Source organism: uncultured Aquimarina sp. (assembly GCF_947496855.1).
In the GTDB taxonomy this organism is placed as follows: Bacteria; Bacteroidota; Bacteroidia; order Flavobacteriales; family Flavobacteriaceae; genus Aquimarina.
The window spans coordinates 519,045-576,715 of sequence record NZ_CANMED010000004.1 but is presented as its reverse complement, the minus strand read 5'-3'; the positions used below and the strand labels follow the sequence as shown (position 1 = coordinate 576,715).

Sequence of the window (57,671 nt, the reverse complement as noted above, 5' to 3'; positions counted from 1 at the left end):
CAGAAGAGATACAAAGAAATGAGGTGAATGTAATGTGGTTCACATCGGGGTGGTTTAATCAACTAGTTGAGCTAGACATTAAAATATTTGAAACTTTAAAAACAATATTGGTTGGAGGAGATAAATTATCTTCAAATCATATTCAAAAATTAAAAAGCGAGTACAATAATGTAGAAATTATAAATTGTTATGGACCTACAGAAAATACTACTTTTTCACTAACCCATAGTATTAAAGAAGTATCTCAGGATATTTCTATTGGCAGACCAATAAATAATAGTCAAGCGTATATTTTAAGTGAATATAATTTGTTACAGCCTATTGGAGTTGTTGGTGAAATTTGTCTTAGTGGTGACGGTTTAGCCAGAGGGTATCTTAATAATGAGAAAGCTACATCTGAAAAATTTGTAAAAAATAAATTTAATGAAGATCAACGGTTATATCAAACTGGAGATCTAGGTAAATGGTTACCAAATGGTGAGATTCAGTTTGTAGGCAGAAAAGATGACCAAATCAAGATTCGTGGTTATCGTATAGAGTTGGGAGAAATAGAATACTATTTGCTAGCTAACAAACGGATTGATGATGCGATTGTATTATTAAAAAAGGATGGTTCAGGAAATAAGGAATTAGTCGCTTATGTTGCCACAAAAGAAGAGATTAGTCCTCTTAATTTGAAAAAAGAGCTTTTACAGAAAATTCCTGATTACATGATTCCTTCAAAATATGTAATCTTACAAGAGTTCCCTTTAACTGCAAATGGTAAGGTAAATAAAAAATTGCTTCCGGATCCAATAGATGGAGTTCTCGCTGTTGATTCTTCTTATATAGCACCAAGAAATAAAAAGGAAAAACGATTAGTAGCAATCTGGGAAGAAGTACTGGAAAGAAAAAATATAGGGATAGAAGATGATTTTTTCGCATTAGGAGGTCATAGCTTAAAAGCAGCACGAGTCATTACAAAAGTTAGAGAAGAATTTGATGTTCGAGTGGATATGACAACTTTATTTCATGATTCAACAATTATAGCCTTATCAGATGAAATAGAAAATCAATCATGGCAAAAAACAATGGTTAACGCCAGTAGAATTGTATCTAAGGCAGTAATTTAATTCTAATACTTTTTATTTAAAAATATATCGAAAATGAGCAAAACAGAAAACTTACAATATTTAAAATTCAATGTCGCAATAGAAGGACTTATAGATAAATGGTATGCTTGGTCTCATTTAGTATCTCCTGCTACGGCAGCAATGAATATTAAAGATAGGCACTTAAAGATTATGGAGTCTTATATCAAAAATCCAAAAATTCACGCTGCTGCTGTTAAAAAACCTGAAATGTTAGGTGGTCCTTTTATTGATTATCAAGGAGGGAGAGTAGAAGAGATAAAAGATTTAATGAATAAAACAGTCGATCAAAGGGCTAATATGTTAGAATTGAGAGACGCAATACATGAATTAAATGAGTTACTACAGAAAGAAGCTGTTGGATATTCTATGGAACCATTGTATGCGAAAATACCAGAAGCGTTAAAAGGGTTTGTTGAGCTGTATTATGACTTAAACGACCAGCCGAATTATAGATTTTTCGAATCATTATTATATCAAAGTAAATATTATGATGAAACTTCTCAGTCAATTTCATTGCAATTGGTAGAGGCGGATGATGATCGTCCCTTTGTTTTAAGTACCCCAAGATTAGAGGATGAAAACCTAATACATCTGGATGTCGCTTTTAGAAATCAGGTAATTGATCAATTGTTTAAAATGAAACGCGAACCAGGGGATTATAATGAAATAAAAAATCTACTTCAGATTAAACCTGAACAGGAAGAACTATTCAAAAGTTTTTTTACTAAAGAGCCACCTAAAAAATATAAAGAATATGAAGGAGCTGGGATACGAACTAGGTATTTTGGACATGCTTGTGTATTAGTAGAAACGAGTGAGATGTCAATTTTAGTTGATCCAGTAATTAGCTATGATGGGTACGAAACAGAAATTAATCGATTTACGGTAAATGACTTGCCTAAAGAAATAGATTATGTTTTGATTACTCATAATCATCAGGATCACGTACTGTTGGAGACACTTTTACAGCTTAGGCATATGATTAAAAATATTGTTGTTCCCGGTTGTAGTAGAGGTAATCTCCAGGATCCAAGTTTAAAATTGATGCTTAACAATATTGGTTTTGAAAATGTTATTGAGTTAGGGGATATGGAATCTATTGAGATGGATAAATGTATTATAACAGGGCTTCCATTTATAGGGGAACATTCGGATTTAGATGTTAGAAGTAAACTTTGTTTTCATGTTTCTCTTCATAATAAACTTAAACTATTATTTGCTGCGGATTCTTGTAATGTTCAACCAGAAGTATATCAGAGAGTACAGTCTGTCATTGGAGATATCGATGTGCTTTTTTTGGGAATGGAATGTGATGGTGCCCCATTATCCTGGCTTTACGGCCCTTTGCTATCAAAAAAAATGGACAGAGACAAGGATCAATCTCGTCGTCTTGCAGGATGTAATTATGATCAAGGTAGAAGCTTAATGAAAATCTTTAATCCTAGAAACGTATTTGTTTATGCGATGGGGTTAGAACCTTGGTTGGAGTTTATTAGTTCTATAAAGTATACAGATGAATCAAGGCCAATTATTGAATCTAATAAACTGGTAGAAGAATGTCTAGAGAGAAATATTGATGCTGAGCGGTTATTTGGAGAAAAAACAATAGAATACTAACAAAATCTAAATTAAAAAGAAAATTATTTAATAATGGAAAATACAGCTAAAGAGTTAACCACTAGATTAAGGGAAGAGAATATTAGACTTGTATTAAATGACGATAATATAGAAATAGTATCATACGAGAAAGAACTGTCTAACGATTTAATTCAGGAAATTAAATTAAATAAACAAGATCTAATAAAATATTTACAGTCTATAGACCACAGTGAAGTAAGTTCACAGATTATACCAGTGATTAAGCCTTCCACAAATTATTCGTTATCAGATGCTCAAAAAAGGTTATGGGTTTTAAGTCAATATGAAGGGACTTCTTTAGCATATAACATGCCCTCATCAGTAAGATTAAAAGGAGGCTATGATATAGAAAAATTAAAAAGGGCTATATTCTCTACTGTTAATCGTCACGAAATCTTGAGAACTATTTTTAAAGAAGATAGTAACGGAGAGATAAGACAATGGATTTTACCATTAGAAGAATTAAATTTTAAAATAGATTTTAAGGATTATCGAGAACAAGATAGTATTACAAACATTGTAGATACCTATATTAAAGAAGACTCAGAACGTCCTTTTGATTTAGAAGAAGGTCCTTTGTTAAGAGTTGCTATTCTTCAAATATCAAATACAGAATATGTTTTTTATTATAATATGCACCATATCATAAGTGACGGATGGTCAATGGACGTATTATCCAAAAACGTACTGACATATTATGAAGCATTTGTTAAAGGAATTACACCTAATTTACCCGAATTAAGAATTCAATATAAAGATTATAGCTCTTGGCAATTATCCCAATTAGATACAAAAATGTTTAATGAAGATAAAAAATACTGGCTAGAAAATTTATCAGGGGAATTATCCTTGTTAAATTTACCAACCCAGAAACAACGTCCAAGAATCAAAACATATAATGGAAGATCTTTAAGAACATTTATTTCTTCTGCAATTACCGACAAACTAAAATCTTTTACACAAGATAGAGGAGGAAGTTTGTTTATGGGGGCATTATCAGCGTTAAACATACTTTTGAGTAAATATACATCAGAGAAAGATATTATTCTAGGTACTCCAATCGCAGGAAGAGATCAATTAGATTTGCAAAATCAAATAGGTTTTTATCTTAATGTTTTGGCATTAAGAAACCAAGTGTCTGGAGAAGATACTTTTGAAGAGTTTTTTGATAAAGTCAAGAAATCAACACTTTCGGCTTATGAACATCAAATGTATTCCTTCGATAGACTTGTAGAAGATCTTGACTTGAAATATGATATGACTAGAAGCCCCATTTTTGATGTTTCGGTATCCTTTCATAATATAACAGATAATACCCAATTAGGAACTTTAAATAAAGAAGATACTAGTGGTTTAAAAGACTTAGGGATTACTAAATGTAAGAATGATATAGAAGTTCATTTTCAGGAAGTTGAAGGTAAACTATCATTTGTTTTAAAATATAATGAAGATGTTTATGAAAAATCAATGATAGAATGTTTCATGAAGCATTATAAAAAGTTGCTTATTTCGCTATTGAATAATACTAAGAATAAAATAAAGTCTATTAATTACTTAAGCAACAGTGAGATAGGTGAGCAGGTAATTAATTTTAATCAAACTGAATCACCTTATCCAAAGAAAAACACATTAGTAAGTCTTTTTGAAAAACAAGTAAACCTAAATCCAAACAAAACAGCAGTATCTTTTAATGGGAAAACATTAAGCTATTCAGAATTAGATAAAATTTCTAATCAGTTATCTAGATGTTTAATTACTGATTACGGAATAGAAAAAGGAGATTTTATTGGTGTTCAATTAGATAGGAGTGAATCTTATATTATCTCTATTCTGGGTATTTTAAAATCAGGAGCAGCTTTTATTCCTATTGATCCGACCTTACCAGAACTTAGAAAAATTCATATAGTCGATGACACTAACTTAAAGATGTTGATAACAGAAACATCTTTTATGTTCGATATGGACTATTATGAAGGCGAATTATTTGCGATAGATGTAGAATTTGAACCTTTAAATTATGATGAAACCAAACTTGATAATGTAGTTGATCCTACAGATCTTGCATATGTGATTTACACCTCAGGATCTACGGGAAAACCAAAAGGAGTAATGATTGAGCATAAGGGAATTGTGAATACAATGCTTTCTCAAATTGATCAGTTTGAGTTGGATTCAAGTTATAACGGCCTTCAATTTGCATCATTTTCTTTTGATGCTTCGATATGGGAAATTTTCTTAATACTTCTATCAGGAGCTAATTTATTTATGATAGATCAAGAAAAAAGAAAAGATCCAAAGTCTTTAGAAGAATATATTGAAAATAACAATATTAATATTGCTACAATTCCTCCTTCATATTTCAAGATGATGAATATGAAAGCCTTATCGGGAATAAAAACACTTATTACTGCCGGTGAATCTCCAGTTTTTGATAAAGTAATGGAATATGCAGAAAATGGAACGTATTACAATGCTTATGGTCCGACAGAAACTAGTATTTGTGGTTCTGTTTTTAAGATGGAAACAAAAGACGCATTAATAGTAGAAAATATTCCAATAGGAAAACCAATCACAAATGCTAAAATTTATGTATTGGATAAAGATAATGGACTACAACCTAAAGGAGTTCTTGGAGAAATATGTATTGGAGGAGAAGGTCTAGCTAGAGGTTATCTAAACCTTCCGGAATTAACAGAAGAAAAATTTATAAAAAATCCTTTTGTTAAAGGAGAACGACTTTATAAAACTGGAGATTTAGGCGCGTGGCTTCCAAATGGGGATTTGATATTCCATGGACGAAAAGATGATCAAATAAAGATTAATGGTTTTAGGATAGAATTAGGTGAAATAGAACATTTGTTACTGGCAAAAGAAAATATAAGAGAGGCTATTGTTCTGGTTAATGAGGATGTGAATAGAAATAAAGAATTAGTAGCTTATATAGTTTCAGATCAAAGAGAGAATACACTTGATTTAAGAGGTTTCTTATCACAAAACCTTCCAGACTATATGTTGCCTAATCATTTTGTTCAACTTGATAATATGCCATTAACGTCTAATGGAAAGGTAGATAAAAAAAGATTGCCAATAATTCAAGTAGAAAGCATATCAACAGGAACAGAATATGTTGCTGCTGAAACTAAGAAAGAAAAAGTCTTGTTATCAGTTTGGGAAGATGTTTTAAAAAGAGAATCAATTAGTGTTAAAGATAGTTTTTACAATTTAGGCGGAGACTCAATAAAATCAATCCAGGTGGTGTCACGTCTAAAACAAAAGGGATATACTATTAAGGTAGAGCAGTTATTGAGTAAGCCCGTTTTGGAAGATGTAGCAAAACTAATGGAAATTAATAATAATGTTATTGATCAATCAGAGGTAAAAGGGGATGTAGAGCTAACCCCAATTCAACATTACTTTTTTGAAGCTTCAACTATTAAAATACCACATCATTATAATCAATCTGTAGCGTTAAAAGTAAAAGATCAAATAGATCCAGATATTTTAGAAAAGTGTTTGACTAAATTAGTAGAACACCATGACGCTTTACGAATGACATACAGTAGTGATAATGGTGTTCAAAAACAATATAATAAAGGGGGGGATAGTAGACATTATTCCGTTGATTTTTATGACCTTCAAGATAAAGAAGATGCTTTAGAAATCATGGCTCAAGTATCAGAAACAATTCAATCTAGTATTGATCTAGAAAAAGGACCTCTATTAAAAATAGGTCATTTTAGATTGTGTGATGGTGATAGGTTAGCGCTAATTCTTCATCATTTGGTAGTGGATGGAGTGTCTTGGCGAATACTTTTGGAAGATTTATCGACAACTTACAATCAGTGTTTAAAAAATGAAAAGCTATGCCTGCCATTAAAAACAGACTCTTTTCAGAAATGGGCTCATTTACAAAAAGAATATGCTCATAAGTTATACAAAACATCAGAGAAGAAATACTGGGAAGAAATTTGTAAAAAATCAATTTCAAATCTACCTACAGACAGAGAAAGAACAGTCAATTTTATAGAACATAATGGACGTGCATCATTTATTTTGGATGAGGCAACCACAGAGCTTTTACAAACCAAAGTTCACGGAGTTTACAATACTGAGATTAATGATGTACTACTTGCGTCATTAGGACTTGCAATTAAAGAGGTTTTTCAGTTAGATAAGAGTGTAATAAAAATGGAAGGCCATGGCCGAGAGGAAATTATTGATAATGTAGATATAAGTAGAACCGTAGGATGGTTTACCTCAGTTTATCCTTTTGTTTTGGATCTATCTGATATTGATTCTAATAAAAATGGACTGGTAAAAGTAAAAGAAGATTTAAGAAGAATTCCAAATAAAGGAGTAGGATATGGAATGTTAAAATATCTTACTAGTGGCTTGAAATCAAGTATTATTCCATCTATTATATTTAATTATTTGGGTGATTTTGGGAGTAAGGCAGGTAACTCTAATGACTCCTTGTTTGATTATGCAAATGAGGATATAGGTAGAAGTGTAGCCATTAAAAATGGAACTGATGTCTTATTAGATGTTTCAGGAATGATGGTTGCTAATCAACTTACCATGTCAATAAGATTCCCTAAGACTATGTATCATCAAGAAACGATTGATTTATTAATCGAAGCTTATAAAAAACAACTGATAAGTTTAATTGAAGGGCTTTCAACTGATGATTCTGAGAATATTACACCTTCTGATTTAACCTTAAAGGGTTTAGGTTTTGACGATCTGAAAACAATTCAATTGAAAGGTGACATAGAAGATGTTTACGAATTATCACCATTACAACAGGGGATGTATTACCATTGGTTGACTGAAAAATCTAGGAGCATGTACTTTGAGCAAGTTTCATATGGAATTAAGTATAATGCGTTAGATGTCAAATCTATTAGACAAGCCTATGATGGATTAGTAAATAGACATGGAATCCTGAGAACAAGCTTTACAAATGATTTTGCAGGGAAGCCGTTACAAATAGTTTGGAAAAAAACAGAGAGTACTTTTAGTTATGAGAAAGTTACACGCCAATTTATAAATGAAAATGAGAGAGCTGAATACATAGAGTCTATAAAATCTAAGGATAGATCCGAAGGTTTTGATCTGGAACAACCTTGCCAAATGAGGCTAAAAGTATTAGATTTTGGTAATGGGTCTTATGAGTTTATTTGGAGTCATCATCATATTTTGATGGATGGATGGTGTATAAGTATATTAATCAATGATTTTTATAAAATACAGTCGAGCATAGGAAAAGATGAATCCTTTACGCTTGGATCACCTGTTAATTACTCAAAATATATTGAATGGTTAGATCGTATAAACAAAAGTGAATCATTAAACTATTGGAATACATATTTATCAGGTTATTCAAATTCAGCTATACTACCGTTCCGAAAAGAGACCAAAATTTCATCTTCTTACAAGCAGGCAAAAACAAGTTTCGAAGTAGAGAATGAATTGTATAAAAAATTGAATGTAGTTTGTCAGAATTTATCTATAACAGAAAATACTTTTATACAAGGAGTATGGGGATACTTGCTTTCTAGATACAATAATGTAAAAGACGTAGTTTTCGGATCTGTCGTTTCAGGTAGACCTGCAGAGTTAACAGGTGTAGAAGATATGATAGGGCTTTTTATTAATACAATTCCAGTGAGAGTTCAGTATAACAATACTCAAACACCTATCGACTTGTTGAGTAATTTACAACAAAAAGCGACATCAAGTAATTCTCATCATTATTTAAATCTATCTGAGGTTCAATCGGAAAGCGAATTAGGAATGAATTTGATGGATCATATTGTCGTGTTCGAAAATTATCCTGTTCAAGAAACGATTCAGGACGATTTTGATGATTTTCAAGATTGCGAAAGGGATACTTTAAAGTTAGAATCTATAGATGTATACGAACAAGCAAATTATGATTTTAGAATCGTCATTTCTCCTTTGAAAACTACACTTTCTGTAGAATTTAGATTTAATGAAAGTGTATACTCAATAGAGGATATGAACACTGTTAAAGAGCATTTTTATAACTTAATTGAACAGTTTGCTATAAGTTCTAATCAATCCTTGGATACATTGACATATTTTTCCCAAAAGGAAAATAATTTGTTTTCAAAGATTAATAAAACTAATATCAATTATGGGAGAGATTATACTATTGTAGATCTATTTCAAGAACAAGTAGAGGCAACACCAGAGAATATAGCAATAGTATCTGGAAGCAAAGAATTAACTTATAAAGTATTGAATGAATATTCAAATAGTGTAGCTTCATATCTTATTGATAAAAGAAAAGGGGATAATTTTACAGTAGGAGTTGAACTTAGCGATGAACCTTATTTAACATTGATTGGTATTCTGGGTGTTATGAAATCAGGAGGAGCCTATACAATCATTGATTCAAAATTACCCTCAAGTCGAGTAGCTTTCATACTAGAAGACAGTAAGTGTTCGGAGTTTGTTAAATCTAAAGATATACTAAGTCTAATTAAGGAGTCGAATAAGGGTAATAAGAGAAATCTTAATCTTAATTATGATTCTTCAAACTTAGCTTATTTGATATATACCTCAGGTACAACAGGAGTACCAAAAGGATCTCAAATTGAGCATAAATCGATAGTGAATTATAATAATTGGTTTACAAAAGAGTATAAAATAACTTCTAAGGACAGTAGTATTGTATCATCTAGTATGTCATTCGATGTTATTTACACTAGTCTATATGGTACAATTCTTAATGGAGGGACATTACACTTTTTGGATGAATTGATACAGAAAGACCCGGAAAAGGTTTCGAAGTATATATTAAACAAAAAAATAACATTTTTAAAGTTCACACCAACATACTTAAATCTTTTACTTAATAATTCTGGACAATATAATATTAAAAATAGCTTAGACTTGAAATTAATATTAACTGGAGGTGAGCGTCAAAATTTAAAAGATGTAAAAGAAATTGTTGAAAATACAAATATACAGCTAGTTAATTCATATGGTCCATCAGAAACTACGGTAGCTGTTTGTACTTTCCAAATAACAAAAGACAATCTTAATCAGTATTTAATGTCTCCTGTAATTGGAGATCCAATTTATAATAATGAGATATTTATTTTGGATGGTTTTATGATTCCTCAGCCTGTTGGCGTCATAGGAGAAATATGTATTGGCGGGGTTGGTCTGTCTAGGGGGTATCTTAACCAATTGGAGTTAACATCAGAAAAATTTGTAAATAGCCAATATTTAAAAGGAAAGAGAATATATCGAACAGGTGATTTAGGTAGAAGGCTTAAAAATGGTACTATAGAGTTTATAGGTAGAGTTGATGACCAAATTAAAATAAGAGGTTATAGAATTGAATTAGGAGAAATTGAAAAATGTCTATTATCTAATGAAAATATACAGGAGGTAAAGGTAATATCAAAAACAACTAAATTTGGACATAAAGAATTGACTGCATATTTGGTTGGTGAAAAAGAGTGTAATAGAAAAGATTTACGTGAGTTTTTATTAAATAAATTACCAGAGTATATGGTTCCAAGTAGTTTTATTGAGTTGGATAAGATGCCATATACTACAAATGGAAAGATAAACAGGAAAATGTTACTTGAGAAATATACTACTAATATTTCAACCGGTGTAAAGTATATAAAGCCTAAGACAAAAGAAGAGCAAGTACTGATAGAGGTCTATAAAGAAGTTTTGAATTGCGATATTATAGGTACGGGAGATGACTTTTATATATTAGGAGGTAATTCTATTAAATCGGTAGAATTAATAGCTCGTTTGAAACAGAAAGGATATGTCCTTAAACTGGGAGACCTTCTTAGTACACCGATGTTAAAGGATTTAGCAAAGAAAATCAAATTTATCGGAAGTTCAAATGATGAAGGAATAGTTGTAAGTCAAAGAAAATGGGAAATAGGAGATGAAATCAACCTATCAAAAAACCAGTTTCGTTTTTTTAGGTCAAAACATAGTCAGGTTAGATTAAGTACCGTTATTAAAGGTTTTGATAAGAATATTTTTGAAAACCAGTTTAGAAAATACCTATCAATGTTTCCTTCATTATGTATTAAGTATAAGAAGGAAAATAAAAAAATTACACAAAGCTATGTCTCTTCTGATATAGTTCCTTTAAATATTAAAATAAAAAGAGCTTCTTTATTTAGTGATAGCAAGCTTACTTCTTTTTTTCTAGAACCTTTTAATTTAGTAGGAGGAGAGTTAATTAAGGTACTAATTTTGTCTAATTATAATAAGGATGGAGATGCTAAAATGTTATTAGGAATTCATCACTCTTTATTAGATGATTATACGGCAAATAAAGTTCAGAAAGGATTAACACAATTTTTTGAAAATTTAAACTTTAGTACATCGAAATTTGATACTTCTAATTTTGATTTCGTAATCTGGCAAAATAAATTTTTAAGTTCTGAAGAAGGGGGTATTCAAAGAGAATATTGGAAAAAATCCATGTTGAGGTTGCAAGATGTTAAAAGAACAATTAAAAGTAAGAGAGGACTACTAAACTATGTAGTTCAAAAAATAACTATTACTGATTTAAAATTAAAATCAATTAAGCAAATATCAGAAAAACGTAGATTACCAACTAGCATCTTGTTTTTATCTGCTTATCAAAGGTTATTAGACGAATTATCTTTAAATGATAAATGTTTAATAGGAGTTAATGTTAGCGGTAGAGAACAAAAAATAAAAGGGCTAGAGGTCTCAGATCTAATGGGAGTAGTAGATAATTTATTGCCATTGCACTATAAGAAATCTTCAAAAGGTTTCAATAAATTATATCTTGAAGATGTATATGAAAAATATGTTAGTGCTAGGTTAAATCAAAAAGTGCCTTTTGAAATAATTAGAGAAGATTGCTTACAAGCCTATAATAAAGATATAGAAGATTATGTAATAGGTAGATTTAATTTTAAAGAAAAGAATTGGGAGAAAAACATTAGTAGTAAATGTGATAAAGTGACTTTTGTTCAGCAGAAAGGTGATTGGTTAGATACAGTAAATATAGCTTGTTCTGTTTATCAAAATGCTATAGAGGTATCTCTAATATGCTCCAAAGAAATTTACAATAATAAAGGTGAACTGATAAATGTCAAAAAACTCGTAGATAGTATTCTAAAGTTAAATTAATTTATCAAAAGATTCTGTTTTAGATGGGTTTTAAGAGTGCATAATCGTTCTTAAAACCTAACTAAGGCACTCTGTTATGTCTTCATATTCTAAAAACATCAGGAGGATAAATTAATACATCAAATGATGAAAAGAAAAATATTTGCATAGTCATAAAATCAATAATTATTTAAAAAAATAACAATGAAAAAAATAAGTATTTTACTAATGTTACTTATACCCTTTATATCTTTTTCTCAAGTAGAATTAAAAGGTAAAGTATTAGATGAATCAAATCCTATTCCATTTGCGAATGTGATTTTGAAAGATACTTCAGACAAAATTGTAAATGGAGGGATCACAGATGATAATGGGAGTTTTCTTATTACAATAAAAACAGGTGTGTATAAACTTTCTGTTTCGTTTATCGGATATCAAAGTTTCTATAAAGAAGTTTCTATTACCGAAAATACTGTTTTAGAGGACATTATTTTATCTGAAGAAAAAAATGAGCTTGATGAAATAGTAATTGTTTCCAAGAAGAGAATAGTTGAGAGGAAAGTAGATAGACTGGTTTTTAACGTAGAAAACAATATTGGAACCAGTGGAGGAGATGCTTTAGATGCACTTAGTGTAGCTCCTGGAATTGCCGTAGATGATGATCAAATCACGATGATAGGAAAAAGTGGTATGAGAGTGATGGTCGATGATCGGATTATACAACTTTCAGGAGAAGAGTTGATTAGTTTTTTAAATTCGATTCCCGCTGGCGATATCAAAAAAATAGAGATAATAACCAATCCTCCAGCAAAGTATGAAGCGGGAGGAAATGCAGGCCTTATTAATATTGTATATAAAAAAGGATTAAGAGATGCTTGGAATAATTCTACTTCTTTAACCTATACACAGGCTTTGTTTCCTGTACATGTTCTTAGAAATAATTTTACGTTTCAAAAAAACAAAACAAAATTCCTTTTAAGTTTAAATGCAAGCTTGGGAGATATTAACGTTGATCAAGAAGCTGAAATATTTTATACAGACGGTCCTTGGGTAATCAATACAAATCAGAAAAGACAATCAAAAGATGTATCGGGTAGATTATTATTTGATTATGAGTTAACCGAAAGTTCGACATTAGGATTTCAATACCTAGGTAAAGTAGGTAGTCCTGATGTTTCAGATACTGCCAGTGCGGAGATTTTTAATAATCAGAATACTGTAGATTCACTTTTGATAAGTGATGGTTTCAATGATAGATCTTTATACAATCATTCTGCAAACATACACTATAGAACCAAATTGGATACTTTGGGTAGAAGCATTAGTGCAGATTTAGATTATTTTGAATATAATTCAGATAAGGATAGAACAATAGTAACCGAAAGTGTACTCCCAAACAATGAGCTTTTAGGGGTCAATTTCTCTGCAAACAATACAACTAATCAGAATATTAAAAATTATAGCGGAAAATTAGATGTTGAGCACCCTTTACAAAAACTTAATTTATCTTATGGAGGTAAGGTCAGTATTCTTAATAGTAAGTATGATACTAGCTTTTTTAATACTATTACCGGAGAACCAATATTGGATCCTCAACAATCTGATAAATTTGAGTATGACGAAAATACACAGGCAGTATATGTAAACGCATCTAAAAAATTAGGTAAAAAATGGGAAACACAATTGGGATTAAGATTGGAAAGTACACAAACTGAAGGGTTTTCTAGGACTTTGAATCAAGTTAATAACAATGATTATGTTCAATTATTTCCAACATTTTATATGTCTTATAAAATGAATCAAAGTAATTCTTTTTCTATGAATTATGGTAGAAGAATTAATCGACCAAGTTATTCACAGTTAAATCCTGCACGTTTTTTCATTAACAGTAACACGTTTTCTGAGGGAAATCCATTTTTACAACCATCGTTTACGGATAATTTTGAGTTAACTCATACCTATAAAGGGAAGTCGTCAACAGGTTTGTTTTTTAGTGTAGAAAAAGATGGTATTGGAGTGATTCCATCTGTAGATGATGAAACTAATAATCAGGTTATTAATTATCAGAATTTTTTCACCAATTATAACTATGGATTATCACAGTTTTATACTTTTTCAGCATTTCAGTGGTGGTCAAGTCAAAACACCCTTTATTTAATAAACTCAGAGTCAAAGTTTTTTAATAAAAATGTAAATGCACAAGTACAAAATGGATTTCGCTTTTATTTTGCAACCAATAATACTTTTTCTTTAAATAAATCAAAAACTATCAAAGCGCAATTGAATTATTGGTACAGTTCTCCTTTTAAGAAAAATCTATTTGATAATAGTGAAAGTTACAAGTTAGATTTTATTCTAAAGTTTAGTTTACTACAAAAAAGCCTTCAAGTGTCCGCTGGGGTATACGATATTTTTGATAGTAGTCCTCGCACCATGATTTCCGAAATAAACGGAATCAGACAGAATTATGTGAGTAGACCTAGTAATAGATATTTTAGAATGTCTTTGGTATATAGTTTTGGAAATAAAAAAATAAAAGTGAGAAATAGAAAGTTTGGTAATGAGGATGAAAAAAGAAGAATTAACTAGAGTTTTATAGTAGTGTTATACTACTCATTTTTGGGTGGTTAATGATCATTAACATGGATATATAAAATATTAAAAATAACGTTATGCATAGACAAAGTAAACCTCAATTGTTTTTGTTGCATTTTGCAGGAGGGAGTTGCTATTCTTTTGATTTTTTGAGAAATCATCTTGATTCGGATTTTGATTTTATTCCCCTTGAGCTACCAGGTAGAGGAAAAAGAAATAAGGAAGGCTTTTTATTAGAAAAAACAGAAACAATCAATGATTATTTTAAACAAATAATAAAACGTAGAAATGATATGCCATATTTAATTTATGGGCATAGCATGGGAGCTACTTTAGGCTTATCAGTGACCAAAAAAATGGAAGAAATTAATGACGCTCCGAATACATTAATAGTTTCTGGTAATGCTGGCCCAGGGATGTACAGAGATACAGTCAATAGATATCTAATGGCGGATTTGGAGTTTAAAGAGGAACTAAAAAAATTGGGAGGAGTACCTAACGAAATTTTAGAGAATGACGAGCTTTATGATTTTTTCAGTCCAATTATGCGTGCTGATTTTGAAGTATTAGAAAAAAATAGATATTCAGAAGAAGGACTCTTGTTAACTACTAATATAAACGCAATTATGGGTAAAGAAGAAGAAAATGTTGCACAAATAGATAATTGGAGAACGTTTACAAAAGGATATTTTGATTACGAAATTTTATCCGGAAATCACTTTTTTATTCACAATCATGAGACTAAATTATCTCAAATAATTAAACAGAGTTACAAACAAACAGTCTTTGCTTAACCTCACTTTTTTACAGGCAGTAAAAATATTAAGTATATAGATATAATATTCCTTAGGTGTATTTATGTGAGAATCAAAAAACTTCGGTAGTTGCTTATATAATCAATTACAAGGGAATTAGGCGTAACCTGCTTACAAGCATATGATAATCATTTAACCGGATTAATAACAGAATTATGTTAAAGATAGAAAATAAAAATATTAAAAAAAACAATACAAGATTGGTTCCAATTAGATTTATTGTAGGCTATTCTCTTTTAGCGATAGTATCTGGTTTATCAGGTTTTGCTTTTATAACAATTATTAATAAAGTAATTAGCGATTCCTTAAATGAAGACTTAGTGAAAAATAGTAGTTATGAGTATATGTTTTTGGCAGCAATAGTTGTTTTCTTTGTGACAAGAAGGCTACTTTCTGCAGGGATTATTAATCTTTCACAAAAAATTTTTTGGCAAACAAGACAGGATGTGATTAAATTAATTCTTAAAGCACCTTACTTAAAATTGCAACAATATAAAGATGAAGTATACTCTACATTAACAACAGATGTAAACAATATAACAAACGCTTCTGTAATAGTAATAACATTTTTCTCATCTGTTGTATTGATTATTTCATGTTTAGTATACATGGCCTATTTATCATTAAGTTTATTTGGTTTAAGTCTTGGAGTTATCTTAATTGGAGTTTTCGTGTATATGGTTAGATCTAAGAAAAGCAACTCACAATTAAAAACCGTTCGAGAATTAGAACGGGGGTTTATAAATGTATTTAACGGTATATTAAATGGTTCTAAAGAGATAAATATCAATAAAGATAAAGGAAATGATATCTATAATGGGAAGCTTGTTAAATTAATGAATACAGGGAAAAAGACATACGTAAAAGCCTTTATACAATATTTAAATAGTGAAATAATAAGTCAGTTATTGTTTTATGGACTAATTACATTTATCCTTTTGTATGCAAATAATATGCTAAATGTAACATTGGATATAACTATTAGTTTTGTACTGGTTTTATTATACCTCTTAGGCCCTTTAGTAACGGTAATGACAGTTATGCCATCTATAACTAGGGCAAAGATCTCACTACAAAAAATGAGTAAATTAAGAAAGGAACTACAAAACGTAAAATTTGATTACCAAATTAAAAAAGAAGATAAAATAAAATATCGAAATTTCAACAAATTGGAACTTAAAGATTATTCCTTTTCCTATGGAGAAAATAAGTTTTCAGTTGGTCCAATCAGTTTAAATATAAAAAGAAATGATGTTATATTTATTCAAGGAGGAAATGGAGCTGGCAAAACTACATTTATTAATACAATCTTAAAATTGTATGATTTAGATGAGGGAAGAGCTTATTTAGATAATGAATTGATTCCGTTAGAAAGGATAGAAGAAATTAAAGAAATGTTTTCTCCCATTTTCAGTGATTTTTATTTATTTGATGAATTTTATGGAATTAATAATGTAGAAGAGAAGAAAGTTTCCTATTATCTTAAGATGTTTGAATTAGAAGATAAAGTTAGTTTAATAGATGGAAAATTTTCGACAATTCATTTGTCTACAGGTCAGCGTAAACGATTAGCATTGATTAGTGCATTATTAGAAGAACGACCGATCATTGTACTCGATGAATGGGCTGCGGATCAGGATCCACATTTCAGACATAAGTTTTATACTGAAATTATTCCGGAACTTTCTAAACTACAAGACAAAACAATTATAGCTATTACTCATGATGATAAATATTTTAATTTGGCAGATCATTTATTAAAAATGGAATTTGGTCGGTTAATTGAAATAAATAAAACAAAATTAGATCCTATTCTTCAAGAGATTTAAAACTAATTTATATTCAAAATTAAAGCCTCGGACAAGCTTTAATACCTGTATTCTCTTTAATTATTGATTTTTTATTTAACAGGTTTTATGGCAGATCTTTTTTATTCTAAACCAAAACCGGTTTTCAATCTTATTTCTCAATAACTTTTAATTTTTACAAATGAAACTAATCAAAACATCACTTATCCTAGTGATATGTCTTGCATGGATATTTTTTACTAGCAGTAAGTTTAAGCCATTGAACTCAGTTGGAGAGCTTTTAACTTATAGAACAGGATTACTATCTGTTCCTCTTCAAGAAGATGGAATTGAAGAGCTTGTAGGGGATTATAAACCCAAAATCTATGTTGATAGTTTAGGTATCCCTCATATTTATGGAACTACTCAAAATGATATTGCTTTTGGATTGGGATATATGCACGCTCAAAATCGATATCTTCAAATGGAAGTAATTACCAGAACAGTACAAGGAAGATTATCTGAGATAATGTCGGAGCAAACTTTAAAAGTAGATACGTTCTGGAAACCCTATGAATTCGATCGTAAATCTGAAGAATTATTAGAAGATTATAGGAAAAAATCTCCAGAATTTTATAAATATCTTCTAGCATATTCAAAAGGAGTGAATACGTATTTAGATAATAATGAAAATACAGACCCTTTTTATAAAGCAATTGGAGAAAAACCAAGAGAATGGAAACCTGAATATACTTTGCTAGCAACTTGGTATATGAGTTGGTCTTTAACGTATTTTGATCACCATATCGAGCAGCAGGAAGTCATTGCCGAACTTTCAGAGGATGTAAAGAACTATTTTTATCCTTTACAACCTAAAGATTTAAAAACCATTTTACCTTCACTAAATAAAGATGTAAAAAAGAATGAGCTAAATATGCTGGAGGAGGCAATAGCCGAATCAAAACAAACTATTAGACAAAGTTCAAATATAAACTTAGGGGATCATTTAATAAATTCTAATAAGTTCCATACAGGAATAGGAAGCAATAACTGGGCGGTTAATAGGCTTAAAACTAAGGAGAATACGACGTTAATAGCAAATGATCCTCACTTGTTTTTATCGTTGCCAGAGGCGTTCTATGAGACACACCTGATCTCCGAAAGTTTAAACGTTTATGGTTTTTCTATTCCAGGCGTACCGGTCATTGTAAGTGGACATAATGATTTAATATCCTGGGGTATTACAAATGGCGAATGGGATTTGGTAGATAGGTATAAATTGAAAGTTAAAAATGATAGTTTATATTATTATGAGAACAATTGGGTTCCTTTTGATGAAAAAGAATATGTTATAAAACTAAAAGGAGGGTATGAGCATATAATTACTGAAAAGAGTACGGTTCATGGCAAAGTATTAAAAGAAGAAACAGGGTATTATGCCCAGCATTGGTATGCTTCTAATAAAAGTTATTCAGTAGAGGCAATGTATAAGATGATGAATGGTGAAAATTGGGATGATTTTAAAGGAGCTTTGAAGGATTATGGGTATCCGCCTCAAAACTTCATTTATAGCGATGTTAATGACAATATAGGAATAATATGTGCGGGAAAATTACCGAAAAGAGATAGCGGTTATCAAGGGGGAGTAATAGATGGATCATTAAAATATATTCCTAAAAAGAATCTTGATACACTCTGGTATAATTATAATCCAGATGAAAAATTCCTGTTTTCAGCAAATCAACAACCCATACAAAGTGAAATATATTTCGGCCATCATGGTGTAAAAGACGATTATAGAGTGAAACGAATGTATAACTTATTAGAAGAAAATAATCAATGGGAACTGGAAAGTATTCAAAAAATGCAGTTAGATGATGTAGATTTCTCTTTTATTGAATTTAAAGAACTTCTAGATAAATACCGAATAGATGAAGATTATAAAGAGCTTGTCACATTTTTACAAGCTTGGGATGGTAAGATGAAACCAAATAGTACTGCTGCTATGGTGTATGAGACAATTAGGTTGTTAACAGAAATCGAAGCTAAGAATTTTGCAATAGAACAGTTAAAAGTAAATAGAGCACCTGCATTTAAGTACTTTTTAAAGTATTTAAAAGATGATAAATATGTAATTGATGGAAGTAGGAATAAAAACGAAATTTTGAATACTATTCTAAGGGAAAGCGATTCAGTTTTAAAATTACATTTTGAAGATAAGTGGAAAGAAAAGACATACAAAGACATTTCTTCTTTTAAAATTAAGAATATGCTACATATTCCTGGGTTTGGACAAGAAATAAACAATATAGGAGGTAATATTAATACAATCAACTTAAATACGAAAAAAATTCATCCAGTTTTTAGATCTGTGTACTCTATGAAAAGAGGAAATGTAAAATCATATACTATTCTTGCTGGAGGGCAAAGCGGAAAAGTTAATTCTGTTCATTATAAAGATCAATTGAAATCATGGAGAAAAGGAGCGTATAAAGAAACGCAATTCGAAAACAATCCAAATAGATTAAAGAACATTAACAACATAATATCTTTTAAATAATGAAAAAAACACTCAATTACTTGCCATACGCGGTAGCTTTGATACCACAGTTTGTTTTTAATAACTATAATTTGATACTAATAAGTACTATTTTAATTGGTTTTATTGCTCAATTTATAATCGATAGGAATAAAGTTTTTTTTAAAGTATTTATTTTAGAAATACTGGCTTTTTCAATAGTGTATTTCCTGCTTAAAGAAAGGGTGTTTTATTTAAATGAAGCTCTTAATAATTTAGGGTTTTCAGAAATATTAATAGTTATTCTTCTTCCCATTTTTAATGCAATAAATATCTCCGTTTTATTCTTTTTTGGTTATAAATTAAGTAATCTAATATTCCTAAAAATGCGAAATAAAGAATTTTGAGTGTTATCTTTTTTTATCAATTTACTGAACAAAATTAATTTGATGAATTAATTTTGTGAAAGTGCTTTAAAAGAAGCTTGAAATCAACTTCGTATACGAATAAATTGAATTCAATTATAAGGTGCTGCGCCTAAGACCTTTCTCTACTTTTTTTTTAATTTCATTATAGCTATGTTAAGATTAAGAAAACGATGATTTCATGTAGTTAAAAACTTCATGAAATTCAATAAGTAGTTGTAGATCCTGTATTTTAATAACGATGTGTAAAGCTTTAATAACCAAAAAAAGATAAAGGTCTTGATTGTTAAAGTAGTTATTATAAACAATAATTAAAACTAAAAAATATGAAAAATAAGAAAAACATGAAAAAAGAAAATAGAATAGCGCTATCAAAAAATAAAATCATGAATAAATACAATTTGAAAGAAATAAGAAAAGATGATAATTACTTTTTTGTAAAGTCAAATCTTTCTTTTTTGAGCGAACCAACATTTGATAATGATTAAAGAATGGTAAGGATTAGAGTATATGGTTAATCTGAAAATTAATGTAAGATTATAAAAAGTATATTATTAGGAACTAAGAAGAAAAATAGTATGCCTTCTGTAATCTAATATAAAGACAATAACTTCAATTTTGTTTTAAATAAATTTTGGCTTTTTAGTAATCACTCTTTTGTTAAATATAACTTCATTCTTTTTTAGTGTCAGTAGTAAATAGAATGAATAAAATTTAGAAATAATGAATAGTAACTTTTTTTGTCAGATTAAATTTTAGAAAAAAAAACATTTCTGAAATATTAAAAATAAAAAATATTCATTTAGATCAGTCAATATCTTCAAGATTAACCTGTTTGATGTGAAGTTTGAATTTTCTCTACGCGACTTTACAGAAGTCTAAAGATCAATTCGGCACAGTTGAATTGCTCAAAAAAGCAACAAGGTTACTGACTAAGATTCTAACAGGACTTACTAGTAGTAATAATTTACAGGATCTTATTTTGATAACACAAAGTATTGAAAAAGAATGGGACCTTATAAGAGACGTTAAGATTGAGGGCAATTACCAGTACATCAGTCCTAATCAATGTTCAAAATTAAGTCAAAATAAATACGGAGTTATTTACATAAATAGAGGTCTAAACCTTAATAGACTTGAAATGATTAAGGAGATAATTTTCACTAAAATTTTATTAAAATGAAAAAAAAGAATTTAAACAAATTGAGTTTCGAAAAAATTAGTATTTCTAGATTAGAACAAAACCAGATTAAAGGAGGAAAGGTTATCGCTGCTTATACTGGAGGATGTAATACGGCAAATGATCTTACTTGTGCAGGTCATTTTTGCGTATAAAATATGTTACTAGAATAGTGTATAAATGTTTTGAACAAAATTTACTGTGCTCTTTGGAATATGGTAGATTTTGTTCATTCTTTAATTTAAAACTGGAAGAGATTGATATTAAAAACTATAAATTTTTTCATAACGTTTTGCTATATACGATCTGTTTTTTTAAAGATATGAGAATATCAAATCAATAGAAAGAAAAAGAAATTATATCAAAAAATCTATTTGTATTTATTTTCAATTTTAACAACTCTGCACAAAAAGAAGAACAAATGTTATTTAAAAGGAATTAAATAAAGATAAAAAAATCATTAAGGAGGAATTTATTTTCTGAATAAATACTAGAAAGACTGAGAATTTACAAGTAAAGTTATGCTCTTAGAGATTAAACTAATGGTATAGTTAAGAGTTATTTACGTAATAACTCAGGATACGACTATGCTCAATACTTTTTCAGAGTACTTCGATCATAAAAAATTAACAGTCTTTTTAGACCAAAACTATAAAGTGAACTAAAATAATAAAATATGGAAAATCATATTATTAGTGAGCAAAATTTGTCACGAACTATAACGTTTAGTGACCATAATACATATACTTCAACGAATATTGAGGTAGATGAATCCTATCTCTTATATCATACCTTTACTGAAAAATTTGATCCCGAAATTTGGAATTACTACCTGAATATTTTACCGGAAAAATTTCAGAATGAGGTGTTTAAATATAGGAGATGGCAAGATAGGTATAATTGTTTGATAGGTAAACTTCTGGTATATCTTGGCCATTATCTGTTTTGTGGAAGCTCTTTAGAGTTTAGTAGATTTCTTAAAGATTCCTATGGAAAGCCATATCTGAAAGATAGTAACATACATTTTAATATTTCGCATAGTGGAAATACAGCAGTATGTGGTTTTAGCAAGCAAGAAATAGGTGTCGACATCGAAGAAATAAATGATCTAGATGTAACAATGTTCAATAGTGTTTTTAACCTTGATGAAATGCAAAAAATAAATAAAGATGGCGCTTCAAGATTTTATGAATTTTGGACAGTTAAAGAAGCTGTATCCAAAGCAATCGGAAAAGGATTAGGGATTCCGCTTTTGGATATAAAAATAAAAGATCAACATGCAATTTATAATAATGATGAATGGCAGATCAAGAGTTATAAAATAGAAAATAAATACTGTACAATAGCATCTGGAATCTCTAATAAGATAAGGATTAAAGAAATAAGATTTTAACAGTTTTATTTGTTGTATTGACAACTATACTTCAATTAGATAAATATTAATTAAATAAGAGTCTATTAATATGAAAGTTTTAAAATTTAGCGGAACATCTCTTAGATTTGTTGAAAATTTGTGCAAAAAAAAATATTTTGATCAAAGATAATGATGAAAAAAATTATTGTTTGTTCTGCAATGTTAGGTGTTACAAATCAATTAGTCGATCTAGCTGAAAAAATTAAAATAAAATCCTTATTGGGGAAATCATTTTTAGGCAAGAGGATATTTTGCAAGTACTGTAGGTTTAGATGAGGGTATGATGAGAAAATATATAAAAGATCAAGAAAAGAAGGAGAAAGTGATAGAGGAAAACCAGCAAAAGTTTAATTTTTAGACAGAATCTTAATTACCCTTAGAGCCCCTCCCTCATGGAGGTTAACCAAATCACACCTTCTAAGAAGGTGTGATTTTTCTTTAAAACATTAAAAATTTTAGATTTGATCTTTAAATAATTAACCTAATATCCTCTACTGGCAAGTTCGAACTCTGTCGCTTTACTTCCACTTAGATTAACAAAACCATTCATTTATTTGAATGGTTTTTGTTGTTGAGTATATTTCTTGTTTGATGGTTGTTTCTTCAATGTGTGCTAGATATCAAATATACGCTTAATGGAATTTACAGTAAAAAAGAAATAAAAACTTATAAGAGTTATAATGAGGACTTTGATTAATAACAATTATTTTTGAATCCTGAAAATAATTACTTTAGATAACATGGATAAACTAGGGCTTACAAAAGAAAATTGGGATCAATTCGTAAATTGGATTTGGGAATTTTTGCCTGGGTTAATTTCGGCAATTATCATATTTTTTGTAGGGATATGGATTATTAATATTTTTAGCAGAGCACTTCGTAGATTCTTTCAGAAGAAAGACTATGATGAAACATTAGAGAAGTTTCTATATGATTTAATAAATATTGGTCTTAAAATCTTACTTATTGTATTAGTTGTTACTCAATTAGGAGTGCAAACTTCTTCTCTTGTGGCAATATTGGGTGCAGCTGGATTAGCGATAGGATTGGCGCTACAAGGATCCCTTTCTAACTTTGCAGGAGGTGTGTTAATTTTATTCTTTAAACCCTTTAAGATCGGAGATTTTATAGAAGCACAAGGTGTTTCTGGTACAGTAAAAGAGATTTCGATATTCACTACTAAGCTAAATACCTTTGGAAATCAATTAGCTGTAATCCCGAATGGAAAAATATCTAATGGCAATATTATTAATTATTCTTCAGAAGATCGAAGAAGGGGTAAGATCGAGATTGGAATTTCTTATGATAGTAATATTAAAAAAGCCAAAGAGATTATACTCGATTTGATTAACGGTCAGGAAAATGTTATTAAAGATCCGGCTCCAGAAATATATGTTTCGGAACTTGGAGATAGTGCAGTAACGCTATCATTGCGTTTTTGGGCTCTTAACGAAGATTTCTGGGCGATTCATTTTTACACAATAGAAGAAGCGAAAAAACGCCTTGAATCCAATGGTATTTCGATACCTTTTCCGCAAAGCGATGTGCATCTTTATACCAAAGAAGCAAAATGATAAAAAGTATGAGTCTTTAGTTTTAGATGAAATGATCTCTTTTTGTTAATGCTTTAATTCCTAAATATTGCATAAAAGCATCTAGTGTTTGATAGAAATCACTAGATTTATTGGATGTCACTATTAATACTTTTGAGTAATGTCTAATTCTTTACTTTTTATTCCCGATATATCAGGTTATACGCAGTTTGTCCAAACTACAGAAGTAGAGCACAGTCAGCACGTAATAGCAGAGTTGTTAGAAATTTTGATTAAAGCGAATACTCAAAAATTGAAATTGGCTGAAGTGGAGGGTGATGCATTGTTTTTTTATAAAGATGGAGAGGTTCCTTCTCAGGAAAAGTTATTGGCGCAAATAGAGACAATGTTTACAGCTTTTTATAGTCATCTTAAGTTGTTAGAAAGAAATCGTGTTTGCCCCTGTAATGCATGTGCAACAGCTCCTAACCTTCAGTTGAAGATCATAGCACATTGTGGCGAATTACAATTCATTACCGTTCAGAGTAAGAGTAAACCATTTGGACAAGTGGTTATAGAAGCGCATAGGCTGCTGAAGAATTCTGTTTTTAGTGATAATTATGTATTACTAAGTGAAAATTTAGCTAATGTTATAGGTATTCCTTATCATTATAAAAGCCAGTTATTTGATTTTTCTACCAATGAAAATACGTATGACGGAAAAAATATAAAATACTTATTTTCTGAAATTGATAAAGAAAAACTAAAGCTTACTTCTTATGAAACTCCCTATGAAGTTCAATTTACAAGTTCTCCGGGATTGGTGATAGAGAAAGATTATAAAATTCCTGCGCAAGAATTGTTAGAGTATATTACGAATTATAGTTATCGCCATCACTGGGTTAAAGGAGTTGATGAATTTGAATATAATCCAGACGAGGTAACTCGTTTAGGAACTGAACACGTTTGTGTTATAGATGGTAAACGATTAAACTTTACTACGGTAACTAAAGCTGTTCAATCTGGTCGCCTTGTGTATGGGGAGTATACAACAGATATTCCTGTTATTGATTCAATACATCAATTTTATATAATTATTCCAACTTCATTGAATTCCTGTAGTTTAATTATGGAATTATATCCAAAAGCAAAATCAATTTTAAAAAAAATTATGCTTCATTTGGTTATGAAAAGAGCTTTTAAGAAGTCGATAAAAGTGTCTCTTGATAATCTTGAAAATTATATAAATAGTAATTAATAGAATTTTGATTAATCCTATTAAATTAAATCCAAAATGCGTTCGAGTTTCATTCCTCTAGATCCTTTGATAAGGATGGCTCCCTGGATTTTTTCTAACAATTTATTTTCTTTAAGATCTTCAAAGGACTTGTATTTTAGAATACGTGTATCCTCTGTTAAAGTGTCGAAAAAGTTTTTGCCGATCAGGTAAATAGTGTCACACGACGTTTGGGTGAGTTGATCTACTATTCTTTGATGTTCTTCTGGGGCTGTATAGCCAAGTTCAAACATGTCACCAAGAAAAACTATTTTACTCTTATATGCTAATTCTTGAAAATTGCTTATTGCAGCACTCATGCTCGACGGATTCGCATTATATGCATCCAAAATAATGGTAGATTTATTTTTTTTTATAATTTGAGAACGGTTGTTAGACGGAATATAAGACTCGATAGCGGCTTTAATCTGTTTTGAATTGATTTTAAAATAATGACCAATTGCTATGGCTGCCGCGATATTTGTGAAATTATAAGAGCCTATAAGGTGACTACTTATTATTGTATCGTTGTAGTTTACGCTTACCATCGGATTAACTGCTTGTAGTCTCACGTTTGTGTTGCTGTCTAAAGTTTGGGAAAATGTAAACGTATCAATTCCTTCTGATGCTTTAGAAAGTTTGGGGTCCTCTGTGTTTAGAAAAATAAGATTATTATGCTTTTTTAGATATTGATAAAGCTCCGTTTTTCCTTGTAAAACACCTTCTAGACTTCCGAACCCTTCTATATGTGCTTTTCCAATGTTTGTTATATAGCCGAAATCTGGACAAGCAATATTACATAAGAATTCTATTTCTTTTATATGATTTGCTCCCATTTCTACAATTCCAATTTCAGTACTTTTATTCATAGATAAAAGGGTAAGAGGAACACCAATATGATTGTTTAAGTTACCAGCAGTTGCAGTGGTATTGTAAATGGATGAGAGAACGCAATTGATTAATTCTTTTGTTGTTGTCTTTCCATTACTCCCGGTAAGAGCTATTATAGGAATGTTTAGAAATTTTCGATGATAAGTAGCTAAATCTTGAAGTGTTTTTAAAACATCATTGACAAGAACATACTTTTCAGAAACCACAAACTTTTCATCATCAATTATAGCATAAGAGGCACCGTTTTTAATCGCTTGTTGTGCATACATATTGCCATTAAAATTATCTCCTTTTAAGGCAAAAAAGAGATTATTGCTCTTAATTCCTCTAGTATCAGTGCAAATGCCACTACTTTCTAGGAATAATTTATGTATTCTGGCTGTATTCATTTATTATAGTTGTATTAAAAAGCCCTGCACATAAAATGTCAGGGCTTTGTATTTATTAACGAACAAATAAAATTTATTTTTTATCTAGGCGCTCTATGCTTAGGTGTCTTTTTGTTTTTAGCTTTTTCACCTACGCGAGACATTGCATTTCTAAATCCGATATAATCTGTAGACATATCCTGAGGGAAAAATCTTCTCTGTGCAGGATCTAACCAATATGCTCTATCTTTCCAAGAACCTCCTTTGTATACCCTTACCTCTTCACCTACGATAGTAGTTCTTTTACTAGATTCATCATATCTTCTATCTAACTTCGTGCTATCTTCTGCACTTGGCTCTACACTATGTATAGGAGAATTATACATTCTTCTATTAGGGATACTTTCATCCTGAAATCCTTCGTAATATCTTGATGAACTTTTATCTCCATCTCTAAAATTACGGTTGTCACTCTGAGTAAAGTTTGTTCTCAAATAAGTTTCGTTTTCATCAACCGGGGTCTGTAATATACCTCCTGGCAATACTCTTGCAACAATTTTACCATTACTTAAGGTGTCATAAATAATAGAATCAGTTGTAACAATCTTTACAGTTCCATCAGGATTGATTGCATTTTTAGTATATACATTACCTCTATAGTAGTTAAAATCGTTATACTCATCATCTACGATTGGTCTGTATACATCTGCTACCCATTCAGCAACATTACCAGCCATATCGTAAAGACCGTAGTCATTAGGGTCATAAGATGCTACTGGAGCTGTAATATCAGCACCATCATCACTCCATCCAGCAATACCACCATAGTCACCATCACCTTGCTTAAAGTTAGCCAATTGATCTCCACGAGTTCTTCTTTTTCCTGAACGAGTATATTGTCCATCCCAAGGGTATTTTTTTCTACCTCTGTAAATGTTATAACTTCTTAATTCTACCAATCCTAAAGCAGCATATTCCCATTCTGCTTCTGTAGGTAGTCTATACTTTGGAAGTAATAATCCATCTTTACGTTGGATATATAATCCTGTAGAATCATTTCTCTTTTCGTAATTTTCTGATTTTTTACCACCCCTTGTCGCTTCGTCATTACCTCCGTAGGTTTGTGAAGGAGCATTTAAGTATGTGTCTGTGTTAAAAGTACTTTCTGCAGAAACATCTTCAAAAGGAGCATTCTCTTTAATTACTCTTTCCTCCTCTAAAATTCTTTCGTTCACACGATCGGTTCTCCACTTACTAAATTCTACAGCCTGAATCCAGTTAACACCAACTACTGGGTAATTAGCATATGCTGGATGACGCAGATAGTTATTGGTCATCATCTCGTTGAAACCTAAACGATTTCTCCATACCAATGTATCAGGTAGTGCACCGTGATATATGTTTTTGTATTTTGGTTCTGTAGGGGGATATACACCTTTCAACCAATCAAGATATTCCAGATACATCACATTTGTGACCTCAGTTTCATCCATGTAAAATGACTGAACGTGCTGCTGAGTAGGAGTGTTATTCCAATCATGCATTACATCATCCTGTACACGTCCCATGGTGAAGGTTCCTCCTTCAACAAAAACTAGACCAGGTCCTGTCTCTTGTTCTTTGTAATTAGTGTTTACTTGGAATCCACCATCTTTGGAGTTGTATTTCCATCCAGTGGCTCTAGAACTGTTGCCATAATCTGTCTTGTTACAGCTGAACAGTAAGGTACTAATGGTAAGGACCATTAGCGACTTAAAAACTAACGCGTTTTTCATAATTTTAAGTTCGTTAAAGTAGAAATTAGGGCTCGCAATATAATAATTAACGTTAAATTTACCCTAATATTTTTAAAATAATATCAAATCATGAAAAAATAATCTTTTTCATGATTGACTTTGGTTTAACGCAATATTTCTATGTTTATTATTATTTTTGAATAAAAACCATGATTTACGGAACACTAAAACTGTGTTAAACCCGTTATACGCTATGATGAAGAAAATTACAATTTTATATGCGCTACTGATTTCTGCTATCATTTCTGCTCAGCAAACAGTACATATTGATGTTGACTGGAAGGATGTAAAAATTAGTACATCCGGTAATGTTTCATATACTGTTCCAGGATTTAATGAAGAAAACTTTGAGTATCGAGATGATATTGGATTGCAATTCGCGACGAAATGGAAAGAATTAGGAGAAATTAATTCAACAACTGCGAGGTTGGATAATGTTATCTATAAGAATATATCAAAAGCGGAATTAAAGGATTTAGATGTGAATTTAATCCCAAAAGAGCTTTCTTATACTATACGCTCAATTAATGCTAGAAACAAAAAAGCTGGTTTCGGAATTTTATCACCTATTATAAGAAATGGGAATACTTTTAAAAAAATAGTATCATTTGATATTGTTTATCAAACAGGTGCTCGTAAAATAAATACTAAAAGACTACCTGTAAGTAGTTCAGTGTTGGCTTCGGGAGATTGGTTTCGTTTTTATGTAGATAAGACTGGAATTTTTAAAATAACGCCCGGATTCTTAAATAGTTTAGGTATGGATATATCTTCTGTAAACCCAAACACAATTAAAATTTACGGTAATGGAGGGCAAATGATGCCTTTGGTTAATCAAGAAAACACCGAGTTTGATTTAAGAGAAAATGCAATTCAGGTTGTAGGTGGTGAAGACGGTAATTTTTCAGGAAATGATTACATCCTCTTTTATGGAGAAGATACCACGGGATACAGTCCGGAAAACATAACCAATATTAATCTATACGCTGATAAATCTTATTACTATGTAACTGCTGGAGGTACAAATGGAAATAGGGTATCTAATTACACAGAACCTGCTGGTTCTGTCGATACTGAGATTAATTCATTTACGGATTATCAATTTTATGAAGTAGATGAGTATAATATTGCTAAAATTGGTAGGCGTTGGTTCGGAGATCGTTTTGATATACAAAATAGTAGAAATTATAATTTTGATTTCCCTAATTTAATTACATCAGAACCAATTGAACTAAGGGTTCTTGCCGCTGCCACTTCGACTTCTTCATCAAGCTTGAATATTAATGTAAATGGAGGGCAAGTAGGTATTTTAAGTTTTTCTCAAATTTCGGGATCTTCATTGGTTTCCCCTAGAGAAATTGTTCAGAATGTTGCTTCTACTTCAGATCAGGTAGCAGTTAATTTGAACTATAGTAACAATGGAAATCCTTCTGCAATAGGGTATCTTGATTTTGTAAGTCTAAAAGCAAAAAGAGCCTTGATAAGTACAAATTCTCAAATGCAATTTTCTTATGAAGAAGCTGTTGCATCAATTGGAATAGGACAATATAATATATCAAATAGCGGTAATGTGTCTCAAGTATGGGATGTGACGAATCCCGAAACTATAAGAAGTATTCCTAATAATAATGGGTTGTCTACTTTAAGTTTTAAAGCTACTTTGGGAGAATCACGCCAATATATAGCGCTTGTTTCAACCGATTATTATGATCCGTTAGTGGATCAAACGGCAAGGGTAGATAATCAGGATATTAAAGGAACCATTTTTCTAAATAATCAAGGACAGTTTGAAGATGTTGATTATTTGATCATTGCGAATAACTCATTAGTGCAATCAGCAAATAGGCTTGCGGATCATCATAGGACTTTGAATAATTATAATGTAAAGGTAGTAACGCTGGATCAAATCTATCACGAATTTGGAAGCGGTAAACAAGATATAGTAGCTATCAGGAATTTAGTTAGGTATGTATATGATAATGCATCAAGTCCTAATGAACAGTTAAAATACGTGTGTCTTTTTGGAGATGGATCAGTTGATTATAAAGGTTTATTGTTAAAAGAAAATTGTTCCGATAGTAATATTGTGCCTACTTTTCAAAGTTTAAATAGTTTTTCGTTAGTTAATTCATTTGCTACAGATGATTTTTTTGGTTCTATGGATCCTACAGAAGGACAGATGCTAGCAGGTGATCAACTAGATATTGCTGTGGGAAGAATATTGGCAGATACTCCTCAATTAGCAGATGCTATGGTTACTAAGATTGTAGATTATTCCGCAGAACAATCTTTCGGAAGGTGGAGAAATTCTGTTTTATTAATAGCGGATGATGTAGATGAAGATTGGGAGGAGCAAATTCAGCGAATTCTGAATGAATTAGGCGATGAGTTAGTTGAGAGAAAACCTTATTTAAATCTCACAAAAATATATGCAGATGCTTTTCAGCAAGAATCTTCGGCATCTGGTAGTAGGTATCCAAAGGTAAATGAGGCGATTTCTAGCGCTATTGAAACAGGAGCTGTGGTTGTTGATTATTTCGGACATGGAGGAGAAGATGGATTGGCAAAAGAATTTATATTTAATAAGTCTGATGTTACAGAACTGGCTAATACGAATAGGTTTCCCGTCTTCATAACTGTTACCTGCGAGTTTTCAAAATTTGATAACCCGTGTAGGGAAACTGCAGGGGAACTTATGTTTAAAAACCCACAAGGAGGTGCCATATCATTGATTAGTACTACGAGAGATGTATTTGTAGGTGATGGGATATTAATAAATAATAGATTATCTGAGTTTTTATTCCCAGATAGTTCGGATTATCCAACAGTGGCTGAAGCTGTAAGGCTAATGAAGAATTCGCTGTCTGGTACTAGAAAAAGAGTGGTTTTCTTTTTTGGAGACCCGGCTATGAAAATGGCTATTCCTAAACCTAATATTCGTTTGACAAGTATAAATGATACGCCTATTACACAAGCTGTAGATACACTGAAGGCTTTAAGTAGAATTAAAATTTCGGGAGAAGTAGTTAATGAATCAGGAACTTTACTATCTGATTATAATGGTATTTTATCTGCAACTATTTATGATAAAGAAATAGATAGAAAGACACTTGCTAATGATGCGACTTTTAACTTAGGAGAACTTGTAGTTTTAGATTTTGAAACTTTAGGGGTTATTATTTTTAGAGGAAAAGCATCGGTAACAAACGGTATTTTTAATTTCGAGTTTATAGTTCCGAGGGATATTGGTATTCCTGTTGATACAGGAAGAATAAGTTTTTATTCTGCAAGAAATGGAGTGTTAGAAAACCAAACGGGTGCCGATGAGACAATTCTGGTAGGTGGATTAAATGAAAATGCACCAGAGGATAATGTGGGGCCAGAAATCCAATTGTTTATGAACGATGAGAGTTTTGTTTCAGGTGGTGTTACTAATGATTCTCCAATACTAATTGCAAAACTTCAAGATGAAAACGGTATCAATACGGCTAGTGGTATAGGTCACGATATTTCTGCGATACTTGATGGAGATGATGCTAATCCATTTATTCTTAACGACTTTTATGAGACGGAGGTGGATGATTTTACAAAGGGACTTGTTAATTTTAAATTTAGAGATTTAGAACCGGGTTTACATACACTCACGTTCAAAGGGTGGGATGTTTACAATAACTCTTCTACTCAAGAAATTCAATTCGTAGTAGCAGACGCGGCTGGTTTCACATTAAATAATGTGCTAAATTATCCGAATCCATTCGTAAGTCATACCGAGTTTTGGTTTGAGCATTCTGGTGCGATTAGTGATGTTTTAGAAGTTCAGGTTCAGGTGTTTACGGTTTCAGGAAAAGTAATCTGGACAAGTAATCAAACACTGTCTGGAAAAACAAGCTACAGAGAGGATATTCAGTGGGATGGACGAGATGATTTTGGGGATAAATTAGGAAAAGGCGTTTATGTGTATAAGATATCTGTAAAATCAACGTTAACAAATCAGCGGGTTGAGAAATTTGAAAAACTCGTTATACTATAAATAACTAAATAACTATATATTTGTCAAAATCAATTTTCACATGAAGAAGATCTTTATACTCAGCTTGGCGTTTATTTCGCTTTTGAATTTTCAAATGAATGCGCAAGATGAAAGAAGTCAAACGGCAATTACAACTGCTGTTCCATTTTTATTAATTGCAGCAGATGCTAGAGCTGCAGGTTTAGCGGATCAAGGGGTGGCTACAACTCCTGATGCATTTTCACAACAATGGAATCCGTCGAAATATGCTTTTATTTCTAAACAACAGGGAGTTGGTGTAAATTATACTCCGTATTTAAGTAGTCTGGTAAACGATATAGGATTGGGAAACCTAACGTATTACAATAGATTTAGTGAACGTAGTGCTGTTGCAGCCAGTTTTAAATACTTTAGTCTTGGAGAAATAGAGTTTAGACAAAATGCTAATGACCTAGGATTGATTCAAAAACCAAACGAATTAACATTTGATGTGTCTTATGTAACGCAGTTGAGTCCTACATTTTCTATGGGGGTTACTGGGCGTTACTTGAGATCTGATCTAAAATTAGACCAAGTATCAGAAGCAGAAGCTGCTAGTAGTTTTGGAGTAGATGTTTCTGCATATTATCAAAGTGAAGAAGTTGCTTACAACTCTTTTAATGGTAGATGGAGAGCAGGATTAAATATATCCAATATTGGTCCTAAATTAAAGTATGATGATGCAGGGCAAGAAGATTTTATTCCAACTACTTTCAGATTAGGAGCTGGTTTTGATTTCCTTTTAGATGAATATAACAGAATTACACCGTCTATTGAGTTTGCTAAATTATTAGTACCAAGTCCTCAGGATTTTGATGGCGATGGTGATATAGATGCTTCAGATAATGCAGAATATCAAGAAATAAGTTCATTTGGAGCGATCTTTTCATCTTGGGGTGATGCAGATGGTGGCTTTAGTGAAGAGTTGCAAGAATTTACTTGGTCACTTGGTGCTGAATATGTCTATCGTGATGTATTTGCTTTTAGAGCAGGTTATTTTAACGAAGCAGAGGAAAAAGGAGCGCGTAAGTTTGTTTCTATGGGTGCTGGTTTTAAATATACCATTGTTAATATAGATATTTCTTATTTATTCTCTACTTCTGCGGTAAGAAGTCCATTAGAAGGAACACTTCGTTTTGGACTCTCATTTAATTTTGGAGAGGATTACTATGATAGATAAATAAGCATATCTACACAATAATAAAAAGTATCAAGCGCTAATGTTTGATACTTTTTTTGTTTATAGTACATTGTGAAACCAATTTTCATATGAGAATTGGGGTATATTCTAAATTATAAAATAGTAGTGATTACTAATGTATATTCTAATTTGTTAGTAGTATAATTATAAAACCTTGAATGCGTGAAAGAAATAGAAATCAAATCCACTTTACAAGTGTATGATTCATTAGAAGAATTGCCAGAAGATATTCAGGATTTAATGCAGCAATCTTTTGATATCAGAGATAAAGCCTATGCTCCATACTCTGAATTTCTCGTTGGAGCTGCATTATTATTAGAAAATCAGAAAATTATTCTTGGTAATAATCAAGAAAATGCATGTTATCCTTCTGGCTTATGTGCAGAACGTGTGGCTATATATGCGGCAGGAGCAAACTTTCCAGGTGTTCCAATCTTAAGAATGGCACTTTCTGCGAAATCCTTAAAACATCAGTTAATAACCCCTACACCGCCTTGTGGTGCCTGTAGACAATCAATAGCGGAATATGAGCTAAATCAGAAGAAACCAATTGAAATCTATTTTATGGGAGAAACAGGAAAAGTAGTAAAATCTTGTTCTTTAGCTAATTTATTGCCCCTTATTTTTGATAATTCGTATTTATAACGTTTTCGTACATTTTTATTCATAACTCCTTTCTCCTTAATAACTAATATATTATTTTTGTTTTTCGCTTAATTGAAAAATTAGCAGACAAATTCTGTAATTGTTAGAAGGGTCAGCAATAAAGTTGGCTTAATTTTGAAATATCATTATATTTTAGATGAAAAAAGTAACCAAGGAAGTTTACCTGAAGTGGTACGAGGATATGCTTTTCTGGAGAAAGTTTGAAGACAAACTTGCTCAAGTATATATCCAACAAAAAGTAAGAGGTTTTTTACATTTATATAACGGTCAGGAGGCTATCTTAGCAGGTGCTTTGCATGCAATGGATCTTACTAAAGATAAGATGATTACTGCATACCGTAATCATGTTCAACCTATCGGAATGGGTGTAGATCCTAAACGAGTAATGGCGGAGTTGTATGGAAAAGGTACAGGTACTTCACAAGGAATGGGAGGATCGATGCATATTTTTTCTAAAGAACATAGATTCTACGGAGGACACGGTATTGTAGGAGGACAGATTCCTTTAGGTGCTGGTTTAGCTTTTGCCGATAAATATTACAAAAGAGACGCCGTAACCCTAACATTTATGGGAGATGGAGCTACACGACAAGGATCACTCCATGAAACCTTTAACTTAGCTATGCTATGGAATTTACCTGTTGTATTTTGTGTAGAGAATAATGGGTATGCTATGGGTACATCCGTAGAAAGAACAGCTAACCATACAGATATACATCTGTTAGGAGAAGGATATAAAATGCCTAATTCAGCTGTAGATGCCATGAATCCAGTGAAAGTTGCGGAAGCAATGGATGAGGCAATAAATAGAGCTAGAACAGGTGGAGGTCCGACTTTTCTCGAATTAAAAACATATCGTTACAGAGGACATTCTATGAGTGATGCTCAGAAGTATCGTACTAAAGAAGAAGTGGCAGAATATCAAAAGATTGATCCAATTACTCAGGTTTTGGATATCATAAAGGATAAAAAGTATGCGACTGATGATGAGATTGCTGCTATTGACAAAGGGGTGAAAGATAGAGTTGCGGAATGCCAAAAATTCGCAGAAGAATCTCCATTCCCAGACAAAAACTTGATGTATGATGTTGTATACGAACAAGAAGATTACCCATTTTTATCACACAAACCACAATAGATTATGGCTACAGTAATTAATATGCCGCGATTGAGCGATACCATGGAAGAAGGAGTTGTCGCGAAGTGGCTTGTTAACAAAGGTGACAAAATAAGTGAAGGAGATATCCTTGCGGAAATTGAGACCGACAAAGCAACAATGGAATTCGAATCTTTTTATGAAGGAGTATTACTTCATATCGGAATTGAAGAAGGTGAAACTGCACCTGTTGATCAGCTTTTGGCGATCATTGGTGAAGAAGGAGAAGATATTTCTGGTTTGTTGAATGGAAATGCAGAAGCTCCAAAAGAAGAGAAAGTTGAAGAATCAGCTTCAAACTCAGCAGGCGCCGCAACTATTCCTGAAGGGGTAGAAGTTATTACAATGCCACGTCTTAGTGATACGATGGAAGAAGGTACTGTAGCAAGCTGGTTGAAAAAGGTTGGTGATACTGTCGAGGAAGGTGATATTCTTGCCGAGATAGAAACAGATAAAGCTACAATGGAATTTGAATCTTTTTATAACGGTACACTATTGTATATCGGTATAGAAGAAGGTCAAACAGCTCCGGTAGATGTATTGCTTGCTATTATTGGTCCAGCTGGAACAGATGTTTCAGGCCTTAAGGATGGTGTGCCTGCAGCTAGTAGTTCAGCTCCTAAGGAAGCAGCAGTAAAAGAAGAAAAAGTAGAAAAAACAACAGTTAGTTCTGGAAGTGATTCTTCTACTGGAGGAAGAATATTTGTTTCTCCACTAGCTAAAAAAATAGCAGTAGATAAAGGAATAGATTTATCTCAGGTAAAAGGTACAGGAGAGAATGGACGAATTGTAAAGAAAGATGTAGAGACATTTACACCTTCTGTAGCAGTCAGCACTCCAGCATCGTCTAAGGCAGCAACTCCTGCTTCAACAATTCAGACGTTTGCTCCAGCAGGAGAAGAAAGTTTTGAAGAAGTAAAGAATTCGCAGATGCGTAAAGCTATCGCTAGAAGTCTTTCAGCATCTAAATTTAATGCGCCTCATTATTATTTAACGATTGAAGTAGGTATGGATAATGCGATTGCTTCTCGTAAAACGATTAATGAATTACCAGACACAAAAGTATCATTTAATGATATGGTTGTTAAGGCTTGTGCAATGGCGTTAAGAAGGCATCCTCAAGTAAATACATCTTGGAAAGATGATGTTACTGTGTATAATAAACACATTAGTATTGGTGTAGCTGTAGCAGTTCCAGATGGGTTGGTAGTGCCAGTTCTGCCATTTACAGACCATATGAATATTATGGAAATTGATACCAGAGTCCGTGATTTAGCGACTAGAGCTAGAGATAAAAAATTAACTCCGCAAGAAATGAGTGGAAGTACTTTTACAGTATCTAATTTAGGGATGTTTGGTATTCAGGAATTTACTTCAATTATTAATCAGCCTAACTCTGCTATTTTATCGGTAGGGGCAATTGTTAAAAAACCAGTTGTTAAAGATGATCAGGTTGTTGTAGGTAATACAATGAAAGTAACGTTAGCTTGTGATCATAGAACTGTTGATGGGGCTACAGGAGCGCAATTTTTGCAAACGTTAAAGCAATATTTAGAAAACCCTGTAACTATGTTAGCATAGTTTTGTAAAGGAAATATATAATGTTTAAGATCCCACTTTTTTCAAAGTGGGATTTTTTTATATTTAAAAAATGAAAAAGAGAATTGAAAATCTACAATCAAAGACACTATCGGATAAAACATTTTTATTAAAGGAATATACTTTTGAGTATAAACATACAGATGTTCATACTTCAGAAAAACACCTTCGAGAAGTATATGATCACGGTGACGGAGCTTCTGTTTTATTGTATAATCTTACTAAGAAAACCGTCGTGCTGACACAGCAATTCAGACTACCTACTTTCTTAAATGGGAATACTTCAGGAATGAGTATTGAGGTTTGTGCAGGATCTCTTGATGGCGATACTCCAGAAGTATGTGTAAAAAAAGAAGCACTGGAAGAAACGGGTTATGATATTCATTCTGTTGAAAAAGCATTTTCGGTGTATGTATCTCCAGCTACAATGACAGAAATAGCGCATTTGTTTATTGCTGAATATACAGATGAAATGAAGGTAGAAAAAGGAGGTGGACTTGATCATGAAGAAGAATATATTGATGTTTTGGAAATAGATTTCGAAAAAGCATTTGATATGATGCAAACAGATGAGATTAAAGATGCCAGAACGGTTATGTTATTACAGTTCTTAAAAATAAAAGATATAATGGTATCTTAATTGGATGCCTAAGAGTGCACTTTTTAAGTATCTTTATCAAAAATTTCCTTTATCTAAGGAAACAATTAAAACATGAAACGAATCATCACAAAATTTTAGACATACTTCGAAAATAATTATTTGATGAGTTCCATTTGATATCTAAAACAATATAATAAACACATGAAACAAATAGCTCTTTTAATCATTGCACTTTTATTTATTACTTGCAAAGAAGCAACGGTTGCACAATCACCAATGTCTACTGCTACTACCTCTGATGTGGAGGTAATTATGAACTTTTTAGCTAGTGATGAATTGAAAGGTAGAGATACCGGAAGTAAAGGGCTTGAAAAAGCCGCAAAATTTATAGAGCAAGAGTTTAAGAAGTCAGGAATAGAACCTTATTTTGAATCATATCTTAATACTTTTGATGCCAAAGGAACCGAGACCTATAATGTAGTAGGTTACCTTAAAGGTACAGATCCTGACTTAGCCAATGAGTTTGTAGTAATAGGAGCTCATTTTGATCATATTGGAAATGGAAAAGAAGTAAATGGTGATACGATCGCTAATGGAGCTAATGATAATGCAGCGGGAAGTACAGCTGTGATTTCTTTGGCAAAACATTTTGCAGAGGCGAAAAGTAATAAACGAAGTGTGTTGTTCGTATTATTTGGGGCAGAAGAAAAAGGGTTATTAGGTTCTAGTCATTTAGCAAAGGTTTTAAAGGAGAAAAACCTTAACCTTTATACGATGGTAAATTTTGAAATGATAGGTGTACCATTAAATGACAAGAGTTATAAAGCTTACATCACAGGGTATGAGATTTCAAACATGGCAGAAAAAATCAATGAATATTCAGGAAAAGAGTTAATCGGTTTTCTACCCAAAGCAAAAGAGTTTCAGTTATTTAGAAGAAGTGATAATTATCCTTTTTATGAACAGTTCAATGTGCCTTGCCAAACGATTTCTACATTTGATTTCACCAATTATGACTATTATCATCATGTAGATGATGAGGTTTCTGAGATGGATTTTGAATTTATGGCAGAACTAATTAATAACAGTGTTACAGCTATTACAAAAATTCTAAATACACCAACAAAAGAAATCAAGTTAAATTAAATTTCACCTCTTTAGGGCTTCTAAAACCTAAAAGGTCTTTTTTTATAAAAAACATGAAAAATATTATAATTACCGGGGCAAGCAGAGGAATAGGGTATGAGATGGCTAAACTCTTTGCGGATGAAGGGCATCAGGTACTGGCTTTATCAAGGAATGACAAACCTATTGCCGCCCTTAATAACAAAAATATTCATACATTTTCTTGTGATCTATGTAATTCGTCCGATCTAGTAAAAGTGACTGATTATATTATTAATACATGGAAGACAGTAGATGTTCTAATTAACAATGCCGGTAAATTATTGAATAAACCCTTTGCAGAAATTTCTACACAAGAGTTTGAAGAAGTATATAAGGTGAATGTTTTTGGTGTAGCCGAAATTACTCGTTTAGTACTACCTTTTATGATAAATGGAAGTCATGTAGTTACTGTGAGTAGTATGGGAGGTGTTCAGGGGAGTATGAAGTTTCCGGGATTAGCAGCTTATAGTTCTAGTAAAGGAGCTGTTATTACATTGAGTGAGCTTTTGGCAGAAGAATATAAAGAAAGTGGTATCGCTTTTAATGTACTAGCGCTGGGAGCAGTACAAACAGAAATGTTAGAAGAAGCATTTCCTGGATATCAGGCTCCATTAACCGCTATAGAAATGGCTACTTATATTAAAGATTTCTCGCTCACCGCTAATAAGTTTTACAATGGTAAAGTGCTGCAGGTATCTAGCAGCACGCCTTAATAGAATTTTTTATCTTTAAATATCAGTTAACTTAAGGTATTTGTAAAATTGATGAACAGTTAGTACTTTCTTAAACTCTTCATTCTGAAAATAAACAATATTACTTAAATCTTTTGTCTTTTCGTTGTTAGAAACGTTAGACTGAATGACCTTATTTGCCTTAATGGAATATTTTATGATTACTTTTTTAATACGTTCACTAGCATAATTACTAAGATTCAATTCTTGCTGTAATAGAATTGCTCTTTGCTCTGCAAGTGCTGTAAATCGTTTTTTTTCTGCTTCTTGTTGCTCTTCAGTTAGCTCTGTAACCTCTTCTTGGTCCTGATTTTGATCTTCAATTTGGTTTTGTGCTACACCAGTAGTGCAAATAAAAAGTAATAGTAAAAATGTAAAAGCTCTCATGACGTTTCATCTTTAAGTTTTTCTTTACGAAATGTTAAAAATAGGGAATCAAAAGTATTAATAATTGATTAACAACAAGTTAAAAATGCAATAAACTCGACAAATGTTATTTTTTTTCGTTGAAAAACCTATATTTTAAAGGTTTTGAGCTTGGCGTAAGGCGGAAAAACCGTAAAAAAAGATGTTTTAATCGTTTTTTATTGATGATTTTATCTTTTCAAAAACTGCTTTTGATGTTTTAAACTTAACACCGTCGATCATTGTAAAAGAGGTTTTTATATAAGAAACAATCGTGTCAGTTTTAGTATTACTAAAATAAACTTGAGTGATTATTTTAGTAATCGAATCAGAGAGTATTTCGGGTTGTCCGATAAAATTAATTTGTTGTATTTCTTTTACGTCTTTTGAGTTAAATAGTTGTATTTCCTTCTCTTTGTTCTTAAATTCAGGATGTTGTTTTACAAGTATTTGTGTGTCTAAATAATCTTGTAATTTTTCAGTAATCAAAACAGAGTAAGCATCTTCTAGGACAGCAAATGAGGTTTCCTCTTCCGCAGAAATATTCTCGACGCTTTCAGCTTCCATCATTTTATTAGGGCTGTTTGCGCAACCTATAATTAGGGCCAATAAAATAAGATACACAAATTGTTTCATGATTTTACTCGGAATTTTAGTTTAACAATTTGCCCTTTGGATCTTTTGGATTCAATAATTTCAATATTTCTTAAACTCTTGATTGGTGTAGTAAGTTTATCAATGAATTCACTTTTAGAATATACTTCGATACCTAATCCCGATGGCAGTACCTGAAAAATAGTAGCATCTTCTGCAATCATTCTAGATAATTCCTTTTTTCTGTTTTTCCAGTCCTCAAGTTTACCATTCGCATAATAATGCAACATTAGTGCATAATCATCAGTGCTAACTTGTATGTTTTCATTAGTTAGAGATGAAACGGTTCTAAATATAGTATCTGTTTTATGATATGGCGATTTGATGACAAAATGAATATAGTCATCTTTTGTACTCCATTTAAAACATCCTAAACTATCACTTTTAGCATAAAAAGGAGATTGCTTATCATTTAGGACTATAATGTCAACAGATGTTTTGATAATCGGTAGATTTCTATCTTGATCAATAAAACAAAAGCTGAAAGTGTGAGTCTTTGGGATTAAAAAGTAAGCAGAGGTAATAAATACAATTCCGATTAATAAAAAGACTATAAGTTTAGAAACTACAGGGTTTTTCTTCTCAATTTTCTTTTGAGAATTCATTTCTTTAAAATCTGCCCAATTTTTATGACCACTGTATTCAGAAAGCATATTAAGAATGTCTACCCGAGGTAATTTTTCTGTAGTGTTTTTAAAATAACTGTAAAAAGATTTTTCACTAATACTACCTTTTACATGTTTTCGTAAATCTTCCTGAAACAATATTATATCCTGGCCTTTCCACTGAGCAATATCACCACTCGAGGCAGTATTTTCTTTTAAAAACTGTTTAGTAACGGTTTTTTTAAGAAGTGAGAATGCTATGTGTTCTTCAGAGTTTATGATTTTATTTGTTTGATTATTAGTTAAATATGATTTGTAAAATGGTTTACAATAGTTTTACAAAAGCTATACAAGAGTACAGGTTTCTATGATACTATGTTTGTTTTCAGTTTAACAAGGTAAAAACAATAAATATGAAAACAAAGACTATTAAAAAAATCGGATTTATACTTCTTGGATTATTCTTTTTAGGAATAACCTCATGTAACCAATATGCTAAAAGAAGTTATACTCTCCATGAGAGTATCGTTTTAGAAGAGAGAGCAGATTTTAAGCAAGATTCAGAAATCCTGAAGAATGTTGATCAAAATGATGAGGCATATAAAGAAATTATAGAAAATGCTTTTAAAAGAGTGATCCTGGCTCCATTGTCTACTTTTTCCATAGATGTGGATAAAGCTTCTTATAGTAACATTCGTAGAATGATCAATAATGGCCAAGAGATCCCGAAAGATGCAGTTAAAATAGAAGAAATGATAAACTATTTTAAGTATGATTACAAAGAGCCTATAGATCAACATCCTTTTGCAATTCATACAGAATCTGGATCAACTCCTTGGAATGGAAAAACACAGTTAGTCAAAATAGGAATAAAAGGTAAAGAAATACCTGCAGCAAGTTTTGCTGCATCCAATCTGGTATTTTTAATTGATGTTTCAGGATCTATGAATGATATCAATAAATTGCCATTACTGAAAAAGGCTTTTAAACTATTAGTATCGCAATTGAGAGCAAAGGACAAAGTATCTATTGTTGTATATGCAGGTGCAGCAGGAGTGGTTCTTAAACCAACAAGCGGTGAAAATAAGGAAAAAATTATGGAAGCCTTAGATAATCTGCAAGCAGGAGGTTCGACAGCAGGAGGAGAAGGAATTAAGCTTGCCTATAAAATAGCTGAAGAATATTATATTAAAAACGGAAATAATAGAGTGATACTAGCTACTGATGGTGATTTTAACGTAGGAGTTAGTAGCGATAGTAGTATGAAGAAATTAATTGAAGAAAAAAGAACATCTGGGGTATTCTTAACTTGTTTAGGTTTTGGAATGGGTAATTATAAAGATAGTAAAATGGAAACCCTAGCGGATACAGGTAATGGTAATCATGCGTATATCGATTCGATGCAAGAAGCACAACGAGTATTAGGAACTGAGTTTGGTGGAACATTGTATACCATTGCAAAAGATGTAAAAATCCAAGTAGAATTTAATCCAGCTAAGGTAAAAGCATATAGATTAATTGGGTATGAAAACCGACTGCTTAATGATGAAGATTTTATAGATGATACTAAAGATGCAGGAGAGCTTGGTAGCGGACACACAGTTACAGCATTGTACGAAGTAATACCCGCTGGAGCACAAAGCAAATATCTTAAGGAGGTTTCAGACTTAAAATACGCTGAAAAGAATGGAAAAACTACGAAAGCTGAATATGAAGACGAGTTATTTACTGTAAAATTCAGATATAAAAAGCCAAAAGAAGATCAAAGTATTGAAATAGTGCATATCCATAAAACAGATGCTGAAAAACATATCTCAACGGATTTTCAATTTGCTGCATCTGTAGCTTGGTATGGAATGAAGTTAAGAAACTCAGAATATATACAGAATCAAAATACTGAAGATATAATCACTTTGGCAAAAAAAAGCAGAGGGAACGATGAACAAGGATATCGAGCAGAGTTTGTAAGACTAATGAGTAGTTATGATAAAGCAAATCAATATGAAAATTAAGAATATGAGATTGATTAAGAATAACGCAGTAATATGTCTTTTACCATTCGTGCTATCTTGCTCTCGGACGGGAAAAGAATATAGCGATATGTCAGAAAGCTTTCCAACTGAGAAAATTGAAGAGGCTTCTGGTCCGAAATCACTGGAAAAAGAAAGTATAACTAATACGTTAAAGATAATTAAAAATGCCAATTGCCGTATCAAAGTAAATAATGTAGAACTAGCAACCGTGCTATCAAAGGAAATAGTTTCTAAGTATAAAGGCTATATTTCTGATGAACACTTTACTCATACCAATTACGCTAAAGAAAATAGTTTTACAATTAGAATTCCTAAAGAGAATTTTGATCAAGTATTAGATAGTGTTTGTACTTTGGGCGATTTTGTGGATTATAAAAATATATCAACTGTAGACGTAACTGAAGAATATATTGACCTGAATTCACGATTAAAAACAAAACTAGAAGTGAAACAGCGGTATGAAACCATCCTAAAGACCAGAGCCAAGACTGTAAAAGACGTTTTGTTAACGGAAGATAAATTAAGAGTGCTTCAGGAAGAGATAGAAGCGGCACAAGGAAGATTAAACTATCTAGCTAATAGCGTGTCATATAGTACAATTCAGTTTGATTTGTATGAAATAGTAATTCCTGAAGAAGAACCCGATATATATAAAGCTAGTTTCTTAGATAAGGTAAAAGATGGATTATCTTTTGGGTGGAATCTATTAGAATATTTGGTCTTGATTCTATTTTATGTATGGCCTCTATTCATACTAGGAGCTATAGTTTTCATCTATCTTAAGTGGATAAAAAGATAAAGTAATTTGAATAAAGCGCATCGGTTCGATGCGCTTATTTTTTGTATTTTGCGGCAATGAAGGAAATCCTGGCAAGATACATCCCTGAACGTGCTTTAGAACCGGCATTTGATTTGATTGTGAAATGTAATGTTCATCTGAAAATTGTTAATGAGCGTGTCACTCGCCATGGTGATTATCGTAAAATGCCAGATGGTAGACATCAAATCACGGTTAATGCATCTTTGAATACCTATCGTTTTTTGATAACATTGATCCATGAAATCGCTCATCTTGTAGCTTTCGAAAAATATGGACGTTATATCAAACCCCACGGAATAGAGTGGAAACGAACTTTTCAGCAGTTGATGTTACCTTATATAAATCCAGATGTTTTTCCTTCCAGATTATTGCCTGTGATGGCAAATCATTTTAAGAATCCAAAAGCGAGTAGTGATACTGATGCAAAATTATCACTTGCATTAAAACAATATGACCCAGAGAATGATAAAAATTATATCTTTGAAGTACCTTTAGGAAGTCGATTTAGATTGTATAATGGAAAGATTTTCCAAAGAGGAAATAAAAGAGTAAAACGTTATGAATGTATCGAAATAAGCACAGGTAAAGTATACCTGTTTAACCCCAATGCAGAAGTCGAGTTATTAAATTAATTATGAAAGAAAATTATTACGCCATTTTAATGGCAGGGGGAGTTGGATCTCGATTCTGGCCTGTTAGTACTACAGAGTTTCCAAAACAGTTTCACGATATGTTAGGTACCGGAGAGACTTTAATTCAAAGAACATTTAGCCGATTGTCAAAGATTATCCCAAAGGAAAATATTTTTATATTGACTAATGAACGATATAATGATTTGGTATTAGAACAATTGCCAGAAGCAGCACAACGACAAGTGGTTACAGAGCCGGCAATGCGTAATACAGCTCCATGCATTTTATATGCTGCATTAAAAATTCAGAAAGAAAACCCAGATGCCGTTATGGTGGTGGCACCAAGTGATCACTGGATCGAAGATGAAGATGCGTTCGTAGGGAATTTAAAGCAAAGTTTTGATGCATGTTCTGAAAAAGATATCTTAATGACCTTAGGTATCCAACCTACTTTTCCAAATACAGGGTATGGATACATACAATATAATAAAGAAACGAATGCTATTAAAAAAGTAGCTCAGTTTACAGAAAAGCCTAATTATGAAACTGCAAAGGAATTCTTAAATCAAGGAAACTACCTTTGGAATGCGGGAATATTTATTTGGAGTGTAAAAAGTATTGTAGGAGCTTTTGCTAAATTCCAAAAAGAGATGACCACTTTGTTTGAAAAAGGATTGGATACTTACAATACGAAAGAAGAAAATGATTTTATTGCGGTTAATTACCCGCTCGCGGAAAATATTTCTATAGATTATGCTATTTTAGAGAAAGCAGAAAATGTATATGTGCTTCCGGCTACCTTTGATTGGAATGATCTTGGTACTTGGGGATCGTTATATGATAAGCTAGATAAAACCGATGCTAATAATGCAGTCGTAAATGCCAGAGTCTTAGCAGAAGATGCATCGGGTAACATGATTAGAACCTCTACAGATAAAATTGTTGTAGTAGATGGTTTAGAGGATTACATTATAGTTGATAAAGAAGAAGTACTATTGATTTATCCCAAAAAGAAAGAACAGGATATAAAACAAGTGCTTAAAAAAGTGAAAGATACTTACGGAGAAAAACACGGATAACTATGGCGGAAAATACTCAGGAGCCTAATGATCAGATTCAGGACAAAAAAGTAGAAGAACATAAAGAAGCAGTAAAAAAAGATGCCAAAGGATTGTTTAAAAGCGCTGCCTCTTTTTTAAAAGGATTACTAGATTTTCGTCACGATACTGATAGGGATAGTACTATTGAATTGATAAAAGCAGATATTCCTTTTAAAGGAGCAACTGCGTGGATTCTGATATGTTCTATTTTTATAGCTTCTATTGGATTAAATGCCAACTCTATTCCTGTAGTTATTGGAGCGATGTTAATTTCTCCCTTAATGGGACCGATTTTAGGAATGGGAATGTCTATTGCTGTTAACGATATTGACACTTTAAAAAAATCATTAATCAATTTTGGAGTAATGGTTGTGTTAAGTGTTTTTACAGCTTGGTTGTTTTTCTTTTTGTTTCCGTTAAAAGTAGAGTCATCTGAGTTGTTGGCGCGAACTAAGCCTGATATTAGAGATGTATTGATTGCATTTTTTGGAGGATTAGCATTGATTATTGCTAGAACCAAAAAAGGAACTATCGCGAGTGTAATTTTTGGGGTTGCCATTGCAACGGCATTAATGCCACCTTTATGTACAGTTGGGTTTGGTTTGGCGATAGGTAAATATGAATATGCGCTTGGCGCAATGTATTTGTTTACTATAAACACGATTTTTATTGCCTTAGCTACTTTTATTGTATTAAAATTATTAAAATTTCCTATGCTAAGGTATGCCAACTCGGCAAAGCGTAAACGCACCGCTAGAATAGCTTCCTTTGTGGCACTTTTGGTGATGGTTCCAGCTTTTTACACATTTTGGATTACACTTAATGAGAGTCAAGCCCTAGGAGATTATGAGCGTTTTATGGTACAAAATATAGAATCTAATGAGAGCTTATATCTGCGCAAAGATATCTACAGTTATGATAATAAAACATTAAAATTGTTTTTTGATGGAGAAATATCTGAGGCGACTATCAGTGCGTTGCAAAATGAATTTTTAAGATATCCTGAGTTAAGTGACTTTACTTTATCTATTAGAGGTAATAAAGCTAGAGGGATTGAGCAAATCTCTAAAGCAAACGATCGATATATTGTGGAGCTAAATCGTTTAGAAACTGAGAACGAAGCATTGTTAGATAAAGTAGAAGATCTAAAGATACGATTGGCACTCATGGAAACTCAATTAACTGAGGCACAAAAAATAGTTCCAGTAGATATTTTGCCTTATAACAACATAGCCAAAGATGCTAAAATCCGCTTCCCAGATTTATCAGAACTAGGATATGGAGAAGTGCTACAATCCAATTTCCGAAAAGTAGATACAGTAAAAGTCATCTTCCCGCAATGGAAATTCCAAGTATCTGATAGTCTTAACGATGTTAGGAATAAAGATCTACGACAGTGGATTACTGGCGAGCTAAAAGCGGATACATTGCTGGTAAAGTAATTTTGCAAAAATTCTTTAAAATTTTAGAATAACATTTTTAGTTATTAGTACACTTATATATAGAGTAACTAAAAAGAATAGAATAATGAAAAAATCAAGATTTATAGTATTATTAGTTTTTATTGGGTTATTGTTTTTTATAGACCCTATATACGCTGGTCCCGGCGGTGTGATAGCAAAAGGATTATTTAAAACTTGGTGGGGTAAAATTTTGATGTTATTGCTGTTTATTATTTTGCTACCATTCATTATCTACATAAAATCTGTTGAGTTTTTCAAAGTAAAAAAAACAAAAAAACAATTAGTAGAGATAGGCTTAAAGAATAAGAATTTTTCTTGGTTAAATCTTGAAAAGAATTTTTCTAATATTGTTACACGTGTCTATGCTGCTTGGGGAGATGAAGATATGAGTGAAGTTAAAGAATATGTAAATCACTGGTATTGGCAAAATCAACAATTAGTTCATCTTGATAAGTGGAAATCTAATAATTTAAAGAATATTTGTAATCTTCAAAAGATTAATAAAATTAGACCTTTATATATAGAGTTAACAAATAATAGTAATTACGAAGGTTCAAAAGTGGTGATTAGTATTTCTGCTACTATAGAAGACTATTTGATTAATAAGGATACTCAAAAAGTAATAGAAGGGAAAAGAGGTTTTCAGGATGAAAGTCATATATGGGTTATGGAGTATACCGAAGGCAGGTGGTTGCTGGATGATATTAGGAATGGTGATTTGAGTTTAGCATTTGCTAAGATGGAAAATTTGATTCCAGAAAATGTTTTAATAGCGAAATAGAATTTTATTATCTTGAGTATAATTTGAAGTTTGTTAGGGAGGAAAAATAAGCTATGTTATTCATCTTATTTTAGTTTAACAATGAGGTTGTATTAGAGGAATATTGAATTAATAAAATAAGAATTAGTTTGTGAAAATAATCTATTGGATATCAACCGTTCTAGTTTCTTTAATGTTGTTATGGAGTTCTTATACCTATTTTTTTAGTAAAGAAACTATAGAGGGAATTAAATCATTAGGGTTTCCTAACTTTTTTAGGATACAATTAGGAGTTCTAAAGATAATTGCTGTCTTTGTTTTATTGATACCACAGATATCGGTTCAAGTAAAAGAGTGGGGATATGCTGGAGTTGGATTATTTTTTGTAACCGCTATTGTAGCTCACATTGCACATAAAGATTCAATTTTTATTTCCTTGATCAATGTATTCTTTATTGGACTACTTATCATTTCGAATATATACATGTATAAGCTAAAAATTGTATAAATAGCAGGAATGTTTAGAAGTAAACGAATTATCTGCTGGTAAGAAAATAGTTTTATTCTAGTTCCCGCCACCAAGTTCATATCGTGTGTGGTAATTATGGTGTGAAATCATTTTCTTAGGAAGTTTCTTGAATAGGGGTATCAATTGCCATTCCTTTGCAAAACCTATTAAAAGAAAGCTGCTGAGATATGTTGATTCATATTCATCAGCAGTTTCGAATAGATTCAAATATTAAATACAATAAGGAACCGGAAAAGAGTTTGGATTTCCTGGAAGGAATTGACAATTAGAGCCATTATAGTTTTGGTTAGGTACACAACAAGAAAGTGCTGGATTGCAACATCTGGACGGACGTAATCCACCTCCATTGATTTCCTTTTGCTGATCTTTACTTAGTTTAATTCCGAATTTTGAAACATTCTTTAACATGGTGTAAGGTTTTAAAATTTATAAAGTTAAAGGTAAATAAACTCAGTAAAATCTATTTACGGCAACGCCGTAATTGATGTTAAAGTTTTGATATTCAAAATCCTAACTAATTCTTAAAAAATATCTGATTAACGATCTGGAAGTTAATTTGTAAGAAAATAGACGCTTCTAGTAAAAATAAATTATTATGAATTTAGAGTTTTAATATCAAATTTTTCTAGAGTCCTTTTAACTGAGCATCTCTTACTTTCTTAAACAAGTTAGAAGAGTAGACGAAGTCCGTTACAGCTTCGTTATCGGTTTTGAAAATTTGTGTTTTATCACCTTCCCATTCTAAATTACCATACTTTAGGAAAACAATCTTTTCTCCAATTTCCATAACCGAATTCATATCATGGGTATTGATGACCGTTGTGATGTCGTATTCTTCTGTGATTTCTTTTATTAAATTATCGATAACAATAGCTGTTCTAGGGTCTAATCCAGAATTAGGTTCATCACAGAAAAGATATTTAGGTTTGGTAACAATCGCCCTTGCAATGGCAACGCGTTTTTGCATACCACCACTTATTTCGGATGGAAGTTTATTGTTTGCATTTTCTAGATTTACACGATCTAGTACTTCATTCACTCGTTCGCGCATTTCTTCTTTTTTCTGCTTGGTAAACATCATTAATGGAAACATTACATTTTCTTCTACTGTCATAGAATCAAATAATGCGCTTCCCTGAAATACCATTCCCATTTGCTCTCTAAGGTTTCTTTGTTCCTCTGTAGAAAGATCAGAATAGGTCGCTCCATCATAACAAATAGAGCCCTCTTCCGGTGTGAATAAACCAAGCATACATTTTAGAAAAACAGTTTTACCACTACCACTGGTTCCAATAATTAGATTGGTTTTACCACGCTCAAAAGTGGTTGTAATTCCTTTAAGAATCTGTTCTCCACTAAAACTTTTATGAATATCTTTTACTTCTATCATTAGCTTAACAATAATTGAGTTAATATATAATTAGAAGTTACAATAACCACTGTTGTCCAAACAAACGCAGAAGTACTCGCTTTACCAACTCCTAATGCTCCACCTGTCATATAATATCCGTGAAAAGAAGGAATAGTTGCTAATAGAAAGGCAAAAATAAAGGTCTTAATAAAGGCATAAATTAAGTGGTACGGTATAAACTCTTCACGCAGCCCCGTTAAAAATTCAGAGCCAGAAACAAACCCTCCATAAACACCTGCTATATAAGCTCCGAATACGCCAACAAACATAGCAATTGCTATGATAAAAGGATACATAAACATAGCAACGATTTTTGGAAACACTAAATAGTTTAGTGAGTTAATTCCCATTACTTCTAATGCGTCTATTTGCTCTGTAACTCTCATGGTTCCGATACTAGATGTAATAAACGAACCTACCTTACCAGCCATTATTACAGAGAGGAATGTAGGTGCGAATTCCAAAATCATCGATTGTCTGGAAGCAAAGCCAATTAATTGTTTTGGAATTAGTGGATTGGTTAGATTTAATGCAGTTTGTATTGCAATTACAGCACCAATAAAGAAAGCAAGAAATACGGTAATTCCTAATGAACCAATAATAAGGTCATCTATTTCTTTGAAAATCAAGCTCCTAAGTACTGAGCCTTTAGTCATACGACTAAAAACTTTTTTTAACATTAAAAAATAACGACCAATATCGTCCAGATAAAACATATGCGCTCCATTAGAAGGGCTAAAATAGAAAAAAAAATAGGTACAGCATGTAACCTTCTATTAAAGTTTTACATTTGCATAAATGGTATTTTAACCATCTAAATTATTAAAAGTAATGATAAAGAAAGTATTCTTAATTTTTGGACTTGTTTTATTCTCTATAGAATGTACATCGCAGCAGTCACAACCTAGTTCTGGAAAGGAAACAATTAATGTTTCTCCAAAACTAGTAGTTGGGATGGTGGTAGATCAAATGAGATATGATTATCTAACGCGTTTTTATGATCGTTTTGGAGAAGGTGGTTTTAAAAGAATGCTCAGAGAGGGATTTAATTGTAAAAACAATCATTTTAACTATGTTCCTACTTATACTGGCCCAGGACATGCATCTGTGTTTACAGGTACTACTCCACAAAATCATGGGATTATCTCTAATTATTGGTATGATAAGTTTAGTAAAAAAGGAGTGTATTGTGCTAGCGATCCATCAGTAAGAGCAGTTGGGTCAGATAGCGAGTTGGAGAGAATGTCTCCGCATCGTATGAAAACTACAACCGTTGCCGATCAGAATCGATTGCATACACAGTTAAAAGGGAAGTCTATAGGAATTGCAATAAAAGACCGGGGAGCAATCTTACCTGCAGGACATTCAGCAAATGGTGCTTATTGGTTTAGGGGGAAAGATGAAGGAAAATGGATTACCAGTACGTATTATAGAAACGACTTACCAAATTGGGTACAGCAGTTTAATGACTCTGACAAAGCAGAATCTTATCTAAAAGTATGGAATACCTTATATGATATCAATTCATATATAGAAAGTGGATCAGATCAAAACAATTTTGAGAAAGGGTTTACAGGAAAAGAAACAGCAACATTTCCATATGATTTAGGAGCTTTGAAAGATCAGAATGAAGGTTATGATATTATCAAAGGGTCTGCTTATGGAAACAGTCTAACTGCTGATTTTGCCATTGCGGCAATAGATGGAGAAGCATTAGGTAAAGATGATATTACCGATTTTCTAACAGTTAGTTTCTCTAGTACGGATTATGTGGGACATAATTTTGGAGTAAATTCTAAAGAAATACAAGATACATATTTGAGATTAGATAAGGATCTGGAACGACTTTTTAATGCATTAGATTCAAAAATTGGAAAAGGAAATTATACGGTTTTTTTAACGGCAGATCATGGAGCCGTTCATGTACCATCCTATTTGCAAACAGTAAAGATACCATCTGGTTATTTTAAAAAGGATACGTTATCGACGAAGGTTATGGCTTTTGTAAAAGAAAGATTTAAAGTGGATGGGTTAATAGAAAAAATTGATAATGATCAAGTCTTTTTTGCATATGATGTTTTAGTTAAAAATAATGTGAGTGCTCAGGATTTACAGAAAACTATTGCGCATTACATCTTACAATATGATCAGATAGATAAGGTATTTACTAGAGAACAATTATTAACCGGCACATATACTGAAGGAATTGCTGCCTTAGTCCAAAAAGGATTTAATCAGAAAAGAAGCGGAGATGTTGTTTTTGTATTAAACCCAGCGACTATTCTGTATTCTCGGACAGGATCTACGCACGGAAGTGGATTGAATTACGATACGCATGCCCCTTTATTATTTATGGGTAAAGGTATTAAGCAAGGAAGCACTACAGAGAAAACAACAATTCCTGATATTGCTCCAACTATTTCTGCGTTATTAGGAATAACATTCCCTAATGGTGCTACAGGCGATGTATTGCCTTTTGTGTTAAAATAAGATTATTTATATAAGTTTTTGATATATGGATTGTGCACTTTGTATTGCACCTTCCATATATCCTGCATGTCTCGTAGCTGTTTCTGATCCAGCAATAAAGAAGTTATTATTAAAAAAACCATTTTGATAATAACTATGGCCATTATTCTGGTGTGGAAATATAAATTTTTCTGAATGAATAGAAGTGTTTGCTTCTTGTTTCCAAACAACTTCTTCATACGCGAGATATTGCAAAGATTGATCTCCAAATAATTTTCGGAGTTGACTTTCTACCTTGGACCTTCTTTGTTCTTTGGTATAAGCCTGCATTCCATTTTGTAGAAAACCTTTTAATGCGAAACGGGTGTTTTCTGAATTAGAATGATCATATAATTCTGTGATAGGACCAACATTACTAAAAACCGTTCCTGAATACTTATTTTCTTTCCAAAAAGGTTGGTTATATGAAATGCCAAATTTAATAGAGTCCCCCATCCAGGTATGAGTTTTGTTAGTAATATCAACTATATTTTCAGGTAGTAATGGATTGAATTTTATAGAATTTACCAGAAGCATAGGAGGAATGGTAGAAATTACTTTATCAGCATAATGTGTTGTAGATTCCGAATGAATTTCGAAATGGTCCTTTAGATAGTTGATATGTGTTACTTTTTCGTTTAGGATTAATTCTTCATTATTAAGAGATTTAGCAAGTCTATTGATAAGCGAAATCGTTCCCCCTTGTATTCTGTAACTGGGTTCTTGATTGGTTGGTAATTGTATTTGTTGAGGAGGAGCAGTGGATAGTGGTTCAAAAAGTGCTATTCCTTCCATGAATTGTTCAAAAACCGGTAGCTCTAGTTCTTCTAGTAACATAAGTAATTCATGATGCTGAGTACTTAACCAAGTCGCTCCCATTTCGATTGGAGTTTGGTTTTTGGACTGTAATGTGTGTATTCTTCCTCCGATTCTATCTCTAGCTTCAGTAACCTTTACGGCTATTCCCTTTTTTTTTAATTTATGTGCGAGTAATAAGCCTGTTAATCCAGCTCCTACAATAAGTATTTCTGATCTCATATTCGATATAAATATATAAAGTAAAACTCCTAAAAGAAGGAGTTTTACTTTATAGTATTAGTTTATTTGTCCATAAGATGTGTTCCGTGAACAACAGCTGCTCCAGCGCGAAGTGCGGCAGAGACAAATGTAGCTTCTGCTAGCTCTTCTGGAGTTGCTCCGGCTTTTATTGCATTTTTCTTGTGAATTTCTAAACAATAAGGACACTGTGTAGTTAGCGCTACAGCAACAGCCATTAGTTCTTTATATTTTACTGGAATAACTCCTTCTTGTAATGCGATGCTATCAAAAGCTTGGAAAGCTTTCATAGCCTCTGATGCATTTTCACTAAGTGTACCTAATTTTTTTAGGTGATTCATATCATACATAATCAGATTTTTTTAATTAATTTCTTCCTGCAATCACACCGCCATCGGTATCCCAAATCGCTCCTGTAACCCACGAAGCCTTATCTGATAATAAGAAGGTAATACTGTTAGCTACATCTTGTGCAGTTCCGTTTCTTCCGATTGGGTGAAAATTATTAAAGCCAACCAACGCTTTTTTAGCCTCATCGGCTCCTCCGAAAACGCCATCATATACAGGAGTTTCTACTACAGCAGGTGATACAGCATTTACCCGTATTCCATGATCTGCTAATTCCATTGCTAAGTGTTGTGTTAACGAGTGTAATCCTGCTTTTTGCATAGAGTAGGCAGAAGAAGGAGTTGCTTTTACAGCTTGTTTGGCCCACATAGAGCCTACATTAACAATGGATCCACTTTTACCTTCTTTCATTTTCTTAGCAGCTGATTGGGTAATAAAAAAGAATCCTCTGTTTAGATCTTGATAAGAATCATAATCTTCTAGAGTGTGATCTAAAAACGGTTTTGGACCAAAAATTCCAGATGCATTTACCAGGAAATCTAAGCGATCTAAGTCTGCAATAGTTTTGTTAAGTTGATCAACGTTATCTTTGTTGGTAATGTCAACCTTATGTTTAATAATGTTATCTCCATCAGGAATTTTAGCTGTATTTCTACCTACTACATGAACCGTAGCTCCTGCTTCGATTAATGAATCCACAGTAGCTTTACCGATTCCACTAGTTCCTCCGATAACAAGGGCCGTTTTGTTTTTAAATTGCGTCATTTTAAATGTATTTAAATAATTAGTAAATGAACAGACAAGTCTGTCTTTTTTGTTTCAAATTTTTTTTATGTTATGATTTTTTCACACAATGATAAGGAGACTTCTATTGGCCAAGTATTTTGATGCAATTTACTTTCTGAAATTGCTCCTTCATATAATAAATAGATCTTTCTAGCGAGCATTTTATTTGCTTTATAAGAATTCTGATTACAATTCTCTATAACAAGATCTTGTATGAAATTTATGAAATCATTCTTCTGTTTTTGAATTTCCATACGCACAGTTTCATTTTCTTTTGGTATTTCTGAGTATGTATTTAGACACCAACATCCATTAAAATCTTTTTGATCAAAGAAAAGCGTAAGAAAATGAAATAATGAGTATATCCTTTCCTTTCCTGAAGAAGCTTTAAATACAAATTCTCTTATGTCCTTAGTAAAAGTATCATTCTTAAATTGAAGATAAGCAATACAAATATTTTCTTTAGACGGGAAATGATTGTATAATGTAGCTTTGGCAATTCCTGCTTCTTTAATAATTTCATTAATTCCGGTAAGGTTATAGCCTTTATTATAAAATAAAGTAGAGGCAGTTTCTATAATATGATCTCTTACTTTGGAATGTTTCATATGGCAAATATATATAAAAAAACAAAACTAGACAAGTCTGTCTAGTTTTGTTTATGAAAATGTATTCCAATTTGATGATTAAATGAGTTTCTAAGGTCAAGACTCGAGTAACTCGAACTTTTTATTTTGATGGTTTATATCCGGTATGTTTTGCAGTATATTCCAATGGTTTTTCAGTTTTTATAATCTGAATATTGGCGCCTGCTCGTTTTCCAAAGGATTCTATCCGACCAGAATTAATTAGGCTAATATGATCAATTGTACTAATAGCCCATCCCGGATCTTCGTATTTTATAGCTCTTCCACCTTTTCCGGAATTAATGAATAATAAATTATCTATATTTAATTTTTGAACTCCCCAAAGCAGAACCACACTTCCTAAGTCTTTATTGTTGACATCAACGAAGGTAGAGTTTCTTAATTCTAGGTATGGTCCGGTAGTGCTTTCGTCATTACCCATTCTTAATAGCGAGACGGCATTACCCATTACTTTACTAAAATGACAGTTATCTATTTTTACATATTCTGCATTATAACGGCCTCTATTTTCATTTTCTCCATCTAAACTGATTGCGTTTCCAGAAATATTATGAAAAGTAGAGTTCTTAAAAATTAATGTGTCTGCATACGTACTTTTATAAGCTCTAAAGGCGGTTTTACGACTTGCATTAAAATTTTTAAATTCACAAGAAACTACCTTTAATTTATAATGTTCTATCATCGGTTTTGATGAGGTTGCGATAGCAGATTGTGCAATACCATTTTCCGAAGCACCATCAAAGATAACTCCTTTAATGGAGAGACTTCCTCCATTTTCTATGATTACTAACGGCTTTTGTGATTCGTTTTGATCATATGTAAAGATTGCGGGGCTATCACTTTCGTCAGTTATGATTGTAAGAGTTTTGTTGATGATTAAAGGTTTCGTAAAAGTATAGGTCCCTGGTTTTAATTGAATAGTGTCTCCTGAGGATGTGCTTTTTACCATACTAAATAAAGCATCATTTTCGTTACCTGATACTTGTGCCGCATTCGAGTTTTTATTAGTAATCTCAAAATATTTCTGTTGTGGCGTATACCAGTTTGGTCCCACTTCGTTTTTTGTAAAAGGAAGCTTAGGTTGATAGGTTTGATTTTTTAATAAGCCGTCAGCCGGATCTTTTGAGAATGTGATTTCAGCTTGTTTGAATCCTTTATGGTTGAATTTTGAATCTGCAGATATTACCTCATTTCCTGAAAAAGAGAAAGTGCTATAATCAGAAATTGCTTCAAAGACTTGTTTTCTTTCAGGATGGTAGAAAATATTGTTGGTAAATCTAATGTCTCTTGGAGGATCAGTCCTTTCGTTATCTGCGCCAACACCAAACTGGATATGATCACATTTTAGGAATTTGTTTCCAGTTATATCTGTGTTTTCTGCTCTATGATATCTGTTAATTAGTGAATTAGGAACTCCGTTCATTACCGGTAATGCTCCAAAGAAACGTTTCCCTTTTAGTTCCTGAAAATGATTGTTCCTAATTGTATGGCCTTCGTTAATAACCCGAACTCCTCCTGTGCCAGGTTTGTTATTTCCTATAAAGAAGTTATTTTCTATTAAGTTTCGGTTTCCATGTCTTAGTGCTAATACACCCGCAGATTCATAGAAAAGATTATTACGAACAATATTGTCACTTGATTTAAGAGAAACAATTTCTACTTCGCCATCACATTGTTCAAAATAATTATTCTCAATCAATGTTCTTGATGGACTTAATGAATAAGTTGAAACTCCAACCCGAAGTGTCTCTCCTCCATTAGATCCTAGATTGGGTCTGTACCCAAAATGGTTATGATCAATTCTGTGATGATTCTCTAAACTGTTTTTGTTATTTAGTTTTACAACCAAAGTTACACCGGCATTTAGTTTTCCTCCAAAATAGTTGTGATCTACTCGATTATTTTTTCCGTGAAGATGGATCCATTCGGATTTATCGAATCTATTAGTTGGATTAAAATGATCAATTGCTATTTCAGTAAGCCTACAATTTTCTGCTAATTTTCCGTCATCGGTTTTAAAAATAATCAAGGCATCTTCTTGGGTATACCCATTCTTAAAAACGAGCTCTTTTATGATCACATGTTTCCCTCCGATTTTTAGAGAAGTATTACCAGATAGAATAACTTTTCCTTTTTCCTGTGCTTTGATTACAATCGGTTCTTTCTCTGTCCCCGTTGCTGTAATAATAAATTGGGCATCATTCCAGATACCGTTACTCAACGT

The 57,671-nt window shown here is 31.9% G+C and carries 42 protein-coding genes (2 of these 42 cut by a window edge); 29 read left to right on the top strand and 13 right to left on the bottom strand.

Annotation, left to right across the window (positions count from 1 at the left end; all coding sequences use genetic code 11):
• The 13 genes from Q0921_RS14925 to Q0921_RS14865 form a co-directional block, all read left to right on the top strand.
• Positions 1-1,112 carry the 3' end of a non-ribosomal peptide synthetase gene (locus Q0921_RS14925; RefSeq protein WP_299258181.1) on the top strand. 5,131 nt of this gene lie to the left of the window's left edge, so the window shows 1,112 of its 6,243 coding nt (coding positions 5,132-6,243); the start codon falls outside the window, past its left edge; its stop codon occupies positions 1,110-1,112.
• A 33-nt stretch (positions 1,113-1,145) separates the two neighbouring features.
• The gene (locus Q0921_RS14920; protein WP_299258179.1) at positions 1,146-2,750 is read left to right on the top strand and encodes an MBL fold metallo-hydrolase; all 1,605 of its coding nucleotides are present in this window, start codon (positions 1,146-1,148) and stop codon (positions 2,748-2,750) included.
• Positions 2,751-2,783: 33 nt separating this feature from the next.
• Complete coding sequence (locus Q0921_RS14915; RefSeq protein WP_299258177.1) at positions 2,784-11,945, top strand: non-ribosomal peptide synthetase; 9,162 nt, start codon at positions 2,784-2,786, stop codon at positions 11,943-11,945.
• A gap of 183 nt (positions 11,946-12,128) precedes the next feature.
• Positions 12,129-14,513 carry a TonB-dependent receptor gene (locus Q0921_RS14910; protein ID WP_299258175.1) on the top strand — a complete coding sequence of 795 codons (2,385 nt, stop codon included), beginning with the start codon at positions 12,129-12,131 and terminating at the stop codon, positions 14,511-14,513.
• A gap of 83 nt (positions 14,514-14,596) precedes the next feature.
• Entirely contained in the window at positions 14,597-15,313 is a 717-nt protein-coding gene (locus Q0921_RS14905; RefSeq protein ID WP_299258173.1) for a thioesterase II family protein, read from the top strand.
• Positions 15,314-15,489: 176 nt separating this feature from the next.
• A complete protein-coding gene (locus Q0921_RS14900; protein WP_299258171.1) occupies positions 15,490-17,163 on the top strand; it encodes a cyclic peptide export ABC transporter in 1,674 nt (557 codons plus the stop codon).
• Positions 17,164-17,323: 160 nt separating this feature from the next.
• Positions 17,324-19,681 (top strand): penicillin acylase family protein, encoded by a 2,358-nt coding sequence (locus Q0921_RS14895; RefSeq protein ID WP_299258169.1) that lies wholly within the window; start codon positions 17,324-17,326, stop codon positions 19,679-19,681.
• On the top strand, positions 19,681-20,046 hold the full coding sequence (locus Q0921_RS14890) for a hypothetical protein (RefSeq protein WP_299258167.1): 366 nt from the start codon (positions 19,681-19,683) through the stop codon (positions 20,044-20,046). The genes Q0921_RS14895 and Q0921_RS14890 overlap by 1 nt, the downstream gene beginning before the upstream one ends.
• A gap of 344 nt (positions 20,047-20,390) precedes the next feature.
• On the top strand, positions 20,391-20,552 hold the full coding sequence (locus Q0921_RS14885; RefSeq protein WP_299258166.1) for a hypothetical protein: 162 nt from the start codon (positions 20,391-20,393) through the stop codon (positions 20,550-20,552).
• 691 nt (positions 20,553-21,243) lie between these two features.
• Positions 21,244-21,399 carry a hypothetical protein gene (locus Q0921_RS14880; RefSeq protein WP_299258165.1) on the top strand — a complete coding sequence of 52 codons (156 nt, stop codon included), beginning with the start codon at positions 21,244-21,246 and terminating at the stop codon, positions 21,397-21,399.
• A gap of 521 nt (positions 21,400-21,920) precedes the next feature.
• On the top strand, positions 21,921-22,637 hold the full coding sequence (locus Q0921_RS14875; protein WP_299258164.1) for a 4'-phosphopantetheinyl transferase superfamily protein: 717 nt from the start codon (positions 21,921-21,923) through the stop codon (positions 22,635-22,637).
• 761 nt (positions 22,638-23,398) lie between these two features.
• The gene (locus tag Q0921_RS14870; RefSeq protein WP_299258162.1) at positions 23,399-24,232 is read left to right on the top strand and encodes a mechanosensitive ion channel domain-containing protein; all 834 of its coding nucleotides are present in this window, start codon (positions 23,399-23,401) and stop codon (positions 24,230-24,232) included.
• Between the two features lie 139 nt (positions 24,233-24,371).
• A complete protein-coding gene (locus tag Q0921_RS14865; protein WP_299258160.1) occupies positions 24,372-25,448 on the top strand; it encodes a DUF2652 domain-containing protein in 1,077 nt (358 codons plus the stop codon).
• Between the two features lie 20 nt (positions 25,449-25,468).
• On the opposite strand, the gene murF is transcribed toward Q0921_RS14865, so the two are convergent.
• Both murF and gldJ read right to left on the bottom strand, forming a co-directional pair.
• Positions 25,469-26,746, bottom strand: a complete 1,278-nt coding sequence (gene murF, locus Q0921_RS14860) for a UDP-N-acetylmuramoyl-tripeptide--D-alanyl-D-alanine ligase (protein ID WP_299258158.1) — start codon at positions 26,744-26,746, stop codon at positions 25,469-25,471.
• 80 nt (positions 26,747-26,826) lie between these two features.
• Positions 26,827-28,500 carry a gliding motility lipoprotein GldJ gene (gldJ, locus tag Q0921_RS14855; protein WP_299258156.1) on the bottom strand — a complete coding sequence of 558 codons (1,674 nt, stop codon included), beginning with the start codon at positions 28,498-28,500 and terminating at the stop codon, positions 26,827-26,829.
• 214 nt (positions 28,501-28,714) lie between these two features.
• Between gldJ and porU the strand changes: the two genes are divergently transcribed.
• The 8 genes from porU (at position 28,715) to Q0921_RS14815 (ending at position 39,672) form a co-directional block, all read left to right on the top strand.
• Complete coding sequence (gene porU / locus Q0921_RS14850; RefSeq protein ID WP_299258154.1) at positions 28,715-32,551, top strand: type IX secretion system sortase PorU; 3,837 nt, start codon at positions 28,715-28,717, stop codon at positions 32,549-32,551.
• Between the two features lie 40 nt (positions 32,552-32,591).
• On the top strand, positions 32,592-33,749 hold the full coding sequence (porV, locus tag Q0921_RS14845; RefSeq protein WP_299258152.1) for a type IX secretion system outer membrane channel protein PorV: 1,158 nt from the start codon (positions 32,592-32,594) through the stop codon (positions 33,747-33,749).
• A 183-nt stretch (positions 33,750-33,932) separates the two neighbouring features.
• Positions 33,933-34,415 carry a cytidine deaminase gene (locus tag Q0921_RS14840; RefSeq protein WP_299258150.1) on the top strand — a complete coding sequence of 161 codons (483 nt, stop codon included), beginning with the start codon at positions 33,933-33,935 and terminating at the stop codon, positions 34,413-34,415.
• 157 nt (positions 34,416-34,572) lie between these two features.
• Complete coding sequence (gene pdhA / locus Q0921_RS14835; protein ID WP_299258148.1) at positions 34,573-35,574, top strand: pyruvate dehydrogenase (acetyl-transferring) E1 component subunit alpha; 1,002 nt, start codon at positions 34,573-34,575, stop codon at positions 35,572-35,574.
• A gap of 3 nt (positions 35,575-35,577) precedes the next feature.
• Positions 35,578-37,173 (top strand): pyruvate dehydrogenase complex dihydrolipoamide acetyltransferase, encoded by a 1,596-nt coding sequence (locus tag Q0921_RS14830; protein ID WP_299258146.1) that lies wholly within the window; start codon positions 35,578-35,580, stop codon positions 37,171-37,173.
• A gap of 70 nt (positions 37,174-37,243) precedes the next feature.
• Positions 37,244-37,831: an NUDIX domain-containing protein gene (locus Q0921_RS14825; protein WP_299258144.1), complete on the top strand. Its 588-nt coding sequence runs from the start codon at positions 37,244-37,246 to the stop codon at positions 37,829-37,831.
• 162 nt (positions 37,832-37,993) lie between these two features.
• Complete coding sequence (locus Q0921_RS14820) at positions 37,994-38,938, top strand: M20/M25/M40 family metallo-hydrolase (RefSeq protein WP_299258142.1); 945 nt, start codon at positions 37,994-37,996, stop codon at positions 38,936-38,938.
• 53 nt (positions 38,939-38,991) lie between these two features.
• Positions 38,992-39,672, top strand: coding sequence for an SDR family oxidoreductase (locus Q0921_RS14815; RefSeq protein ID WP_299258140.1), 681 nt, complete (start codon positions 38,992-38,994; stop codon positions 39,670-39,672).
• A gap of 15 nt (positions 39,673-39,687) precedes the next feature.
• Here the strand turns inward: Q0921_RS14815 and Q0921_RS14810 are convergent, their stop codons facing one another.
• The 3 genes from Q0921_RS14810 to Q0921_RS14800 all read right to left on the bottom strand — a co-directional run bounded on the left by Q0921_RS14810 (position 39,688) and on the right by Q0921_RS14800 (position 41,513).
• Complete coding sequence (locus Q0921_RS14810; RefSeq protein ID WP_299258138.1) at positions 39,688-40,077, bottom strand: hypothetical protein; 390 nt, start codon at positions 40,075-40,077, stop codon at positions 39,688-39,690.
• A gap of 186 nt (positions 40,078-40,263) precedes the next feature.
• A complete protein-coding gene (locus Q0921_RS14805) occupies positions 40,264-40,731 on the bottom strand; it encodes a hypothetical protein (RefSeq protein ID WP_299258136.1) in 468 nt (155 codons plus the stop codon).
• Complete coding sequence (locus Q0921_RS14800) at positions 40,728-41,513, bottom strand: hypothetical protein (protein WP_299258134.1); 786 nt, start codon at positions 41,511-41,513, stop codon at positions 40,728-40,730. The genes Q0921_RS14805 and Q0921_RS14800 overlap by 4 nt, the downstream gene beginning before the upstream one ends.
• 254 nt (positions 41,514-41,767) lie before the next feature.
• On the opposite strand from Q0921_RS14800, the gene Q0921_RS14795 reads away from it, so the two are divergent.
• From Q0921_RS14795 to Q0921_RS14765, 7 genes are all read left to right on the top strand, one after another.
• Positions 41,768-43,366, top strand: coding sequence for a von Willebrand factor type A domain-containing protein (locus tag Q0921_RS14795; protein WP_367183344.1), 1,599 nt, complete (start codon positions 41,768-41,770; stop codon positions 43,364-43,366).
• Positions 43,356-44,186, top strand: coding sequence for a DUF4349 domain-containing protein (locus Q0921_RS14790; RefSeq protein ID WP_299258132.1), 831 nt, complete (start codon positions 43,356-43,358; stop codon positions 44,184-44,186). Before Q0921_RS14795 ends, Q0921_RS14790 begins: the two co-directional genes overlap by 11 nt.
• A gap of 56 nt (positions 44,187-44,242) precedes the next feature.
• Positions 44,243-44,839 (top strand): SprT-like domain-containing protein, encoded by a 597-nt coding sequence (locus Q0921_RS14785; RefSeq protein ID WP_299258130.1) that lies wholly within the window; start codon positions 44,243-44,245, stop codon positions 44,837-44,839.
• 2 nt (positions 44,840-44,841) lie between these two features.
• On the top strand, positions 44,842-45,918 hold the full coding sequence (locus Q0921_RS14780; RefSeq protein ID WP_299258128.1) for a mannose-1-phosphate guanylyltransferase: 1,077 nt from the start codon (positions 44,842-44,844) through the stop codon (positions 45,916-45,918).
• A gap of 2 nt (positions 45,919-45,920) precedes the next feature.
• A complete protein-coding gene (locus tag Q0921_RS14775) occupies positions 45,921-47,381 on the top strand; it encodes a DUF389 domain-containing protein (RefSeq protein WP_299258125.1) in 1,461 nt (486 codons plus the stop codon).
• A gap of 85 nt (positions 47,382-47,466) precedes the next feature.
• On the top strand, positions 47,467-48,183 hold the full coding sequence (locus Q0921_RS14770; RefSeq protein WP_299258123.1) for a hypothetical protein: 717 nt from the start codon (positions 47,467-47,469) through the stop codon (positions 48,181-48,183).
• 130 nt (positions 48,184-48,313) lie between these two features.
• Positions 48,314-48,670: a DoxX family protein gene (locus Q0921_RS14765; RefSeq protein ID WP_299258121.1), complete on the top strand. Its 357-nt coding sequence runs from the start codon at positions 48,314-48,316 to the stop codon at positions 48,668-48,670.
• A 231-nt stretch (positions 48,671-48,901) separates the two neighbouring features.
• Here Q0921_RS14765 and Q0921_RS14760 read toward each other — a convergent pair whose 3' ends face one another.
• From Q0921_RS14760 to Q0921_RS14750, 3 genes are all read right to left on the bottom strand, one after another.
• Positions 48,902-49,099 (bottom strand): hypothetical protein, encoded by a 198-nt coding sequence (locus tag Q0921_RS14760; protein ID WP_299258119.1) that lies wholly within the window; start codon positions 49,097-49,099, stop codon positions 48,902-48,904.
• A gap of 217 nt (positions 49,100-49,316) precedes the next feature.
• The gene (locus Q0921_RS14755) at positions 49,317-50,081 is read right to left on the bottom strand and encodes an ABC transporter ATP-binding protein (RefSeq protein ID WP_299258117.1); all 765 of its coding nucleotides are present in this window, start codon (positions 50,079-50,081) and stop codon (positions 49,317-49,319) included.
• Positions 50,081-50,818, bottom strand: coding sequence for an ABC transporter permease (locus Q0921_RS14750; protein WP_299258115.1), 738 nt, complete (start codon positions 50,816-50,818; stop codon positions 50,081-50,083). Before Q0921_RS14750 ends, Q0921_RS14755 begins: the two co-directional genes overlap by 1 nt.
• Before the next feature lie 115 nt (positions 50,819-50,933).
• Between Q0921_RS14750 and pafA the strand changes: the two genes are divergently transcribed.
• Entirely contained in the window at positions 50,934-52,592 is a 1,659-nt protein-coding gene (gene pafA / locus Q0921_RS14745; RefSeq protein WP_299258113.1) for an alkaline phosphatase PafA, read from the top strand.
• Positions 52,593-52,598: 6 nt separating this feature from the next.
• Here the strand turns inward: pafA and Q0921_RS14740 are convergent, their stop codons facing one another.
• The 5 genes from Q0921_RS14740 to Q0921_RS14720 form a co-directional block, all read right to left on the bottom strand.
• Complete coding sequence (locus Q0921_RS14740) at positions 52,599-53,648, bottom strand: FAD-dependent oxidoreductase (protein ID WP_299258111.1); 1,050 nt, start codon at positions 53,646-53,648, stop codon at positions 52,599-52,601.
• A gap of 62 nt (positions 53,649-53,710) precedes the next feature.
• Positions 53,711-54,007, bottom strand: a complete 297-nt coding sequence (locus Q0921_RS14735; RefSeq protein ID WP_299258109.1) for a carboxymuconolactone decarboxylase family protein — start codon at positions 54,005-54,007, stop codon at positions 53,711-53,713.
• A 25-nt stretch (positions 54,008-54,032) separates the two neighbouring features.
• A complete protein-coding gene (locus Q0921_RS14730; RefSeq protein WP_299258106.1) occupies positions 54,033-54,779 on the bottom strand; it encodes an SDR family NAD(P)-dependent oxidoreductase in 747 nt (248 codons plus the stop codon).
• 65 nt (positions 54,780-54,844) lie between these two features.
• Positions 54,845-55,408, bottom strand: coding sequence for a TetR/AcrR family transcriptional regulator (locus Q0921_RS14725; RefSeq protein WP_299258104.1), 564 nt, complete (start codon positions 55,406-55,408; stop codon positions 54,845-54,847).
• A 121-nt stretch (positions 55,409-55,529) separates the two neighbouring features.
• Positions 55,530-57,671: the 3' portion of a chondroitinase-B domain-containing protein gene (locus Q0921_RS14720; RefSeq protein ID WP_299258102.1), read on the bottom strand. 162 nt of this gene lie beyond the right edge of the window; the window shows 2,142 of its 2,304 coding nt (coding positions 163-2,304); its start codon lies beyond the right edge, outside the window — the gene reads right to left on this strand; its stop codon occupies positions 55,530-55,532.

Bases quoted from the DNA above. Each gene is read 5' to 3' on its own strand.
- Q0921_RS14920 (WP_299258179.1), top strand. From the start codon at position 1,146: ATGAGCAAAACAGAAAACTTACAATATTTAAAATTCAATGTCGCAATA.
- pdhA (WP_299258148.1), top strand. From the start codon at position 34,573: ATGAAAAAAGTAACCAAGGAAGTTTACCTGAAGTGGTACGAGGATATG.
- Q0921_RS14725 (WP_299258104.1), bottom strand. From the start codon at position 55,408: ATGAAACATTCCAAAGTAAGAGATCATATTATAGAAACTGCCTCTACT.
- Q0921_RS14790 (WP_299258132.1), top strand. From the start codon at position 43,356: ATGAAAATTAAGAATATGAGATTGATTAAGAATAACGCAGTAATATGT.
- Q0921_RS14740 (WP_299258111.1), bottom strand. From the start codon at position 53,648: ATGAGATCAGAAATACTTATTGTAGGAGCTGGATTAACAGGCTTATTA.
- Q0921_RS14810 (WP_299258138.1), bottom strand. From the start codon at position 40,077: ATGAGAGCTTTTACATTTTTACTATTACTTTTTATTTGCACTACTGGT.
- Q0921_RS14805 (WP_299258136.1), bottom strand. From the start codon at position 40,731: ATGAAACAATTTGTGTATCTTATTTTATTGGCCCTAATTATAGGTTGC.
- Q0921_RS14815 (WP_299258140.1), top strand. From the start codon at position 38,992: ATGAAAAATATTATAATTACCGGGGCAAGCAGAGGAATAGGGTATGAG.
- Q0921_RS14890 (WP_299258167.1), top strand. From the start codon at position 19,681: ATGAAAAAAACACTCAATTACTTGCCATACGCGGTAGCTTTGATACCA.
- Q0921_RS14785 (WP_299258130.1), top strand. From the start codon at position 44,243: ATGAAGGAAATCCTGGCAAGATACATCCCTGAACGTGCTTTAGAACCG.
- Q0921_RS14735 (WP_299258109.1), bottom strand. From the start codon at position 54,007: ATGAATCACCTAAAAAAATTAGGTACACTTAGTGAAAATGCATCAGAG.
- Q0921_RS14780 (WP_299258128.1), top strand. From the start codon at position 44,842: ATGAAAGAAAATTATTACGCCATTTTAATGGCAGGGGGAGTTGGATCT.
- Q0921_RS14910 (WP_299258175.1), top strand. From the start codon at position 12,129: ATGAAAAAAATAAGTATTTTACTAATGTTACTTATACCCTTTATATCT.
- porU (WP_299258154.1), top strand. From the start codon at position 28,715: ATGATGAAGAAAATTACAATTTTATATGCGCTACTGATTTCTGCTATC.
- Q0921_RS14900 (WP_299258171.1), top strand. From the start codon at position 15,490: ATGTTAAAGATAGAAAATAAAAATATTAAAAAAAACAATACAAGATTG.
- Q0921_RS14755 (WP_299258117.1), bottom strand. From the start codon at position 50,081: ATGATAGAAGTAAAAGATATTCATAAAAGTTTTAGTGGAGAACAGATT.
- Q0921_RS14820 (WP_299258142.1), top strand. From the start codon at position 37,994: ATGAAACAAATAGCTCTTTTAATCATTGCACTTTTATTTATTACTTGC.
- Q0921_RS14885 (WP_299258166.1), top strand. From the start codon at position 20,391: ATGAAAAATAAGAAAAACATGAAAAAAGAAAATAGAATAGCGCTATCA.
- Q0921_RS14880 (WP_299258165.1), top strand. From the start codon at position 21,244: ATGAAAAAAAAGAATTTAAACAAATTGAGTTTCGAAAAAATTAGTATT.
- Q0921_RS14870 (WP_299258162.1), top strand. From the start codon at position 23,399: ATGGATAAACTAGGGCTTACAAAAGAAAATTGGGATCAATTCGTAAAT.
- Q0921_RS14905 (WP_299258173.1), top strand. From the start codon at position 14,597: ATGCATAGACAAAGTAAACCTCAATTGTTTTTGTTGCATTTTGCAGGA.
- Q0921_RS14795 (WP_367183344.1), top strand. From the start codon at position 41,768: ATGAAAACAAAGACTATTAAAAAAATCGGATTTATACTTCTTGGATTA.
- Q0921_RS14750 (WP_299258115.1), bottom strand. From the start codon at position 50,818: ATGTTTTATCTGGACGATATTGGTCGTTATTTTTTAATGTTAAAAAAA.
- Q0921_RS14775 (WP_299258125.1), top strand. From the start codon at position 45,921: ATGGCGGAAAATACTCAGGAGCCTAATGATCAGATTCAGGACAAAAAA.
- Q0921_RS14730 (WP_299258106.1), bottom strand. From the start codon at position 54,779: ATGACGCAATTTAAAAACAAAACGGCCCTTGTTATCGGAGGAACTAGT.
- murF (WP_299258158.1), bottom strand. From the start codon at position 26,746: ATGAATACAGCCAGAATACATAAATTATTCCTAGAAAGTAGTGGCATT.
- gldJ (WP_299258156.1), bottom strand. From the start codon at position 28,500: ATGAAAAACGCGTTAGTTTTTAAGTCGCTAATGGTCCTTACCATTAGT.
- Q0921_RS14760 (WP_299258119.1), bottom strand. From the start codon at position 49,099: ATGTTAAAGAATGTTTCAAAATTCGGAATTAAACTAAGTAAAGATCAG.
- porV (WP_299258152.1), top strand. From the start codon at position 32,592: ATGAAGAAGATCTTTATACTCAGCTTGGCGTTTATTTCGCTTTTGAAT.
- Q0921_RS14915 (WP_299258177.1), top strand. From the start codon at position 2,784: ATGGAAAATACAGCTAAAGAGTTAACCACTAGATTAAGGGAAGAGAAT.
- Q0921_RS14830 (WP_299258146.1), top strand. From the start codon at position 35,578: ATGGCTACAGTAATTAATATGCCGCGATTGAGCGATACCATGGAAGAA.
- Q0921_RS14895 (WP_299258169.1), top strand. From the start codon at position 17,324: ATGAAACTAATCAAAACATCACTTATCCTAGTGATATGTCTTGCATGG.
- Q0921_RS14825 (WP_299258144.1), top strand. From the start codon at position 37,244: ATGAAAAAGAGAATTGAAAATCTACAATCAAAGACACTATCGGATAAA.
- pafA (WP_299258113.1), top strand. From the start codon at position 50,934: ATGATAAAGAAAGTATTCTTAATTTTTGGACTTGTTTTATTCTCTATA.
- Q0921_RS14875 (WP_299258164.1), top strand. From the start codon at position 21,921: ATGGAAAATCATATTATTAGTGAGCAAAATTTGTCACGAACTATAACG.
- Q0921_RS14770 (WP_299258123.1), top strand. From the start codon at position 47,467: ATGAAAAAATCAAGATTTATAGTATTATTAGTTTTTATTGGGTTATTG.
- Q0921_RS14865 (WP_299258160.1), top strand. From the start codon at position 24,372: ATGTCTAATTCTTTACTTTTTATTCCCGATATATCAGGTTATACGCAG.